Annotated in this window: 59 protein-coding genes (1 of these 59 cut by a window edge); 33 read left to right on the top strand and 26 right to left on the bottom strand. The window is 72.0% G+C overall.

What is annotated here, in order from left to right:
- Positions 1-755 carry the 5' portion of a MerR family transcriptional regulator gene (locus AB0B14_RS07590; protein ID WP_357076117.1) on the bottom strand. The gene continues 160 nt to the left of window position 1, outside the view, so only the first 755 of its 915 coding nucleotides appear in the window; its start codon is at positions 753-755; the stop codon falls past the left edge of the window.
- A gap of 118 nt (positions 756-873) precedes the next feature.
- On the opposite strand from AB0B14_RS07590, the gene eno reads away from it, so the two are divergent.
- Both eno and AB0B14_RS07580 read left to right on the top strand, forming a co-directional pair.
- Positions 874-2,139: a phosphopyruvate hydratase gene (gene eno / locus AB0B14_RS07585; protein WP_357521857.1), complete on the top strand. Its 1,266-nt coding sequence runs from the start codon at positions 874-876 to the stop codon at positions 2,137-2,139.
- 130 nt (positions 2,140-2,269) lie between these two features.
- Positions 2,270-2,764, top strand: a complete 495-nt coding sequence (locus AB0B14_RS07580; protein WP_357521855.1) for an N-acetyltransferase family protein — start codon at positions 2,270-2,272, stop codon at positions 2,762-2,764.
- Positions 2,765-2,875: 111 nt separating this feature from the next.
- Here the strand turns inward: AB0B14_RS07580 and AB0B14_RS07575 are convergent, their stop codons facing one another.
- Positions 2,876-3,229 (bottom strand): TraR/DksA family transcriptional regulator, encoded by a 354-nt coding sequence (locus AB0B14_RS07575; RefSeq protein ID WP_357521853.1) that lies wholly within the window; start codon positions 3,227-3,229, stop codon positions 2,876-2,878.
- A gap of 109 nt (positions 3,230-3,338) precedes the next feature.
- Between AB0B14_RS07575 and AB0B14_RS07570 the strand changes: the two genes are divergently transcribed.
- Positions 3,339-3,929: a TetR/AcrR family transcriptional regulator gene (locus AB0B14_RS07570; RefSeq protein ID WP_357521851.1), complete on the top strand. Its 591-nt coding sequence runs from the start codon at positions 3,339-3,341 to the stop codon at positions 3,927-3,929.
- Between the two features lie 126 nt (positions 3,930-4,055).
- The gene (locus AB0B14_RS07565) at positions 4,056-4,406 is read left to right on the top strand and encodes a DUF1330 domain-containing protein (protein WP_357076132.1); all 351 of its coding nucleotides are present in this window, start codon (positions 4,056-4,058) and stop codon (positions 4,404-4,406) included.
- 164 nt (positions 4,407-4,570) lie between these two features.
- On the opposite strand, the gene AB0B14_RS07560 is transcribed toward AB0B14_RS07565, so the two are convergent.
- Positions 4,571-5,518, bottom strand: coding sequence for an ion transporter (locus AB0B14_RS07560; protein WP_357076135.1), 948 nt, complete (start codon positions 5,516-5,518; stop codon positions 4,571-4,573).
- A 50-nt stretch (positions 5,519-5,568) separates the two neighbouring features.
- Entirely contained in the window at positions 5,569-6,405 is an 837-nt protein-coding gene (locus AB0B14_RS07555; protein ID WP_357076138.1) for an alpha/beta fold hydrolase, read from the bottom strand.
- Positions 6,406-6,467: 62 nt separating this feature from the next.
- On the opposite strand from AB0B14_RS07555, the gene AB0B14_RS07550 reads away from it, so the two are divergent.
- Positions 6,468-7,166 carry a helix-turn-helix domain-containing protein gene (locus AB0B14_RS07550; protein WP_357076142.1) on the top strand — a complete coding sequence of 233 codons (699 nt, stop codon included), beginning with the start codon at positions 6,468-6,470 and terminating at the stop codon, positions 7,164-7,166.
- 94 nt (positions 7,167-7,260) lie between these two features.
- Here the strand turns inward: AB0B14_RS07550 and AB0B14_RS07545 are convergent, their stop codons facing one another.
- From AB0B14_RS07545 to AB0B14_RS07535, 3 genes are all read right to left on the bottom strand, one after another.
- The gene (locus tag AB0B14_RS07545; protein WP_357076145.1) at positions 7,261-8,118 is read right to left on the bottom strand and encodes an NAD(P)H-binding protein; all 858 of its coding nucleotides are present in this window, start codon (positions 8,116-8,118) and stop codon (positions 7,261-7,263) included.
- An 84-nt stretch (positions 8,119-8,202) separates the two neighbouring features.
- The gene (locus AB0B14_RS07540; protein ID WP_357076148.1) at positions 8,203-8,919 is read right to left on the bottom strand and encodes a methyltransferase domain-containing protein; all 717 of its coding nucleotides are present in this window, start codon (positions 8,917-8,919) and stop codon (positions 8,203-8,205) included.
- A gap of 126 nt (positions 8,920-9,045) precedes the next feature.
- The gene (locus AB0B14_RS07535; protein WP_357521849.1) at positions 9,046-10,008 is read right to left on the bottom strand and encodes a helix-turn-helix transcriptional regulator; all 963 of its coding nucleotides are present in this window, start codon (positions 10,006-10,008) and stop codon (positions 9,046-9,048) included.
- Between the two features lie 420 nt (positions 10,009-10,428).
- On the opposite strand from AB0B14_RS07535, the gene AB0B14_RS07530 reads away from it, so the two are divergent.
- From AB0B14_RS07530 to AB0B14_RS07520, 3 genes are all read left to right on the top strand, one after another.
- On the top strand, positions 10,429-11,091 hold the full coding sequence (locus AB0B14_RS07530) for a hypothetical protein (RefSeq protein WP_357076155.1): 663 nt from the start codon (positions 10,429-10,431) through the stop codon (positions 11,089-11,091).
- A 119-nt stretch (positions 11,092-11,210) separates the two neighbouring features.
- Entirely contained in the window at positions 11,211-13,208 is a 1,998-nt protein-coding gene (locus AB0B14_RS07525; protein ID WP_357521847.1) for a Xaa-Pro dipeptidyl-peptidase, read from the top strand.
- A 186-nt stretch (positions 13,209-13,394) separates the two neighbouring features.
- Complete coding sequence (locus AB0B14_RS07520; RefSeq protein WP_357521845.1) at positions 13,395-14,894, top strand: phosphoesterase; 1,500 nt, start codon at positions 13,395-13,397, stop codon at positions 14,892-14,894.
- 105 nt (positions 14,895-14,999) lie between these two features.
- Here the strand turns inward: AB0B14_RS07520 and AB0B14_RS07515 are convergent, their stop codons facing one another.
- Positions 15,000-15,581 (bottom strand): MarR family winged helix-turn-helix transcriptional regulator, encoded by a 582-nt coding sequence (locus AB0B14_RS07515; protein WP_357521843.1) that lies wholly within the window; start codon positions 15,579-15,581, stop codon positions 15,000-15,002.
- Positions 15,582-15,695: 114 nt separating this feature from the next.
- Here AB0B14_RS07515 and AB0B14_RS07510 point away from each other — a divergent pair, with 114 nt between their 5' ends.
- The 3 genes from AB0B14_RS07510 (at position 15,696) to AB0B14_RS07500 (ending at position 19,328) form a co-directional block, all read left to right on the top strand.
- Complete coding sequence (locus AB0B14_RS07510; protein WP_357521842.1) at positions 15,696-17,321, top strand: LLM class flavin-dependent oxidoreductase; 1,626 nt, start codon at positions 15,696-15,698, stop codon at positions 17,319-17,321.
- Between the two features lie 64 nt (positions 17,322-17,385).
- Positions 17,386-18,003 carry a helix-turn-helix domain-containing protein gene (locus AB0B14_RS07505; RefSeq protein ID WP_357076170.1) on the top strand — a complete coding sequence of 206 codons (618 nt, stop codon included), beginning with the start codon at positions 17,386-17,388 and terminating at the stop codon, positions 18,001-18,003.
- A gap of 44 nt (positions 18,004-18,047) precedes the next feature.
- Positions 18,048-19,328, top strand: coding sequence for an MFS transporter (locus AB0B14_RS07500; RefSeq protein ID WP_357521840.1), 1,281 nt, complete (start codon positions 18,048-18,050; stop codon positions 19,326-19,328).
- A gap of 427 nt (positions 19,329-19,755) precedes the next feature.
- Here AB0B14_RS07500 and AB0B14_RS07495 read toward each other — a convergent pair whose 3' ends face one another.
- Positions 19,756-20,451, bottom strand: coding sequence for an alpha/beta hydrolase (locus AB0B14_RS07495; RefSeq protein ID WP_357521838.1), 696 nt, complete (start codon positions 20,449-20,451; stop codon positions 19,756-19,758).
- Positions 20,452-20,532: 81 nt separating this feature from the next.
- Positions 20,533-20,955: an MmcQ/YjbR family DNA-binding protein gene (locus AB0B14_RS07490; RefSeq protein WP_357076179.1), complete on the bottom strand. Its 423-nt coding sequence runs from the start codon at positions 20,953-20,955 to the stop codon at positions 20,533-20,535.
- Between the two features lie 153 nt (positions 20,956-21,108).
- Here AB0B14_RS07490 and AB0B14_RS07485 point away from each other — a divergent pair, with 153 nt between their 5' ends.
- Complete coding sequence (locus AB0B14_RS07485; protein ID WP_357521836.1) at positions 21,109-22,911, top strand: acyl-CoA dehydrogenase; 1,803 nt, start codon at positions 21,109-21,111, stop codon at positions 22,909-22,911.
- Positions 22,912-22,923: 12 nt separating this feature from the next.
- On the opposite strand, the gene AB0B14_RS07480 is transcribed toward AB0B14_RS07485, so the two are convergent.
- Entirely contained in the window at positions 22,924-23,097 is a 174-nt protein-coding gene (locus tag AB0B14_RS07480) for a hypothetical protein (RefSeq protein ID WP_357076185.1), read from the bottom strand.
- 187 nt (positions 23,098-23,284) lie between these two features.
- Positions 23,285-24,004, bottom strand: coding sequence for a spermidine synthase (locus AB0B14_RS07475; protein ID WP_357076188.1), 720 nt, complete (start codon positions 24,002-24,004; stop codon positions 23,285-23,287).
- A gap of 126 nt (positions 24,005-24,130) precedes the next feature.
- Between AB0B14_RS07475 and eccB the strand changes: the two genes are divergently transcribed.
- Complete coding sequence (gene eccB, locus AB0B14_RS07470; RefSeq protein WP_357521834.1) at positions 24,131-25,507, top strand: type VII secretion protein EccB; 1,377 nt, start codon at positions 24,131-24,133, stop codon at positions 25,505-25,507.
- Positions 25,508-25,536: 29 nt separating this feature from the next.
- Here the strand turns inward: eccB and AB0B14_RS07465 are convergent, their stop codons facing one another.
- Genes AB0B14_RS07465 through AB0B14_RS07450 form a run of 4 tightly spaced genes read right to left on the bottom strand, consistent with a single transcriptional unit; the run spans position 25,537 to position 29,414 of the window.
- A complete protein-coding gene (locus tag AB0B14_RS07465) occupies positions 25,537-26,142 on the bottom strand; it encodes a class I SAM-dependent methyltransferase (RefSeq protein WP_357521832.1) in 606 nt (201 codons plus the stop codon).
- A gap of 55 nt (positions 26,143-26,197) precedes the next feature.
- Positions 26,198-27,064 (bottom strand): carbohydrate ABC transporter permease, encoded by an 867-nt coding sequence (locus AB0B14_RS07460; protein ID WP_357521830.1) that lies wholly within the window; start codon positions 27,062-27,064, stop codon positions 26,198-26,200.
- On the bottom strand, positions 27,064-28,023 hold the full coding sequence (locus tag AB0B14_RS07455; protein ID WP_357076200.1) for a sugar ABC transporter permease: 960 nt from the start codon (positions 28,021-28,023) through the stop codon (positions 27,064-27,066). The genes AB0B14_RS07460 and AB0B14_RS07455 overlap by 1 nt, the downstream gene beginning before the upstream one ends.
- Positions 28,020-29,414: an extracellular solute-binding protein gene (locus tag AB0B14_RS07450; protein WP_357521828.1), complete on the bottom strand. Its 1,395-nt coding sequence runs from the start codon at positions 29,412-29,414 to the stop codon at positions 28,020-28,022. The genes AB0B14_RS07455 and AB0B14_RS07450 overlap by 4 nt, the downstream gene beginning before the upstream one ends.
- A 115-nt stretch (positions 29,415-29,529) precedes the next feature.
- On the opposite strand from AB0B14_RS07450, the gene AB0B14_RS07445 reads away from it, so the two are divergent.
- The 4 genes from AB0B14_RS07445 (at position 29,530) to AB0B14_RS07430 (ending at position 33,551) form a co-directional block, all read left to right on the top strand.
- Positions 29,530-30,567: a zinc-binding dehydrogenase gene (locus AB0B14_RS07445; protein ID WP_357521826.1), complete on the top strand. Its 1,038-nt coding sequence runs from the start codon at positions 29,530-29,532 to the stop codon at positions 30,565-30,567.
- A gap of 1 nt (position 30,568) precedes the next feature.
- A complete protein-coding gene (locus tag AB0B14_RS07440) occupies positions 30,569-31,390 on the top strand; it encodes a sugar phosphate isomerase/epimerase family protein (RefSeq protein ID WP_357076209.1) in 822 nt (273 codons plus the stop codon).
- Positions 31,387-32,841: a hypothetical protein gene (locus AB0B14_RS07435; RefSeq protein WP_357521824.1), complete on the top strand. Its 1,455-nt coding sequence runs from the start codon at positions 31,387-31,389 to the stop codon at positions 32,839-32,841. The genes AB0B14_RS07440 and AB0B14_RS07435 overlap by 4 nt, the downstream gene beginning before the upstream one ends.
- Before the next feature lie 116 nt (positions 32,842-32,957).
- Positions 32,958-33,551 (top strand): DUF2267 domain-containing protein, encoded by a 594-nt coding sequence (locus tag AB0B14_RS07430; RefSeq protein ID WP_357076215.1) that lies wholly within the window; start codon positions 32,958-32,960, stop codon positions 33,549-33,551.
- 237 nt (positions 33,552-33,788) lie between these two features.
- Here the strand turns inward: AB0B14_RS07430 and AB0B14_RS07425 are convergent, their stop codons facing one another.
- On the bottom strand, positions 33,789-34,412 hold the full coding sequence (locus AB0B14_RS07425; protein WP_357521822.1) for a helix-turn-helix domain-containing protein: 624 nt from the start codon (positions 34,410-34,412) through the stop codon (positions 33,789-33,791).
- A gap of 100 nt (positions 34,413-34,512) precedes the next feature.
- Between AB0B14_RS07425 and AB0B14_RS07420 the strand changes: the two genes are divergently transcribed.
- A complete protein-coding gene (locus tag AB0B14_RS07420; RefSeq protein WP_357521821.1) occupies positions 34,513-35,247 on the top strand; it encodes an SDR family oxidoreductase in 735 nt (244 codons plus the stop codon).
- A 60-nt stretch (positions 35,248-35,307) separates the two neighbouring features.
- Here AB0B14_RS07420 and AB0B14_RS07415 read toward each other — a convergent pair whose 3' ends face one another.
- The gene (locus AB0B14_RS07415) at positions 35,308-36,540 is read right to left on the bottom strand and encodes a hypothetical protein (RefSeq protein WP_357521819.1); all 1,233 of its coding nucleotides are present in this window, start codon (positions 36,538-36,540) and stop codon (positions 35,308-35,310) included.
- Positions 36,541-36,565: 25 nt separating this feature from the next.
- Positions 36,566-37,081, bottom strand: a complete 516-nt coding sequence (locus AB0B14_RS07410; RefSeq protein ID WP_357076226.1) for an NUDIX domain-containing protein — start codon at positions 37,079-37,081, stop codon at positions 36,566-36,568.
- Between the two features lie 50 nt (positions 37,082-37,131).
- On the opposite strand from AB0B14_RS07410, the gene AB0B14_RS07405 reads away from it, so the two are divergent.
- Entirely contained in the window at positions 37,132-37,623 is a 492-nt protein-coding gene (locus AB0B14_RS07405) for a type II toxin-antitoxin system PemK/MazF family toxin (protein WP_030336385.1), read from the top strand.
- Positions 37,624-37,706: 83 nt separating this feature from the next.
- Here the strand turns inward: AB0B14_RS07405 and AB0B14_RS07400 are convergent, their stop codons facing one another.
- On the bottom strand, positions 37,707-38,348 hold the full coding sequence (locus tag AB0B14_RS07400; protein ID WP_357076229.1) for an NAD(P)H-dependent oxidoreductase: 642 nt from the start codon (positions 38,346-38,348) through the stop codon (positions 37,707-37,709).
- Positions 38,349-38,477: 129 nt separating this feature from the next.
- On the opposite strand from AB0B14_RS07400, the gene AB0B14_RS07395 reads away from it, so the two are divergent.
- A complete protein-coding gene (locus AB0B14_RS07395; RefSeq protein WP_357076233.1) occupies positions 38,478-39,491 on the top strand; it encodes an aminoglycoside phosphotransferase family protein in 1,014 nt (337 codons plus the stop codon).
- A gap of 161 nt (positions 39,492-39,652) precedes the next feature.
- The gene (gene rox, locus AB0B14_RS07390; RefSeq protein ID WP_357076236.1) at positions 39,653-41,080 is read left to right on the top strand and encodes a rifampin monooxygenase; all 1,428 of its coding nucleotides are present in this window, start codon (positions 39,653-39,655) and stop codon (positions 41,078-41,080) included.
- Between the two features lie 4 nt (positions 41,081-41,084).
- Here rox and AB0B14_RS07385 read toward each other — a convergent pair whose 3' ends face one another.
- Positions 41,085-41,735: a GGDEF domain-containing protein gene (locus AB0B14_RS07385; protein ID WP_357076239.1), complete on the bottom strand. Its 651-nt coding sequence runs from the start codon at positions 41,733-41,735 to the stop codon at positions 41,085-41,087.
- 266 nt (positions 41,736-42,001) lie between these two features.
- Between AB0B14_RS07385 and AB0B14_RS07380 the strand changes: the two genes are divergently transcribed.
- From AB0B14_RS07380 to AB0B14_RS07370, 3 genes are all read left to right on the top strand, one after another.
- Complete coding sequence (locus AB0B14_RS07380; protein ID WP_074309213.1) at positions 42,002-42,241, top strand: DUF397 domain-containing protein; 240 nt, start codon at positions 42,002-42,004, stop codon at positions 42,239-42,241.
- A gap of 143 nt (positions 42,242-42,384) precedes the next feature.
- The gene (locus tag AB0B14_RS07375; RefSeq protein ID WP_357521817.1) at positions 42,385-43,272 is read left to right on the top strand and encodes a helix-turn-helix transcriptional regulator; all 888 of its coding nucleotides are present in this window, start codon (positions 42,385-42,387) and stop codon (positions 43,270-43,272) included.
- A gap of 89 nt (positions 43,273-43,361) precedes the next feature.
- Positions 43,362-44,204 carry an SAM-dependent methyltransferase gene (locus AB0B14_RS07370; RefSeq protein WP_357076245.1) on the top strand — a complete coding sequence of 281 codons (843 nt, stop codon included), beginning with the start codon at positions 43,362-43,364 and terminating at the stop codon, positions 44,202-44,204.
- Between the two features lie 38 nt (positions 44,205-44,242).
- Here AB0B14_RS07370 and AB0B14_RS07365 read toward each other — a convergent pair whose 3' ends face one another.
- Positions 44,243-44,644 (bottom strand): helix-turn-helix domain-containing protein, encoded by a 402-nt coding sequence (locus AB0B14_RS07365; RefSeq protein WP_357521815.1) that lies wholly within the window; start codon positions 44,642-44,644, stop codon positions 44,243-44,245.
- A 77-nt stretch (positions 44,645-44,721) separates the two neighbouring features.
- Here AB0B14_RS07365 and AB0B14_RS07360 point away from each other — a divergent pair, with 77 nt between their 5' ends.
- From AB0B14_RS07360 to AB0B14_RS07335, 6 genes are all read left to right on the top strand, one after another.
- Positions 44,722-45,654 (top strand): NADP-dependent oxidoreductase, encoded by a 933-nt coding sequence (locus AB0B14_RS07360; RefSeq protein ID WP_357521813.1) that lies wholly within the window; start codon positions 44,722-44,724, stop codon positions 45,652-45,654.
- Between the two features lie 146 nt (positions 45,655-45,800).
- A complete protein-coding gene (locus tag AB0B14_RS07355; RefSeq protein ID WP_357521811.1) occupies positions 45,801-46,844 on the top strand; it encodes a LacI family DNA-binding transcriptional regulator in 1,044 nt (347 codons plus the stop codon).
- A gap of 2 nt (positions 46,845-46,846) precedes the next feature.
- On the top strand, positions 46,847-47,050 hold the full coding sequence (locus AB0B14_RS07350; protein WP_357076257.1) for a hypothetical protein: 204 nt from the start codon (positions 46,847-46,849) through the stop codon (positions 47,048-47,050).
- A gap of 98 nt (positions 47,051-47,148) precedes the next feature.
- Entirely contained in the window at positions 47,149-48,630 is a 1,482-nt protein-coding gene (locus tag AB0B14_RS07345) for a protein kinase (protein WP_357521809.1), read from the top strand.
- Positions 48,631-48,663: 33 nt separating this feature from the next.
- Positions 48,664-49,305: a histidine phosphatase family protein gene (locus AB0B14_RS07340; protein WP_357076263.1), complete on the top strand. Its 642-nt coding sequence runs from the start codon at positions 48,664-48,666 to the stop codon at positions 49,303-49,305.
- A gap of 64 nt (positions 49,306-49,369) precedes the next feature.
- Positions 49,370-50,245, top strand: coding sequence for an alpha/beta hydrolase (locus AB0B14_RS07335; protein WP_357076266.1), 876 nt, complete (start codon positions 49,370-49,372; stop codon positions 50,243-50,245).
- A 9-nt stretch (positions 50,246-50,254) separates the two neighbouring features.
- Here AB0B14_RS07335 and AB0B14_RS07330 read toward each other — a convergent pair whose 3' ends face one another.
- The 4 genes from AB0B14_RS07330 to AB0B14_RS07315 all read right to left on the bottom strand — a co-directional run bounded on the left by AB0B14_RS07330 (position 50,255) and on the right by AB0B14_RS07315 (position 52,645).
- Positions 50,255-50,752, bottom strand: a complete 498-nt coding sequence (locus AB0B14_RS07330) for a DinB family protein (RefSeq protein WP_357521807.1) — start codon at positions 50,750-50,752, stop codon at positions 50,255-50,257.
- A gap of 46 nt (positions 50,753-50,798) precedes the next feature.
- Positions 50,799-51,239, bottom strand: coding sequence for a VOC family protein (locus tag AB0B14_RS07325; RefSeq protein WP_357521805.1), 441 nt, complete (start codon positions 51,237-51,239; stop codon positions 50,799-50,801).
- Positions 51,240-51,286: 47 nt separating this feature from the next.
- Positions 51,287-51,598 carry a hypothetical protein gene (locus AB0B14_RS07320; RefSeq protein ID WP_357521802.1) on the bottom strand — a complete coding sequence of 104 codons (312 nt, stop codon included), beginning with the start codon at positions 51,596-51,598 and terminating at the stop codon, positions 51,287-51,289.
- 264 nt (positions 51,599-51,862) lie between these two features.
- A complete protein-coding gene (locus AB0B14_RS07315; RefSeq protein WP_357076278.1) occupies positions 51,863-52,645 on the bottom strand; it encodes a carbon-nitrogen hydrolase family protein in 783 nt (260 codons plus the stop codon).
- Here AB0B14_RS07315 and AB0B14_RS07310 point away from each other — a divergent pair.
- From AB0B14_RS07310 to AB0B14_RS07300, 3 genes are read left to right on the top strand one after another with little or no spacing between them, the layout of a single operon-like run.
- A complete protein-coding gene (locus AB0B14_RS07310) occupies positions 52,644-53,438 on the top strand; it encodes a DedA family protein (RefSeq protein ID WP_357076281.1) in 795 nt (264 codons plus the stop codon). The two genes, AB0B14_RS07315 and AB0B14_RS07310, sit on opposite strands and share 2 nt — an antisense overlap.
- 46 nt (positions 53,439-53,484) lie before the next feature.
- Positions 53,485-54,636: a histidine kinase gene (locus AB0B14_RS07305; protein ID WP_357521800.1), complete on the top strand. Its 1,152-nt coding sequence runs from the start codon at positions 53,485-53,487 to the stop codon at positions 54,634-54,636.
- Positions 54,627-55,271 carry a response regulator transcription factor gene (locus tag AB0B14_RS07300; protein WP_357076286.1) on the top strand — a complete coding sequence of 215 codons (645 nt, stop codon included), beginning with the start codon at positions 54,627-54,629 and terminating at the stop codon, positions 55,269-55,271. Before AB0B14_RS07305 ends, AB0B14_RS07300 begins: the two co-directional genes overlap by 10 nt.
- Positions 55,272-55,287 lie beyond the last annotated feature (16 nt).

Here is a 55,287-nt window from a genome sequence, read left to right as displayed (position 1 = left end):
GTGCGGGTGGGCAGCCGTAGCGCGTCGGCCAGGGTCAGCCGCGGGTCGGGGATCAGCGGGTAGGGCAACCGCAGCCGGTGCACGAGTTCCCGCTGGTACCCGGTCGACTGCGCGGACAGGCCGTACACCCGGGCCGCGCCGGCCGCGCGGAGTTCCGCGTGGTGGTCGCGGAACCAGGCGGCCTGCTCGGTGCTGCCCCGGGCGCCGTGGACCTCCAGCAGCCCGTTGGGCAGGTCGACACCCGGCCGCCCGGTCAGGGGGTACACGAAGACGACGGTGCGCCCGGCACCGAGGGCGCCGAGATCGACCGGGCGGCCGTCGGTGCCGTAGAAGGACAGGGGTGGCAGGCTGGTCCCGACCAGTGCGGCGGGGTCGGCACCGACCGTGTCACCGCCGGGCACGACCTGGGTCGCGGCCGCGTCGAGTCGCGCGTCCAGGGCCTCCCGCTGGGCGGTCAACCGACCGATCCGCTCCTGGAGGTTGGTGATGGTGCTGCGGTAGGTGGCCACCGCCGCCGCGCACACGTCGGCCTCGTCGGCGCCACCGGCGATCGACTCGACGAACGGGCGGGTCTCCTCCACGGTGAGGCCGAGCGCCATCAACTCGCGGATCTGGGCCACCAGCCGCACCGCGATCGGGTCGTACTCCCGGTAGCCGTTGCCCAGTCTCCGGGGCACGACCAGCCCGGCCGACTCGTAGTACCGCAGCGCCCGGACCGTGGTCCCGGTCCGTCGTGCCAGCTCGCCCACCCGCATCCCGCGACCCTAAACCCGCACCCTGGGGTACGGGTCAACGTGTCCATCGTCGCGGTGCCACGGCCGCCGTTTCCTGCCAGTCTGGCTGCGAATAGGCGTCGTGAGCAGGGAGTGTGTGATGACGGCAATCAGCCGGGTACGCGGTCGGCAGATCCTCGACAGCCGGGGCAACCCGACCGTGGAGGCCGACGTGGTGCTCACCGACGGGTCGACCGGCCGGGCCGCCGTGCCGTCCGGGGCGTCGACGGGGGCGAACGAGGCGGTCGAGCTGCGCGACGGGGACCACACGCGTTTCCACGGCAGGGGCGTCACGACGGCGGTCGCCGCGGTGAACGGTGCGATCGCCGACGCGGTGCTCGGGCTCGACGCGGAGGACCAGGCGCTGATCGACGAGACGATGATCGCGCTCGACGGTTCGAAGGACAAGAGTCGACTGGGTGCCAACGCGATCCTCGCGGTGTCCCTGGCGGCGGCCAAGGCGGCGGCGTCGGCGCACCGGCAGCCGCTCTACCGCTACGTCGGTGGCGTCGGGGCCCGCCTGCTGCCGGTGCCGATGATGAACATCATCAACGGCGGCGCACACGCCGACAACCCGCTCGACTTCCAGGAGTTCATGATCGCCCCGGTCGGGGCGCGGACGTTCGCCGAGGCAGTCCGGATGGGCTCGGAGGTCTTCCACACCCTCCGCAGGTCCCTGGCGGCGGCCGGGCACAGCACCAACGTCGGTGACGAGGGCGGCTTCGCGCCGACCTTCACCGACGCCGACGAGGCGCTGCGTTTCGTGCTGAGCGCCATCGAGGACGCCGGGTACGAACCCGGCACCGACCTGACGATCTGTCTCGACCCGGCCAGCTCGGAGTTCTTCCGGGACGGCCGCTACGACTACGTCGGCGAGGGGCGTCAGCGCACCGTCGAGGAGCACATCGACTACCTGGTGGACCTCGTCGCCCGATACCCGATCAGTTCGATCGAGGACCCGATGGCCGAGGACGACTTCGCCGGCTGGAAGCGGCTGACCGCGTTGGCGGGGGAGCGGGTGCAGTTGGTCGGCGACGACGTCTTCTGCACCGACGTCGACCGGTTGCGCGATGGGATCGAGGGCGGTTACGCCAACGCGATCCTGGTCAAGGTCAACCAGATCGGCACGCTCACCGAAACCCTCGCCACTGTGGACGCCGCCCACAAGGCGGGCTACCGGGTGGTGCTGTCCCACCGTTCCGGCGAGACCGAGGACACCACGATCGCCGACCTGGCCGTGGGCGTCGGCTGCGGCCAGATCAAGACCGGCTCGCTGTCGCGCTCCGACCGCACGGCCAAGTACAACCAGCTCATCCGCATCGAGGAGGAGCTGGGCGACCGAGCCGTCTATGCTGGGCGCCGCTGAGAAGCCCCATCCGCCGCGATCTTGCACTTTCTGTCCCCACACGACGCACATTTGCCGGCGTTTCGGCGACCGAAACTGCAAGATCGGCGCGGGTGGGGGCGGGGCCTGATCTCTCGGAGGACAACTGCTGATGGTCGACATCACCGTGCGACCCATGACGGACGCCGACGCCGACCGGGTCCTGGCGATCTACCAGGTGGGCCTCGACGCCGGCAACGCCAGCTTCGAGGTCACCGCCCCCACCTGGGCGGCCTTCGACGCGGCACGGTTGACCGGGCACCGCTTCGTGGCCGTCGACCACGACGGCGTCGTCGGCTGGATCGCCGTCTCGCCGACCTCGACCCGCGCGGTCTACGCCGGCGTGGTGGAGCACTCCGTCTACGTGGACCCGGCCGCCCAGGGCCGTGGCGTCGCCCGCCTGCTGCTGGACGCACTGATCACCTCCACCGAGGCCGCCGGCATCTGGACCATCCAGTCCGGGATCTTCCCGGAGAACGCCGCCAGCCTCACGCTGCACCAGCGGGCCGGGTTCCGGGTGATCGGCGTACGCGAGCGGGTCGGCCGCCACCACGACCGTTGGCGTGACGTCGTCCTGCTCGAACGCCGCAGCCCGGTCGTCACCTGACGAGCCCACGCCGCGCCGACCGGGACCGGTTCGTCGGTCGGCGCACCCCCGGTCACTCGGCCGCGTACACCCTGCTGTCCCGGGTCGCCGATTCCGTGTGGACGGGCGCCGTCACCGTCGGCTGGCGCAGGCGACACACGTCCGCGCCGACGGGCGGGCGACGAGCCGGTCGGCGGGGATCGCTCGGGAGCACCGTTCGCAGCTGCCGTAGCTGCCGTCGTCGATCCGCCGCAGCGCGACGTCCAGCTCCGCCAGACGTCGGCGGGCCGCGTCCAGGACGGCGGTGAGCTGCGCGCGTTCGAAGGCGATCGTGCTGCCCTCGGGGTCGTGCTCGTCGTCGGCGTTCGACGCCCGAGACGCCTCGAAGAGGCTGCGCAGGTCACCGTCCAGTGCGGCGGCCTGCGCCTCGGTCTCCTGGCGCAGTCGCAGCAGTGCCTCGCGAACCGTGCCGGAGTCGCTGGTCATGGCCACTCACCGTACTGCGGAATGACCGTGATCACATCGCTGGCATTCCGAGACGACCGGTCATATCGTGGTGGTGTCAGCCAGCACCCGAGCGGAGGAGCGTCACGACATGCCACGACCCAAGTCGCCGGCCTCCGCCGGGACCAGGCAGCGGTTGTCCGACGCCGCGTTGGATCTGTTCCATCTGCGTGGCTACAACGGGACGAGCGTTCAGGACATCGTCGCCGCCGCCGGGGCGCCCAAGGGCACCTTCTACAACCACTTCGCCAGCAAGGAGGATCTCGCCCTCGACTCGGTGGCGAGATACTCGGCGGCGATGGGGCTGGAGATGCTGGACGAGAAGTGGGGCGGGACACCGCGCGAGCGGATCATCGGCCATCTCCGTTACATCACCGGCCTCGGCGACACCATGGGGGACCGCGGGTGTCTGCTCGGCAACTTCGCCAGTGAGATCCCGGCGCACAGCGACGTTCTGCGCACCGCCGTCGACGCCGGCTTCGGCCGCTGGGTCGCCGCGCTCGCCGTGACGATCGAGCAGGCGCGCGCTGCCGGTGAGGTGCACGGTGACGAGCCCGCCGGTGACCTGGCCGGCTTCATCGTCTCCAGCTACGAGGGCGCGGCGGCGCGGGCGAAGGCTTCCGGTGACCTGACCGCCCTCCACGAGTTCCTCGCGATCACCACGACGCGGATCCTCAGCTGATCCGCGTCGGTCCCCACCTGCGCTGATGCGCGCGTCAGGCCGCCTGCCGCAGTGCTTGCCAATTTCAAGACGACCGGTCGTACTTCTGCGCCCGGAGACCCAATCACCCACCCTGAGGAGTGCGACATGAGCACGTACCTGATCAACCACCTGCGTATCCCCGGCGGTGTGCCGACGGAGGAGTCCCTGCGTTACCTGGAGCAGGTGCAGGCCACCACCGAGCCGTACGGCGCCAAGTGGCTCGTCCTGGACGCCGAGGTGCAGGTCATCGAGGGCAGTTGGCCCGGCTCGGTCGTGCTGATCGAGTTCCCGGACGCGGAAACCGCCAGGACCTGGTACAACTCGCCCGAGTACCAGGCCATCCTGTCGCTGCGCGTCGATCACACCATCAACGACCTGATCCTGGTGGACTCCGTCGGCCCGGACTTCACGGTGGCCGGCTACGCGCGTCAGATCCGGACCCTGCTCGGCCAGTGACAACCGCGCGCTGACCTGCCGTCCGACGATCCCCGCGTACGCCACGGTGTACGCGGGGATCGGCTACCTGAAGTTGCGGGTGTGCAGGGCGGAGAGCGCGGCGGCCTCGTCGGGCCGTAAACCCGGCCGCGCGCCCGAGGGGAATACGGAGCGGGATGGTCGGATCACCGTCTGGTGCGGGTGCCGTCCCGGTGCGGCCGGCCGTGCCCGTCGTCCCGGTCGATCCGCAACTCGCGCTCCAACTCGGCGATGACCGCCCGCAGGTCGTCCAGCCGTTGGGTGAGCGCGATGCGGTCCACCTCGTCCGGTACGCCGTCGCCGTCCTCGTCGTAGTCGGGGGCCAGTCGTTCGGTCATCTCCAACCGGCGTGCCTCCTCCATCGAGTTGACGATGACGGCGATGAGGATGTTGAGCAGCAGGTTGACGGTGATGACCACGTAGCTGACGTAGTAGAGCAGCGTCCACGGTGAGATGGCCATGCCTTGCTCGATGAGGTCCGGCAGCGTCTCCAGCGACAGCAGTACGAACAGCGTCAGCAGCGACCTGCCGATGTCGCCGTACTCGTCCGGGTACCTGCTGCCGAAGATCAGCCAGCCGGCCATGCCGTAGACGTAGAGCGTCACCACGGCCAGGGCGAGGAACCCGGTCACGCCCGGCAGGCTGCGCCACAGCGCGGAGACGATGGTCCGCAGGCCCGGTGAGAACCGCACCAACCGGACCATCCGGGCGACCCGCACGACCCGCAGCAGTGCGGGGTCGCCGTGCAGGCCCGGTATGAAGATCGCCGCGATCACCACGAAGTCGAAGACGTTCCAGCCGTGCCGGAAGAAGTCCTGTGGACGCCTGCCGTACGCCGCCAGCCGGATGCCGATCTCGACGACGAAGACGGCCCGGAAGAACAGCTCCAGCCAGTGCAGTGCGGTGCCCGCCGGAGTCAGGTCGTCGTACGTCTCCAGGCCGAGGACGACCCCGTTGGCGAGGATGACCACCACGATGACGATCTCGAAGGGGCGCGACCCGGCGAGTCGGGCGCAGTGCGCGGCCCAACGGGATCGGTGCCGCTCGGGTGGGCCCGGCTCACGCCGCTGGGCGGGCACGGGGCTGGCGGGCATGCCCGCCAGCCTAGCCAAGATCAATGATTGCGGGCGACTGTGTGATCCGCTCAGGCGTGGCTCGTCCGCTCCGGCGTCACCGGGGCCGCGAAGAAGTCGGCGAGCGGGTCGACAATTCTGGGGTACGCCCGGTTGATGGCGTCATGGCCGCTGCGCGGGATCGTCAACGTCCGCGCCCGCGGCAGTGCGCGGGCCAACGCCTCGTTCTGACCCGGGTAGTAGGGCGGACCGTCGGCACCACAGGCCAGCAGCACGTCGGCCCTCACCCCGGCCCACTGGCTGGCCGGGCCGTCGTGCGCGCGGATCAACGCCGATTCGTCGAGCGTCAACGGCAGCAACTCGGCCATCGTCCGGCCGATCGGGGTGCGCATGAACGCGCGGATGATCGCGATCCGTACGCCGAGCGGGAGCTTCCCGGCCGCCATCTGTGGGTTGATGCCAGCGGCCGTGATGGCGAGGGCCCGGGCGATGTCACCGGCCCGCAGCGCCGCCTGGGCCGGTGCGAGCCACGCCGACGGTGGGCCGCCATCGATGCAGACCGCGGCGTCGTAGAGGGCGAGCCGGTCGACCGGCAGCCGGAGCGCTGCCTCCAGCGCGATGAAACCGCCGGAGCTGTGGCCGATGACGTTGCCGGACCCGGTGTGCTCCAGCACCACGGCGAGGTCGTCGATCTCCTGATCCAGGGTGTAGGGCATCGGCCTGGGTGGTGCGTCGGCCCGGCCCCGCCGGTTGTAGAGGTGCACGGTGAACCGGTCGGCGAGCGCCGTCGCCAGCCGGCGGTAGACGTCGATGGTGACACCGCCGCCGTGCACCACCACGATGCCGGGACCGTCTCCCGTGGAGTGCAGCACGACGCTCGCGCCGTCCCGTGCCCTGATCCGCTCCATGATCGTCCACCCTTCCGCGACGACAACAACTGCGAACGACGTTTGCAGTTTACAGTAGATCGGTGAGCGACGCATCCCCGAGAGCCGACGACGGCGACTCCGCTCGGCAGACGATCTGGGGCAGGCCCGAACGCGGCAGCCGTGGCCCCGCTCCGGCCCACAGCCGGGACGCCATCGTCGTGGCCGCCATCGCCCTGGCCGACAGCGAAGGGCTTGCCGCGGTGTCGATGCGCGCTGTCGCCGGCGCGCTCGGCACCGGCGCGGGATCCCTCTACCGCTACCTGTCGTCGCGCGACGATCTCCTGGACCTGATGACCGACCGGGTCGTGGGGGAGATGCGTCCGTATCCGGAGGCCGAGGGAGACTGGCTGGACTCGATGCTGCTGTTGGGTCGCCGGCAGTTGGCGCTGCACCGTGCGCACCCGTGGCTGATCGAGGTGAGTCACCGGACGTCCGGCATCGGTCCCGAGAGCCTGGCCTGGTTCGACAACTGCATTCGGATCCTGGAGCCGGTGCCAGCCGCTGTCACCGCGAAGTTCGAGGCGATCGCGATGATGAACGGCGTGGTGACCCTCTTCGCCCGCAGCGAGGCCGCCTCCGGGGCGTTCAGTTTCGCCGGTGCCGACCTCGCGGCGTACCCGCACCTGGTCGCGGCGTTCCGCCAGCCCTCCGCGCCCGCGCCCCGAACGGACCTCTTCGAGCGGGCCCTGCGCAGTCTGCTGAGCGGTCTGCTGCTCGCCCCGCCGTCCGAGGCGGGCTGACGACTCACCGACGCGGGCAATCGCGACGCCGCCGACGTGTTGGCCGAGCTCAGCGGCCAGGGGGACGAGGCGGAGTAGACGCCGAAATCCGGACTCAGGCTCGCGCAGCCCGGATGGCGTCGCGCAGCGGGGTGCTCGGCCGACCGAGCAGCCGGCTGAGGTCGTCGCTGTCGGTCGCCAGCTCACCGAGGGCGATCGAGTTGTCGAGCGCGGCGACGAACCCGGCGGTGCCGGCGTCGAGCCCGACGTTCTCCAGGGTCGAGGCCAGCTCGGCGGCCGACAGGTCCCGGTGGACGACGGTGGTGCCGGTGACCTCTGTGACGGCCTCGGCCAACTCGTCGAAGGTGAACGCGGTGCCACCCAGTTCGTAGACGACGTCACCGTCCGCCGGGCGGGTCAGTGCCGCGACGGCGGCTCCCGCGTAGTCCGCCCGGGTCGCGGCGGAGATCCTGCTGCCACCGGTGGCACCGAGGATCGTGCCGGTCCGCAGGTACTGCGGCAACTGGTCGGTGTAGTTCTCGACGTACCAGCTGTTGCGCAACACGGTGTGGGTCAGACCCGACGCGGCGAGGACCTCCTCGGTGGCCCTGTGCTCCGGGGCGAGCGGGTTCGTGGTGGTGTCGGCCTTCAGGATGCTCGTGTAGATCAGGCGCTCGACCCCGGCGAGCGTGGCCGCGTCGATGACCGCGGTGTGCTGCGCGACACGCTGACCGGGAGTGTCGCCGGAGATGAGCAGCAGGCGGCGTACGCCGGCCACGGCACCGGGCAGCGTCGACGGGTCGTCGTAGGTGGCCTCGCGGATCTCGACCCCGCGCGCGGCCAGGTCGGCGGCCTTCTCCGGACTGCGGACGATGGCGGCGATCTCGGTGGCGGGTACGCCGGAGTCGAGCAACTGCTCGATCACCAGGCGGCCCAGCCGGCCGGTGGCGCCGGTGACGGCATAGGTGGGCACGGGAAACCTCCGGTCGGGCGATGACAGATGGGACCCGGGAGGGCGTACCCAGGAATTCGTCAGCGATGTCTTCGCGGAGGGTGATCACTGAAGACGTTGGGCGAGGAGGTAGCAGCGTCGACTGGGGTATTCGGTCGGGACCGGTTGCCGGATTGTGGTTGCCCCGATGGTGAAGCCGGCGGTCTCCAGGTCGCCGATGACAGTGTCGGGAGCGAGAAATCGGAAGGTGAGGTCCACGGCGGCGTCGAACAGCGTCGTGAGGTGGTTGGCGGTCCCGCTTGGGAACCCGGGTGCGTCGGTGTGGAACGCGATGAGCAGCCAGCCTCCGGGCCGCAGCGTTCGGGCGAACTCGCGGCAGGCCGCGCTCCTGTCCGTATCGGTGAGGTGGATGATCGAGTACATGGCGACCAGACCGCCGAAGGCGTCGTCACCGGCGGGCAGGTCGAGCAGCGATCCGACGGTGAAAATGATGTCCGGCGCTGCTGTGCGAGCAACGTCGATCATGTGCGGTGACACGTCGATGCCGATGACGTCAGGGTGCCGGGCGGCCAGATAGCGCGTGATGTGGCCCGGTCCGCAGCCCAGATCTGCGATCGGGTCCGCACCGGCCAGGTCGAGGAAGGCGCGCAGCAGGCCACGGTCCAGTGCCTTGTGGCCGAGTTCGTCGCCGAGTCGCGCGGCGTACTGGGGCGCGACCGCGTCGTAGCTGGCCCGCACACTGCCGGAGAAGTCCCGGTCCGAAGGGGGTGGGTCCGGTTGTGCGGTCGGGTGGCCCTGGTCGCCGTGGTTCATGGCGGTCATCGGCCGTGGATGGCCGGGCGGCGGTGGCTGCCTCGCCCACACTCGGCGCTGAACCCGACGCGGGTCTGGTCGGTGTCCTGCCCGCAGATGGTGGTCATCTCGCCGTGGCGGGGACCCTTGCACGTCTCAGGCATGCAGCGTCTCGCGGGGTGGCACGCCGTAGCTGGCGTGGTAGCGGGCGGTGAACCTGCTGTGACTGGCGAACCCCCATCGACTGGCGATCGCCGACACCGTCTCCTGCCGGGGGTCGGCGCGCAGCAGGTCGTGGTGCGCCCGAGCGAGCCGGATCCGACGCAGGTACGCCATCGGGGTGGTGCCGCGATGACGACGGAAGGCCAGTTGCACCGCCCGCAGGGAGACGCCGGCGGCAGCGGCGACGTCGGCCGCGCTGATGTCGCGGTCGGCGTACTCCTCCATGAAGGTGATCGCTCGCCGCAACGTGGCGGTGCTGGCGTCGTGTCGGTCGGCGGCTGTCGGTTCGATGAACGCGGTGTTCGGAAAGACCGCCAGCGCCGCGGCGGCGAGCATCCGCGCGGCGTTGCCGATCACCAGCGGTTGCGCGCTGGCGGTCGGACTGTTCAACACGACATCGCTGACGAAGCTTGTGGTGTTGCGCCACTGCCGGGCGAGCGCCGCGTCGGCGGGACCCAGGTCGGTGAATCGGATCCGACCGGGCCGCCGGGCCGGCGCGGCGGTGGCGACCTGCTCCAGAACCGACAGATCCAGTACGCAGAGTTCCACCTCGCCGGGATGCCAGCGTACGGTGCACGGCTCCTCCGGTTTGGTGACGAGGAAGACCTCACCGGGGCCGAAGCGGTTGGCCGATCCGGCACAGACGCGATCGACGCGGGCGGTGCGGGTGCGGCCGACGACCAGCCCGTCGAGGGTGGTGGCGCCGATGTCGAGTTGCCCGGTCTGGCGGGTGGTCGCGAGGGCGAAGGGACCGGCGTCGACGCGGTGATGAGTGAGCCGGAACCTGTTCCTGCTGTGCAGGCGCAGTCTCGGGTCGTACGTGGCGGACAGGAACTCGTGAATGGCCACCGGGTCACGGCTGTCGAACTGTCGGGTCTGTAGGGGTGTTGACGTCATCCGCTGTCTCCGTCCGGTGGAGGTACCGCCGGGTGGTGAACTGGTGCCGACGGCCAGATCGGGACGTGCCAGGGGTGCTCGGCGGTGACCCGGTGTGTGACTGGCCAGCGGTGCAGTGAGGTGGAACGTCGCGAGCGGGACGGCAGCGACCGGTGGAAGTGGCGTCGTGTCGGGCTCGGTGGGGAGCGGGATATCTGTCGATGGGAATGTCACCATACGACAACCGCCCTCGGTCGTCCGACGAATCGCCGAGGTTGTCGGCAGGCCGACTTCGCTTTCCGACTAACCCGTCGGCGGATTTTGCGTCTGCTGTCCTAGCCATCGTCGTGGGCGACAGCGAAATCTTGTTCATGATTCTCCGGAGGCGTCGCCGGGCGATCGGGCCGCCGCCGGGTGACCGGCCTACGAAAGGGGTGAGCTTTGGACAGTACCGATCCTGACCGCGTCGTTCGACTGGCCGTGGCGGAGGCGTTGGCGCGGGTGGCCGACGGGGACAGCCTGGGGCTGGGCGAGAGCGACGCGGTGCAGCGACTCGGGGCCGATCTGCGCGAGGTGCTGCGCCGTGCGCTCGACAACCGGGTGCCGCTGACCACACCGGACTTCGTCGACCTCTGCCGTGATCTTGGTCTGAGCCGTGAGGCGTTCGACCTGCTGGGGCACTACCTGATGACCGCGTTGCTGACCCACCACGTGGGGCCGGACGCCCTGATCCGCGTCGGGGTGCTGCTCGGCACCGTCGGGCGTTACCTGCCGGGTGCCCGCCCGGTCGCGCACCGCAACGAAGGCCCGGCGCCGCGCCGACGCGACGTGCGCGCGGACAACAGCGTCGTCGGCCGGTACCGCCGCGCGAAGCTGCCCGAGCACCTTCCCAACCCGCCGAGCTGGACCTGCACCGGATGTGGGCGTGAGTGGCCCTGCGCCACGAAGCAGAGCCAACTGCTGGCCGAGTTCGGCGGCGCGCGCACCGCCCTCGCGGTCTACCTGGGCTCCTGCCTTGTCGCCGCCGCCCAGGATCTGCCCACCGTGCCGCTGCCCCGGGTCCGGCTCCGGTTTCTCGGTTGGCTGCCCCGCGCCCGGATCTGAGCAGGCCGCCCGGCCGCCCGGAGACTTTTGTCCGGCACCGGGTCCGCCGTGGGCACTAGGCTAGACGAACATCGATTCGACGAAATGTGATGCGTGTGTCGCTCTCCGAGAGGACATCGATGAGGTTCACGCCGTTGTCCGTCGGCACCCGCGCACGGGTCGCCGCGCTCCTGGCCGGCCTGCTGGTGGCGGCACTACCCGTGACCCCGGTGGTCGCGTCTCCCCGGGTAGCCGCCCCGACGGCGGCCGAGGCGGGAGCCCAGCCCCGCCCCCGTCCGCCGCACGTGGTGGGCGACCAGACCGTTCCCGCCTACTCCTACGCCGACGCGATCCGGGAGAGCGTCTGGGTCCAGACCCGCGCCGACAGTGACGGCGACGGGGTGCCCGACCGGGTGGCGGTGGACCTCGTCCGGCCCCGGGAGGCCGCCGCCGCCGGGGTGCGGGTGCCGGTCATCATGGACGCCTCGCCCTACTACCTCTGCTGTGGTCGGGGCAACGAGGGCGAGACCAAGACGTACGACGCGGCTGGCGTGATCGCCAAGGTCCCGCTCTTCTACGACAACTACTTCGTCCCACGCGGGTACGCTTTCGCCGCCGTGGACCTGGCCGGCACCGCCCGGTCGACCGGCTGCGAGGACGTCGGCGGCCCGGCCGAGGTGGGCAGCGCCACGGCGGTGATCGACTGGCTCAACGGGCGGGCTCGCGCGTACGACGCCGCAGGGCGGCCGGTCAGCGCCACCTGGAGCACCGGGCAGGTCGGCATGATCGGCAAATCGTGGGACGGTTCGGTCGCCAACGGCGTCGCCGCCACCGGCGTGCCGGGGCTGGCCACCATCGTGCCGATCTCGGCGATCTCCAGCTGGTACGACTACATGCGCTACCAGGGGTCACTTGTCGCCACCGACTACCCCGGCTACCTGCACTCGGCCGTCAACGGCCGCCCCGACGAGGCCTGCGCGCAGATGCTGGCGCGGCTGCGCGCGGACAGCGCCGAGGAGACCGGTGACTACAACGGGTTCTGGGCGCGGCGCGACTACCGGCCCTCGGCCGGCCGGGTCCGGGCCAGCGTCTTCGTGGCGCACGGCCTCAACGACCTGAACGTCACGACCAACCAGTTCGCCCGCTGGTGGCAGGAGTTGGCCGAGCAGGGTGTGCCCCGCAAACTCTGGCTCCACCAGACCGGCCACCAGGACCCGTTCGACGTTCGACGCGCCGAGTGGGTGGCCGCCCTGCACCGCTGGTTCGACTACTGGTTGCAGGGGCTGCGCAACGGGGTGATGGACGAGCCGCGGGTCGACCTGGAGACCGCGCCGGGCCGGTGGACGACGCAGCGCGACTGGCCCGCCCCCGGAACCCGGGACGTGCGGGTGGCCCTCGGCGTCGGCGACGGCGTGACCGGCACCCTCGGCGGGCGCGGCGCGCGGCCGGGTCAGGAGCGGGCGTACGTCGACGAGTCGCTGTTCGAGGACGAGTTGGTCGCCGCGCCGAGCACCGCGACCGCCGGGCGGTTGGTCTTCCTGTCCGGCGTGCTGACGACCGCGCTGCGGATCTCCGGCAGCCCGTCGGTGCGGCTGCGGGTCCGGGTGGACCGGCCGACCACCCAGCTGACCGCCCGGCTTGTCGACTATGGCACCGCCGAGCGGATGATGCTCGCCGGTGCGGGGGGTCTGCGGACGCTGGACACCGAGTCCTGCTGGGGTGCCTCCACAGATATCGACGACGCCTGTTACCGGGACACCGAGGAGGTCACCGAGGTCTCCGACCACGCTGTGTTGGCCCGGGGGTGGCTCGATGCCGCGCACCACCGTTCGCTGCGGTTCACCACGCCGCTGCGGCTGGACCGCTGGTACACGGTGACCATCCCGCTCAACGCGTACGACGCGGTGGTGCCCGCCGGGCACGTGCTCGGCCTGGTGTTCGGCCAGAGTGACCCGCAGTTCACCGAAACCACCGACCGCGACGCCACCGTTCGTGTCGACCTCGGCCGCAGCGCGCTGACTCTTCCGGTCACCGGTCGCGCCAAGCTGCCCCCCATCGATGTCGCACCGCCGGTGGTCACTGCGCCGGTCGACCCGTCGGCCGCCCGGGCGCCCCACGACACCCGGCAGGTGCCCTGACCGGCCCGGCGGGATCGGGCACGAACTGCGGTCGAGCGGTGACCCGCTGCTATCATCAACAGGTCTTTTGGCAGGTCAGGCCTGGGTGTTCATCGTGGACCCGCTCTCCGTACGACGGATGTTCACGACGTTCTTCAAGGCTCCTTGATCGAAAGAGCATTCGCTTGATCGAGGAGAGGCCCGCAGGTGCGAGACAAGCAACCCGAAGAGACCGAGCACACGCAGTTGTCCCGGCGCAAGCTGGTCAAGTACGCGGGCGTCGGCGCGACGCTGGCGGCGGCCAGCCCGCTGGTCGGTGCCAGCGCGGCGTGGGCAGACGAGGACCGTCGGCCGGGCGCCGACCGGGGCAACTCCAGGAACCGGGTGTGGCGCGCCGGTGACCACCACGTCCACTCCGAGTACAGCGGCGAGTTCGACACCACCAAGAGCCCGATCGTCTTCCACAAGGGCGCCGACGCGGTCTACCCGATCGTCACCAACGCCATCATGGCGAAGAACTTCGGCCTGACCTGGGCCATGTGCACCGACCACGGTGGACCGACGCACTCCAAGGTGAACATCGAGCAGGCCTACCCCGACCTGCTGCGGTCGCGCAAGCTGGTCCCCGAGGTGCTGCAGTTCTGGGGGATGGAGTTCGACGCGCCCTCGCTGGACCACCACACGCTGATGATCCCGCGCCACGACGACGAGGCGAAGCAGCTCTTCGAGTTGGAGAGCCGGTTCGCCAAGTACGACGCGTTCCCCACCGACCCGGCCCGCGACACCGAGGCCAAGATGGTGGAGTTCCTCAAGGTCGCCCGGGGCATGCCGCACAAGCCGCTGGTGATCGCCCACCACGCGTCCCGCTCGGCGCCCGGGCTCGGCGTGTACGGCCAGGACACCCCGCGTGAGTTCCGCAACGGCAACAACGCCGCACCGGACGTCTACATCGGCTTCGAGGGCGCACCCGGCCACCAGGCCGGCCCGCTCAACGGTGGCAAGCGAGGTGGGTACGGCAACCACCCCACCTACGGCGGCTTCGACCAGATGACCGCTCGGGTCGGCGGACTGTGGGACTCGCTGCTCGGTGAGGGGCGGCGCTGGTGGATCACCGCGACGTCCGACTCGCACGTGCACTGGACCCGCGGCGGCTCCGACTTCTGGCCGGGCGAGTACAGCAAGACGTACGTGCACGCCCGTCAGGACTACGGCGACATCATGGACGGTCTGCGCAACGGCCGGATCTGGGTCACCACCGGCGACCTGATCCGCACCCTCGACGTCACCGCCACGTCCCAGGGCCGGACCGCCGAGGTGGGCGAGACCATCACGGTCAGCCGTCGTAGCCGCACCGATGTCGAGATCGAGGTCAGGTTCCGTCCGTTGGGCGGCGTGAACGCGAACGGGGACCGTCCCGAGGTCCGTCGGGTCGACCTGATCGTCGGCCAGATCACCGGCCCGAGCGCCAGCCTGGACGCCGACACCAACCCCACCACCAAGGTGGTGGCCCGTTTCGGCCCGCGGGACTGGCGGCGTCAGGGCGAGGAGTACGTCATCCGGCACACGCTGCGCAACGTCGAGGCCGACACCTACGCGCGGGTGCGGGGCACCAGCACCGACGAGGCCGAGCCGCTCGCCGACGGGCTGGAGAGCCCGTGGGACGACCTGTGGTTCTACTCGAACCCGGTGTTCGTGCACGTGCGCTGATCCCACGCTCCGGGCACCGCGGGTCCGGCCGGCTGCGCTCGACGTACCACGTCGGGGAGCCGGCCGGACCCGCGTCGCGTTTCCGCCCGGCGGCGGTCCGCCGGGTCAGTCGGCGCCGCGGCGACGGCCTCGGGGCGTGGCGGCCCGGCCGCCGCCCCCGGCCTTGGTCGCGGTCTGGGTCGGCTCGGGTTGCACCTGCGACACCACCTCGCAGAGGTCACGCAGCGGGTCCATCGCCTGGGCCGAGCAGGCGACCCGCTGCAGCAGTGCGCGCAGCGTCTCCGACTCGGTCGGCGTGAGTGCCCCCAGCAGGTGCGACTCGACGTGCCGCAGCGCCACGCGCCGTTGCTCCCAGGCGGCGCGGCCGACGTCGGTGACGTCGACCAGCCGGTTGCGCCGGTCGGCCGGGTCCGCCCGACGGGCGACGAACCCGGGCCGTTCCAGGTCGTCGATCAGGTACGTGAGGACGGTGCGGTCGATGCCGAGCTCCTCCGCGATCGCACCCTGGTTTCGCGCCGGACCGGTGCTCGCCGCGGTGAGCACCTGGTAGCCGCGGGGGCCGCCGGGGAAGTCGCTGAGCGCGTGCTCGGCCGCCCGGACGTAGCCACGGAAGACGATCCCGAGCATCCAGCCCAGGTCGTCGTCGAGCGGATCGGGCCGGTCCGGCCGGTGGGGGGCACCCGTCATCCCCCGACAATAGCGCAGTGACGAAGACCTTGTTGGCGGAAGATGTTCTGTCTGACATAAGGTTATGGTCACGACGCATCGTTCGAGGCGTCGGGTGAATCGGGAGGCGCACAGATGAGCGACTACGGCCACGACCTGGTCTTCGGATCGTTCGTCACCCCCAGCGGTGACAACCCGGCCCGCACGGTCGACCTCGCCGTCCTGACCGAGCAGGTCGGGCTGGACCTGGTCACCTTCCAGGACCACCCGTACCAGCCCGCGTTCCTCGACACCTGGACCCTGCTGAGCTTCGTCGCGGCCCGGACCAGCCGCGTGCACGTGGCGGCGAACGTGACAAACCTGCCCCTGCGCCCACCGGCGGTGCTCGCCCGCAGCGTGGCCAGCCTGGACCTGCTCAGCGGCGGCCGGGTCGGTCTCGGCCTCGGCGCGGGAGCGTTCTGGGACGCCATCGAGGCGATGGGCGGCCGACGCCTGACCCCCGGCCAGGGCGTACGCGCGTTGGAGGAGGCCATCGAGATCATCCGCCAGGTCTGGGACGCCGAGACGCGTGGCGGCGTCCGTGTCGACGGCGAGTTCTACCGGGTGCGAGGCGCCAAGCGTGGGCCGGCGCCGGCACACGCGGTGCCGATCTGGTTGGGCGCGTACAAGCCCCGGATGCTCCAGCTCACCGGTCGCCGCGCCGACGGCTGGCTGCCGTCGCTGGGCTATCTCCAGCCGGGCGACCTGGCCAGGGGCAACGCGACGATCGACGACGCCGCGCGGGAGGCCGGCCGGTCACCGCAGGACGTGCGCCGGCTGCTCAACATCTCGGGGCAGTTCTCGGCCGTCGGGCGCGGAACACTGAACGGGCCCGCCGAGCAGTGGGCGCGGGAACTGACCGAGCTGGCGCTGGGGGAGGGTGTCAGCACCTTCATCCTCGGCAGCGACGATCCCGACGACCTGCGCCGGTTCGCCGGCGAGGTGGCTCCGGCGGTTCGTGAACTGGTCGCGGCCGAGCGCGATCGCGGTGCGGCGCCGGAGTCGGGAGGTGCGCCGGAGTCGTCGCGCGCATCTGAGTCGTCGCGTGCGTCGGAGTCGGGGCGTGCGCCGGAACGTGCGCCGGAGTCGGCGGTGCGACCGAGTCGGGCGACCGTGGCCGGGGGAGCGTTCGCCGTGGTGCCGACCCCTGATGACGGCGTGCGGCGTAGCGACCAGCAGGCCTGGGACGAGTCGACCCGGCCGACCGGGCCGACGCCCGACCCGGAGCGCACGTACACCCCGCACGAGCAGGCCACCGGCGCGCACCTGGTGCAGGTCCACGACGGCCTGCGTGCCGAGCTGGCCCAGATCCACGACCTGATCGAACAGGTGGCCACCGGTGAGATCGACGCCGGTGCGGCCCGGTCCCACATCAACACGATGACCATGCGGCAGAACCGGTGGACGCTCGGCGTCTACTGCGAGTCGTACTGTCGCATCGTCACCACCCACCACACCATCGAGGACCAGTCGCTCTTCCCCCGGCTGCGGGCGCGTGACCCCCGACTCAGCCCGGTCGTCGACCGGCTGGAGCAGGAGCATCACGTCATCCACGACGTGCTGGAGGGCGTGGACCAGGCCCTGGTCGCGTACGTCGGGTCTCCGGACGGTCTCGCCGAGCTGCGGGCGGCGGTGGATCTGCTGACCGACGCCCTGCTGTCGCACCTGAGCTACGAGGAGCGTGAGCTGGTCGAGCCGTTGGCACGGTTGGGCATCGCCTGATCGTTTCGGCCCCCGCGCCGTGGCAGGGGTTGCCGCACCTAATCTGAGAGACTACTTTCGAAACATGTCTCTCAAGAATCCGTACGGGGATTTCGAGATCACCGAACCGCAGGCGTTGCGGGCACTGGCCCATCCGGTGCGGCTGGCGATCCTCGAACACCTTCAGCGACACGGCCCCGCCACGGCGACCGGGCTCTCACCGCACGTCGGCGCCACGCCGTCGGTGGTCAGCTGGCACCTACGGCACCTCGCGACGTTCGGTCTGGTCACCGACTGGGATGGCGCCACCAGCAAGCGGGAACGCTGGTGGCAGGCGACTGCCCGGGGCTTCCGTTTCACCCCTACCGACAGCGTCGAAGGGCAGTCCGCCAGCCACCAGCTGCGCGGCGAGATGTTCGCCCGGAACGCCGACGCGCCCCAGCAGTGGCTGCTGCACGAGGAGCCCCGGTTGGACCCCGAGTGGCGCGCTCTGGCCGGCATTGCCGACACCCGATTCGTGGCCACCGCCGACGAGCTGCGGCAGCTCGAGGAGTCGATCGAAGAGCTGATCGCCCCGTACGTGCGGCGCAAGGAGGAGGCGTCTCCGGACGGCGCGCGGATCGTCCGGATGCTGCGCTACCTCCTGCCCGAGGCCGGCGACGACGCCTCGGCCGCGTCCGGCGACGCCCCGGCCGCGTCGTGAACACCGCCGGCACCGACACCGCGACTGCACCCGGCGCTGAGGCCGTGCGCGCCACCGGCGCCGAGGCCGTGCGCGCCACCGGCGCCGTGCCCCCGCCGGCTCTGCTTCGCGACCGGCGGTTCCGCACCTTCTGGTTCGGGCAGACGATTTCCGACTTCGGTGATCGGATCAGCGAACTGGCCCTGCCACTGATCGCCGTCACCCTGCTCGCCGCGACCCCCGTGCAGGTCAGCGTCCTCACCGCGTTGATCTGGCTGCCCAACCTGCTGGGCCTGTTCCTGGGCGCGTGGGTGGACCAGCGCACCCACAAGCGGCGTCTCCTGATCATCGCGGACCTGCTTCGGGGCGCGGTGCTGCTCAGCCTGCCGCTGGCCTATCTGTTCGGCGCGGTCACCCTCAGCCAGCTCTACCTGGTGGCACTGCTCACCGGCTTCGGTGCGGTGCTGTTCGCGATGGCACGTCAGGCGTTCTTCGTGGCCCTGGTGCCGCGATCGGCGTACGTCGACGCGAACAGCAAGCTGAGCATGAGCCGGTCGCTGTCGTTCATCGCCGGTCCGGCCGTCGGCGGTGGACTGGTCCAGGCGCTGAGCGCCCCGGCCGCGATCGTCGTCGACGCGGTGTCCTTCCTCGGCTCCGCGCTGCTGCTCAGCCGCATCCCGGTGACCGAGGTGCCTCCGCCGCCACGTCGGACGTCCACCCTCGGCCTGGTCCGCGAAGGGCTCGTGCTGGTGCTGCGGCATCCGGTGCTGCGTGCCGCACTCGGCTGCACCAGCACCGTCAACTTCTTCACCTTCATCTCCGGCGCGTTGCTGGTGCTCTACGCCAGCCGCGAACTCGACCTGTCGGCCGGCGCGATCGGCGTCGCCCTCGGATTCGGGGCAGTCGGGGGGCTCGCGGGCGCGGCGCTCGCACCACGGATCTCACGCGCCATCGGCCTGGGCCGTACCGCCATGATCGGCGCGGTGCTCTTTCCCGCGCCGCTGGCATTGACCGCGCTGGTGTCCGGCCCCACCTGGACGAAGGTGGCCGCGCTGGCGGCCATCGAGCTGGTCTCCAGCGTCGGGGTGATGCTGATGGACGTCAACCTGAACGCCCTGCTCACCGCGGTGACACCCGACGACGCGCGAGGACGCCGTGCCGGCGCGTACAGCGCGGTCAACTACGGTATCCGCCCGCTCGGCGCGCTGGTCGGTGGCGCGTTGGGCACCACCATCGGGCTGCGACCCACCCTGGTCATCGCCGGCCTGGGTGGCGTGCTCGCCGTGCTGTGGTTGCTCGCGTCACCGATTCGCCACATCAGGACCCTGGACGACCAGACGGCATGATCGACCTGGGCTGGCTCGCCCGGCCGTTGCCCGGACGCTGGGCCGCCGTTGCTCGGACCCGCGGCTGCCCGGACCTTGGGCCGCTGTTGCCCGGGGCGCTGGTCACCGCATCGACCCGGTTGGGGATCGGCCCGCCAGCGCGATCGGAGGCGGTGCCGGAGAAGGCACCACCCGGACGAGCGATGCCTGTGAGTCATCATGATGACTCACAGGCATCGCGCCGATATCGGTGCTGGACCCGCGGGCTGCGGTCGGTGTCCCGGATAGCCGTGGTCGCTGTGCGCCGCGGGCCGTGGTCGGTCGGTGTGCGGCGTGGGCTGCCGTCGTGGCACGTGAGCTGCGTCGACGACCGCTCGTCGGCGACGAGGCTTGGCAGTGCGGCCACCAGCGACCGTTTCCGGTGGAGGCCGGGCCGGTGTCGCGCCGGTCAGCTGGTCTCCGCCAGCAGCAGGCCGGCCAGCTCGGTGGGCTGGGAGATCATCGGCCAGTGACCGGTGGCCATCGTGACAAGTCGCCAGTGGTCGCTGGTCAGCAGCTTGGCCACGGTGTCGTTGGGCTCGGGCCCGTCGAGCAGGCACTTGATGTACGTCGCCGGGAGCTCGCCCAACGGCCGGGTCAGCACGGCCGGCTCGCTCAGCGTGGCACCCGGGTGCGGCGTGGAGCCGTCGATCAGACGGGCCACCTGCTCGTCGGTGAGCCCCTGACCGTCGAAGTCGGCCGCACCGAGCGGCGGCCAGTAGCCGCCATTGGCAGTGATCACCGACTCCAGTGCCGCCGGCCCCTGCCACCACTCGGACATGAACGACGCGCCGTCGACCGGCACCTCCGAGTCGACGAAGACCACCCTGGTCAGCCGGTCACCGATCCGCTCGGCGGCCTGACCCACCGGGATGCCCGAGTAGCTGTGCCCGACCAGCACCACGTCGCGCAGGTCGCGGCGCTCGACCTCGGCGACGATGTCCTGCACGTGGGTCTGCTGGCCGGCGGCCACACCCTGCTTGTCGGCGAGGCCGGAGAGAGTCAGCGGGTAGGTGTCGTGCCCGGCCGCACGCAGTGACGGGACCACCTCGTCCCAGACCCACGAACCCAGCCACGCCCCTGCCACCAACACGAAATCAGCCATGGCCGGCACCCTAGCGCCGCCCTGTGACAGCCCGGCGGTTAGCCACTGCGACACCTGGTCTCGGACGGGCACCGCCAGTGCTCAGCCGGTCGGCGGTGCCGGGGGACCGACCAGGGCGGCGAGCCGTTTCGGGGCCTGCACGCAGTAGCTCTCGGTGAGCAGCTCGCCCACCTCGTCCCAGTCGGTGTCCCGGTCCAGGAGCACGCCCAGCACGTTCGGGCCCCAGTCCGGCTTGTAGAAGGGATGTCCGCTGGCGAGGAGCCCGGCGATCTCGTCGAGTGGCGACCGGAAGACCAGCCGGCAGGTGGGACGGGCGGGCGCGGCGGCCCGGCCGTGCGTCACCTGGCGGTCGGGGTCGACGGTGTGCACGTGGGCGAAGGTCCGCTTGCGGATCCGCCAGCGGATGCCCACCCACGCGGGCTCCTCGTAGGTCTCCGGCAGCCCGAGGCAGATCGGCCGCAGCCGGTCGAGGATCTCGGGCGGGACGTCTCCGGGTTCGGTCACGGGCAGCGACGGTAGTCGGGTGGTGTGACAAGTTCCGCTCGTCGACGGCCTCCCCGCCCGGTGGTGCGCGCCCCGTCGATCCGCGAGGATGGGCGTGGTGATCCTGGGCCGTCGTCCAGGCCCACCCCACCCCCGTGCCCGTTGAGGAGTGCCGTGCCGTCCATCCTGCTCTCCCGCCGCGACCTCGACTTCCTGTTGCACGACTGGCTGAAGGTGGGTCAACTCGTCGAGCGACCCCGCTACGCCGAGCACTCCCGGGAGACCTTCGACGACGCCCTGGACCTCGCCGAGCGGGTGGCCACCGAGCAGTTCGCCCCGCACAACCGGGCCGCCGACCTCGCCGAGCCCACCTTCGACGGGCAGCGGGTGCGGCTCATCCCGCAGGTCCGCGCGGCGCTGGACAGCTTCGCCGAAACGGGCCTGCTCAGCGCCGGCCTGGACGCCTCGGTCGGCGGCCTGCAACTGCCGCACGCCGTCGCGGCGGCCTGCTTCGCCTGGTTCCAGGCCGCGAACGTGGCCACCTCGGCGTACCCGTTCCTCACGCTGGGCAACGCCAACCTGTTGCTGGCGCACGGCAGCGCCGAGCAGGTGGACACCTACGTCCGGCCCATGCTGGAGGGCCGGTTCTTCGGCACCATGTGCCTGTCTGAGCCGCACGCCGGCAGCTCACTGGCCGACATCACCACCCGCGCCGAGGCGCAGGCGGACGGTACGTACCGGCTCTTCGGCACCAAGATGTGGATCTCCGGCGGCGACCACGAGCTGGCCGAGAACATCGTCCACCTGGTACTGGCGCGGATCCCCGGCGGGCCGCCCGGGGTGAAGGGCATCTCGCTGTTCATCGTGCCCAAGGTGCTGGTCGGTGCGGACGGTTCACTCGGCGACCGCAACGACGTGGTGCTGGCCGGGCTCAACCACAAGATGGGTTTCCGGGGCACCACCAACACCCTGCTCAGCTTCGGCGACGGCGCGCACACCCCGGGCGGCCGCGCCGGTGCGGTCGGCCACCTGGTCGGCCCGCCGCACCAGGGCCTGGCGCAGATGTTCCACATGATGAACGAGGCCCGGATCGGGGTCGGGGCCGGCGCCACCGCGCTGGGTTACACCGGCTACCTCAAGAGCCTGGCGTACGCCAAGGAGAGGCCGCAGGGCCGGCCGGTCGGCGCGAAGGACCCGGCCGCGGCGCAGGTGCCGATCATCGACCACCCCGACGTACGTCGGATGCTGCTGGCCCAGAAGAGCTACGTGGAGGGGGCACTGGCGCTGGTGCTCTACTGCGCCCGGTTGCTCGACGAGCAGCAGACCGCCGACGCCGACGCCGACCGCGAGCGCGCGCATCTCCTGCTGGACGTGCTCACGCCGATCACCAAGAGTTGGCCGTCGCAGTGGTGCCTGGCCGCCAACGACCTGGCGATCCAGGTGCTCGGGGGTGCCGGCTACACCCGCGATCACGACGTGGAGCAGCACTACCGGGACAACCGGCTCAACCCGATCCACGAGGGCACCCACGGCATCCAGGCGTTGGATCTGCTGGGCCGCAAGATGACCATGCGGGGCGGTGCCGGTCTCACCGTGTTGACCGCGACGGTCGGCGACACCGTCGAGCGGGGCCGAAAGGCCGGCGGTGAGGCGGCCGATCTGGCGGACCGGCTGGCGGGTGCGGTGGACCGCATCACCGAGGTCACCGGTCGACTCTGGGCCGACGGCGATCCGGTGCTGGCACTGGCCAACGCCAGCACGTACCTGGAGGCGGTCGGGCACGTGGTGATCGCGTGGATGTGGCTGGAGCAGGTGCTGACGCTGCCGCCGGAAGAGGAGGGCGACACGTTCCACGCGGGCAAGCGGCAGGCCGCACGCTACTTCTTCAGGGTCGAGTTGCCCCGTACCGGCCCGCAGTTCGACCTGCTGGACAGCCGGGACCGGACGACCCTCGACATGCGCCCGGACTGGTTCTGACCGGGCTGGCCGTCATCGTCGGCCCTGGTGCCGCATCGCCTGCCGCCCCTTGACCACGCCGAGGATGATCACGATCACCAGCGCGATCAGACCGATGATGATCAGCCAGCGGACGGCCTCGAGGATCAGCCCGAGCAGGATCAGCACGCCGGCGACCACGCCGACGACCCAGAGCAGTGCACGCATGTCCACCTCCGGTAACCGGCCGCGCCTGGTGCGGCGGGCACGAAGGTCACCTTCCCGATCCGGCCGCCACCATGCCCGCCCGAGGTGAGAAGCGCCTCTGATCGACTCGGTTCCTTGATAGCGGGGTATCCGGGACGCGGGGTCGGCCCGATTTACAGGAAACCGAGTCGACCAAGGCCCGGCGGGCTCAGCCCCTGGTACGCGCCACGTAGACCGTGTTGGCGGACTCACCGCCGGTGAGCGGGTTGGCGAACGGCACGACGTGTGCCCGTACGTCCACGAAGACCTCGGCGAGCGCCGCGGTGAACTCGGTGTCCGGCGGGTCGTCCGACCAGAGCGCGAACACCCCCTCGGGACGCAGCAGGGCGGCCAGCCGGCGCAACCCGGCCGGCGGGTAGAACGCCGCGTGGCTGGGGTGCAGGACGTTGCGCGGGGAGTGGTCGACGTCGAGCAGCACGGCGTCGAACCGCCGGCCGGGCACCTCGGCGTCGAAGCCGGTCGTACCGGCCACCGCCGCGAAGAAGTCGGCCTGCACGAACCGGGTCCGTGGGTCCTCGGCGAGCCCCGCCGCGAACGGCAGCAGGCCCCGGCGGTGCCAGTCAATCACGTCCTCGATCGCCTCCACCACCAGCAGCGAGCGCACCCGGGGGTCGCCCAGCGCCGCGCAGGCGGTGTAGCCCAGCCCGAGACCGCCGACCACCACGTCGAGCGAGTCACCGGTCACCTCGGCGAGGCCGAGCCGCGCCAACTCGATCTCCGCGACCGGGAACAGGCTGGACATCAGGTACTCGTCGTCGAGCTTGACCTCGTACACCTCGACCTGGAGGGCCGGGTCCCGGCGTCGGCGCAGGCTGATCGCGCCGATTGGGGTCTCCCGCCAGGCCAGCTCTTCGAAACGCGCGCCCACGGGTGCCCTCTCGCCGCCGGATTCGTCCCCGGATGGTACCGGTTGCCCCGGGCCGGCCACGCAGGGTCCACGCGACATCGACGCAACGCATATTCTGTGCCCGGCCGATCCACCGGAGGGACTCTCATGCCGTCGCGGCAGGACCAGCTGCACTCCTACCAGTTCAGCGTGCAGCGGGCGGTCGCCGCCCTGGTCATGCGGGAGACCGACCCGGCGCAGTCACCGTTTCGGCGGCTGGCCGGCGCCGGCCTGGCCAGCGTCCTGGTCGCGGCGATCGCGCTCGGCGGCTTCGCGCTCTACGGCCTGTTCGCCGGCGGCGGCAACGGCTGGCGCGACCCGGGTGCGGTGATCGTGGAGAAGGAGTCCGGTGCCCGGTTCGTCTATCGCGAGCAGCGGCTGCACCCGGTGCTCAACTACGCCTCGGCGCTGCTGATCGTCGGCGCGGACCAGTCGAAGACCGTGCTGGTCTCCCGACGCACCATCGACGGTGTGCCGCGCGGGCTGCCGCTGGGCATCGCCGACGCGCCCGATTCGCTGCCCGCCCCCGGTCGGCTGGCCACGGCGGCGTGGACCGTCTGCTCGACGGCCCCGGCCGGCGAGGCACCCCGCTCCGCGCTGCTGATCGGCACCGAGCCCGACGGCGGCCGACTGCTGGGCGACGAGGCGTTGCTGCTGCGGCACCCCGACGGCGGGCTGCACCTGGTCTGGCACCAGCGGCGCTACCTCGTGCGCGATCCCAGCAGGGTGCTCGCGGCGCTCGCCACCACCCGCGCGCAGGCGGTGGCGGTGGCGCCCGCCCTGCTCAACTCACTGCCCACCGGCGCCGACCTCGCCCCGCTCGACCTTCCCGGCCTGGGGCAGCCCGCGACCCGGGTGGCGGGCGCCACGGTCGGCACTGTCTACCTGGTGAGCAACTCCGGTGGCGGCCGGCAGTACGCGGTGGCCGTCGACGCCGGCCTGGCCGGCATCACCGAGTTGCAGGCCGGGCTGTTGCTGGCTCGCACCGGGCAGGGCGAGCCGGTGTCGATGACGTTGGGCCGTTTCGCCGCGCTGCCCACGGTGCCCGACCTCGCCCCGAGCGGCGTCACCGCCCCACCGCCGACCCCGCCCCGGCTCGCGGCCGGCGACGACGGTGCCCTCTGCGCCCGCGTCGCCGACGACGGTGGGGTTGCCGAGGTGCGCTGGGGCGTACCGCTGCGGGACCTGGCGGCCACGCCACGCACCGCGCCCGGCGGCGACGCGGTGCTGGCCGACCACGTGGTGGTCGAGCCGGGTCGCGGCGCGGTGGTCGAGGCCGCCGCCGCGCCCGGCGCGTCCGGCGGCGCGGTGTCCGTGGTCACCGATCTGGGCCGACGGTACGTGTTGGCGGACCGGGAGGTGCTCCCGATGCTCGGCTACCGCAATGTGCGCCCGTTGCGGCTGCCGGCCGGGCTGGTCAGCCTGGTGCCCGCCGGGGCGACCCTGGACCCGGCCGCCGCACGGGCCGTCGCCGCCGGAGACTGAGGGTGACCCGGCCGATCGGCCGGCCGGTGTCAGTCCGCCGGGCGGCGCAGGATCGTCACCGCGAACGCCGCGTCGTCGCGCCACGGGCGCAGATCCCAGGTGGCGAAGCGCTGCTCCACGCGCAGCCCGGCGGCCACCGCGTCGGCGTCGAACGCGGTCAGCGGGTAGCCGCGCTCGGTGCCGAAGCCCACGGTCAGCACGCCGTCGGGTCGCAGGTGCGCCGCCACGCGGCGCAGCACGTCCGGTTCGGTGCCGACGGCGACGAAGGCGAGCACGTTGCCGGCCAACACCGCCGCGTCGAACGGTTCGGCCTCACCCAACGCCGGTAGATCCAGCTCGGCGAGGTCGGCGACCAGCCACGTCGGGCCGGGATAGTCGGCGCGGGCGGCATCCACCAGCGCGGGGTCGGCGTCCACCCCGACCACCGTGTGCCCCCGCTCGGCCAGCGCGGCACCGACGCGGCCGGTGCCGCTGCCGGCGTCGAGGATCCGTGAGACGGGCGCGACCAGAGTGTCCACCAGGCGGGCCTCGCCGGCCAGGTCCGCGCCCTCGGCCGCGAGTTTCCGAAACCGGTCGATATACCACTGCGAGTGCTCGGGGCCGGTGTCGGTCGCCCAGCGGGTCGGGTTGGCCATGTGGCCACCGTAACCGGGCCGGTGGGGGTGCGGCGGGGGACCCGGGGGGAGACGGTCATCCCTTCTCCGCGCCGCTGGTCAGCCCCTCGGTGAGCAGCCGCTCGCTGGCGAAGAAGAGGATCACGATGGGCAGGGTGAGCACCACCGACCCGGCCATCAGTACCGTCTTGGGCACCTCCACCCCGTCGGCGAGCAGGGACAACCCCAGCGACACCGTCCACCTGTTGGGTTTGTCGACCAGGAACAGCAGGGCGAAGAGGAACTCGTTCCAGGCGATCATGAAGTCGTAGAGCGCGACCGCCATGATCGACGGCATGGCGAGGGGCAGGCTGACGCGGCGGATGATGCCGAGCCGACCGGCGCCGTCGATGGCGGCGGACTCCTCCAGACTGACCGGAATGGTCTCGAAGTAGTTCCTCAGCATGTAGACCGACACCGGCAGCGTCTGCGAGATGTAGACCAGCACCAGACCGAACAGCGAGCCGCGCAGCTCGGCGAGGCTGAACACCACGAACAGCGGAATCGCGATGACGATCGACGGAAACAGGTAGACCGCCAGGAACAGGAAGTCGACCTGCCGCCGGCCGAAGAACCGCAGCCGGGCCACCGCGTACGCGCCGGGGATCGCCACCACCAGGGTGAGCGCGGTCGCCGTGACCGCGACCAGTCCGCTGTTGCGGATGAAGGTCAGGAACCCCTGGCCGCCGTCGTCGGTGGCCTTGAGGACCTCGGCGTACGTGGCCACCGTCAGCTCGCCGAAGCCGACGAGCAGCGCACCCGGGTCGAGCAGCAGCTGCTCGATGGGGCGCACCGAGAGCACCAGCATGTAGTAGAAGGGGAAGACGGTGACCACCAGGAACACGGCGATCACCAGGCGGCGCAGCCAACGCAGGCTCACCGTCTCGACCACGTCCCGGTCCATCAGCCCACCCTCCGTCCGAAGAAGCGCAGATAGATCACCACGAACACGATGAGCACCAGGGCCAGCACGACCGCCTGCGCGGAGGCCGCGCCGATGTCGGTGCGGGCGGTGAGGAACTCGTACACCCGCACGCTGACCACCTCGGTGCCGGCGGCACCACCGGTGAGCAGGTAGACGTCGTCGAACTTGTTGAACGTCATGATGAAGCGCAGCACGCCCAGCAGGGCGATCACCGGCAGCAGTTGCGGCAGCAGGATGTGCCGGAAGCGTTGGGTGGGTGTGGCGCCGTCGACCCGGGCGGCCTCCTCCAACTCACCGGGCACCGCCTGGAGCCGGGCCAGTAGGAACAGGAACGCGAACGGGAAGTACCGCCACGCCTCGAAGACGATCACCGTGGTCAGCGCGGTCGACTCCTGGGACAGGAACGGCACCGGGGCGTCCCAGCCGAGCAGGCGCTGGCCCCACGCGTTGACGATGCCGAGCTGCGGGTCGAGCATCACCTGCCACACGAACGTCACCGCGACCACCGGCGCCACGTATGGCAGCAGCATGGACGCCCGCACCAGCGTGCGGCCCCGGAACGGTCGGCGGACCACCAGGGCGGCCACCAGACCGAGCAGGATCGACCCGACCGTGCCGCCGATGCTGTAGATCAGCGTGACCCACAGTGTCTCGGCGAAGCCGGGGGTGTGCAGCACCCGGTCGATGTTGTCCATCGTGAAGTCGCCGAACAGGCCGGTCTTGCGCAACGTGGCGAGCCGGACCCGCTGGAAGGCGAGCACCACGGTCCACACGATCGGGATGCCGATGACCGCGATGGTGACGAGCAGGGTCGGTGCGACGAGCGCGAGCCCGGCCCGGGACTCGCGGCGGCGCAGGGTCAGTGGGCGACGGCGGCCGGGCCGTCCCGGCCGGTCCCGGGTGGGGGAGCGGCCGGTCTCCGGCGCGGTGGTGGTCAATTGACGCCTGCCTTGATGGCCTCGACGTCCTTCTTGGCGCGGCCGGCGGCGGCCGCGGCGTCGGACTTGCCGGAGTAGACGTCACTCAACGCCTTGGGCACCGGTAGCTCACCGAGCATGGCGCCGACCAGCTTGCCCTGCCCCTGGGTGAGCCCCCAGCGCTGGAAGGTGTCCGGGCTGCGGCGCAGGTTGGCGAGCACCTCGTCGCCGAACACGTCCGCGAGGGGCTTCTTCGCGTCCACACCGGCCTGGCTGGTGTTCCAGGCCGTCAGGTACGCCTCGGGCTCGGCCGGGGTGCCCTTGCGCACCGGGAAGCGGCCCTCGGGGGACATGCCGAACCAGCGCGGGTAGCCGTCGCCGAGCATGTACTCCACGAAGGACTTCGCCGGGTCGGCCACCGCGCCGTCGAGCACGGCCCACGAGCTGATCTCGCCGTACTGCGCCGGTTCGGTGCCGTTCGGGCCCTTGATCGCGGTGACGAAACCGCTGTTCTTCGCGAGGAACGCCGGGTCGGACTGGCACTGCGGGCAGGTCGGCTTGGCGTCGTTGCGCAGCCCGGCCAGCTCGTCGAGGATGAACGGCGACCAGATGACCATGGCCGCCTTGCCCGCGAAGTAGGTGGCCCGGGTGGTGTCCACGTCCTGTGCGCCCTTCACCGAGCTGGTGCGGATCAGGTCGCCGTAGAAGCGGAACGCCTCGACGCACTGGGGTGAGTCGAGGGTGACCTTTCCGGAGTCGTCGGTGAGCTGGCAGCCGTTGGCCAGTGCCAGGTGCTCGAAGGTCTGCTGGGTGAACACGTCGCTGGACGAGGTCGCCGCGGTGATCCCGGCGACGCCGCCGGTGTTGAGTCTCGCCGCGGCGTCGGTGATCCGCTCGTACGTGTCGGGGGCGGGCAGGCCGGCGGCGGCGAACAGGTCCTTGCGGTAGACGAGTAGCTGCCCCCACCCGTCGCTGGGCACGGAGAGTTGTTTGCCGTCGTCGGAGGTCAGCTCCAGCGCTCGGGGGGAGAACGTCTGCTTGCCCAGCTTGTCGACGACCTCCGCGTTCGCCGAGGCGTGCAGCAGCTCGTTGCCGGCGAGCGTACGGATGCCGGCCAGGGAGACCGAGCCGACCACGTCGGGCAGGTCTCCGGCGGCGGCGTTGGCGGCGATCAGGGAGGGGAACTGGTCCTCGTTGACGGTCACGAGGTCGACCTGGATCCCGGTCTTCGCGGTGAAGTCGGCGATGATCGCCTTGGTGGCGGTGACCCGGTCGGCGACGTCTTCCAGGCTCCAGACGGTGATCTTTTTGCTGTTGCTGTCCGGTTCGTCGTCGCCGCAGGCCAGCAGGGAGGACGCAGTCAGTGCCATGATCAGGGTGGTGGCGAGTATCCGCCTCGGAGGTGCTGACATCGGTGGCACTCCTCTCGAAGGGTACATGACGGATTCAACACCTTCGATAGATCAATAACAAGACATATTGCGATTTTTTGCTATCATGGAGCCCAGTGCTACCGGGATGTGACGCATGGGCAACTGGGTTGTCTCTCTCGCCGGGCCTCGACGGATCAGCCTCGAGCCCTGCCCGCCAGATCCGCTCGGCCCCGGCCAGGTCCGGGTCCGCACCTGCTACTCGGGCATCTCCGCCGGCACCGAGCTGACCCTCTACCGGGGCAGCAATCCCCGGCTCAGCAAGGACTGGGACGACGCCGCCCGGATGTTCGTCCCCCGACAGACCCCGGTGCCCTATCCGCTGATCGGCTTCGGCTACGAAGAGGTCGGCGAGATCGTCGAGGTGGCCCCGGAGGTCACCGACCGACACCCCGGGCAGCTCGTCTGGGGCATCTGGGGGCACCGGGCCGAGGCGGTGCTCGCCGCCGACGCGGTCCGTCCGCTCCCCGCCGGGCTGGACCCGCTCGCCGCGGTCTTCGCCCGACCCGGCGCCATCGCGCTGACCGCCGTGCTCGCCGGTGACCTGCACCTCGGCGACTGGGTCGGCGTCTTCGGGCAGGGCGTCATCGGGTTGCTCGCCACCCGACTCGCCGTCCTCTCCGGAGCGCGGGTGGTCGCCGTCGACCAGATGCCCGACCGGCTGGCGCACGCCGCCCGCTACGGCGCCCGATCCACCGTGGACGTCGGCGTCGAGTCCGCCGCCACCGTGCTGCGGCACCTCACCGCCGGCCGGGGCGCGGACGTCTGCCTGGAGCTGTCCGGCACGTACCCGGCGCTGCACGAGGCGATCCGGTCCACCGCACACGCCGGCCGGGTCGTGGCCGCCGGCTTCTACCAGGGCCAGGCCGACGCGCTCGGCCTCGGCGAGGAGTTCCACCACAACCGCATCCAGTTGGTGGCCGCCCAGGTCTCCGGTCCCACCCCCGCGCCGAGCATGGCCGGCCGGTGGACCGGTGACCGGGTCGCGCAGACCTTCATGGATCTGGTGGCTGAGCACAGCCTCGACCCGATGCCGCTGGTCAGCCACATCGTCGACGCCAGCGCCGTCGCCGACGCCCTCGCGCTGCTCGACCGCGGCGCCGGTGACGTCCTCCAAGTGGTGTTGAGGTTCTGAGATGACCACCATCGCGCTGGCCTGCCAGGAACAACTCCTGCCGGGCACCGACCTGATCCAGAAGTACGCCCTCGCGACCGCCCTCGGCTACCAGGGCATCGAGCTACGCGGGCGCGGCGAGCTGGCGTTCGCCCGCCGCCTGCCCGAGCTGCGCCGAGCCCGCGCCGCCGGGGTGGTGATGCCCACCGTCTGCGTCGAGATGGACCACTTCATCGGCGACTTCGACCCCGCCCGCTCCGGCGACGCCGTCGGTAACCTGCGCTCGCAGCTCTCGGTGATCGCCGAGCTGGGCGGCGTCGGGGTGATGACCCCGGCGGCCTGGGGGATGTTCTCCCGGCGGCTACCACCGTTCGAGCCGCCGCGTCCGCCGGCCGGCGACCGGCAGGTCCTCCTCGACGCCCTGGGCGAGCTGGGCGAGCACGCCAGGGCCGAGGGGGTCAGCCTCTTCCTCGAACCCCTCAACCGGTACGAGGATCACATGGTCAACCGTCTCGACGAGGCGGTCGCGCTCTGCGCCGCGCTCGGGCTGCCGTCGGTGCGGGTGGTCGCGGACACCTTCCACATGAACATCGAGGAGGACGACATGCACCGCGCCCTGCGTGCCGCCGCGCCGTACCTCGGGCATGTGCAGGTCAGCGACTCGAACAGGTTCCAGCCCGGCGCCGGGCACCTGGACTGGCCGGCGCTGGTGCGTACCCTGCTGGAGCTGGACTACCGGGGCTGGTTGGCCCTGGAGTGCCGGCTGCGCGGCGACCCGGTCCGGGCCCTGCAACAGGCCGCCGCGGTCCTGCGACACGCGCTGCCCCGGCGGGCCGCCGCATGACCGCCGGTGCGAATCCGACGCGCGTCGACGGGACCGTCGAAGGCGACCGGACGCGCGTCGACGCCGAGGTCCACCCGACCCGCGCCGACCCGACCCGCGCCGCCGCCGGCCCGGCTGGTGTCGGCGGCCCGGCCCGCACCGGCGGGCCGACCGACGCGGCCGGGCTGCGTCGGCTCGCCGTCGACACCCTCGACGCCAACTGGGAACACGACCACACCGTGCCCTCGCGCACCCTCTACCCGCACCAGTGGAGTTGGGACTCCGCGTTCATCGCGATCGGGCTGGCCCAGATCCGGCCCGAGCGGGCCTGGCAGGAGCTGGCGAGCCTCTTCCGGGCGCAGTGGGCCGACGGACGGGTGCCGCACATCGTGTTCAACCCGGCGATGCGGGTCGGCGCGTACTTCCCCGGCCCGGAGCTGTGGCGCTCGGCCAGCGTCGAGGGCGCACCCGCCGTGGACACTTCCGGCCTGGTCCAGCCACCGGTGCACGCGCTCGCCGCGTTGCTGGCGTACCGGCGGGCGCCCGACCCGGCCGGCCTGGCCGCACTGCGTCGGCTCTATCCCGCGCTGGTCGCCCAGCAGCACTACCTGGCTACTCGACGCGACGTGGCAGGTGACGGACTGGTCTGCATCGTGCACCCGTGGGAGTCCGGGTTGGACAACAGCCCGGCCTGGGACGAGCCGATGGCCGCGGTGCCGGCGGAGGCGGCCGTCATGCGCGCGTACCGTCGGCACGACACCGCGCACGCCGACGCCGCGCACCGCCCCACGGACCTGGACTACGCGCGCTACCTGGCGATCGTCGCGGCCTACCGGGACCACGACTACGCCGACCGCTCGCTGGCCGACCACCACCCCTTCCTGGTGGAGTGCCCGCTGTTCAACGCGGCGTTCGGGTCCGCCGAACACGCCCTCGCCGAGATCGCCGTGCTTGTCGACGCCGACCCGGGGCCGCACCGGGCTCGCGCGGCCCAGATCACCGAGGCGCTGCTACGACGGCTCCACGACCCCGGCACCGGGACGTTCCAGCCCCGTGACCTGCGCACCGACCGGCTCATCAGCGCCCGTACCGTGCTGGGGCTGGCGCCGCTGATCCTGCCCGACCTGCCCGCGCCGCAGGCCGACGCGCTTGTCGCCGAGGCCCGGTCGGCGCGCTTCGGCGTGGCCCGCCGGATGGACCGGCCGTTACCCACCTACGACCGCACCGCACCCGACTTCGAGCCCCTGCGCTACTGGCGTGGGCCGAGTTGGCTGAACATCGGCTGGCTGGTCCACCGAGGGCTGCTCGCGCACGGGCACCCGGAGTTGGCCGCCGGGCTGCGCCACTCCATGATCGACCTGGTCGGCGGGGCCGGCTGCCACGAGTACTTCCACCCGGACACCGGCGCCGGGCTGGGCTCGCCGGCGTTCAGCTGGACCGCCGCGCTGCTGCTCGACCTGCTGGCCGACTGAGCCCGCCCTCGACGCGTACCAGGTGGTGGCGTGCCCGGTCCCGCACCTCAACTGGCGACAACCTGCCGCACTGGTGGCGCAGTTTGTCGCGGCCGGGCGGGGGTAACCGCCCGGACGTGACCGACCGCGACGGGTTCCCGTACTTCATCGACGCGGTGTCCCGCCGGTCCGGCCTGCCGACCGAGCAGGCCGCCGCACTCGCCCGCGCCGTACTCCAGACGTTGGCCGAGCGGGTGACCGGCGGCGCGCCCGACGACCTCGTCGGGCACCTCCCGAACGAGGTAGACGGCTACCTGGCCGGTCCGGCCCCGGACTTGGGTGGTCCGGTCTCGGACCTGGCTGGTCCGGCTCCGGACCTTGTTGGTCCGGCCCCGGAGGTGGCCGGGGCGGTCGGTTCCGTCCTGGACCCGGCCAGCTCGGCTCTGGAGCCCGCCGGAGTGGTCGGCCCGGATGGTGGCGAGGACGGGCTGGATACCGGGGTGGGCCTGGATGTGGGCGGCGCCGCTGCGGCTCCTGCGCCAGCGGGCGCCGGTCCGGCGGAGTTCCTGCGCCGGGTGGAAGAGCGCGCCGGAGTGGATCCGGAGACCGCCCGAGCAGGAACCGGCGCCGTCTTCGGCACGTTGCGCTCGGCGATGACCGTACGGGAGTTCCGACAGCTGGTGGCACGACTGCCACGCGACGGCGAAGGCGGAGTCGCGTACCGGCCCTGACCCGAGACGGTGCCCTCCGGCCCGGTCCGACCTGGCCTGGTGCGAACCGGCCGCTGCGGCCCGGCCCGGTGCGGGCGCTGCGCGGCGCGGCGCGGCGCGGCGAGATCCACCCGTGTTTCTTGAAGTCGCGGTGTCGCGGCGACCGGGACACCCCGGGTTCCTGTAACCCGAGTCGATCATGGCGGGTCGGGCCCGGGTTGGACCGGATGGGGAAGCCACCGGTCGTCCGGGACACGGTCATCGCGCCCCGGGGTGGGCGTTGACGGTGTCGTCGCCGAAGGCGGCGGTAAACGCTTTCGCGATCAGCTCGGGCAGCTCGCTTCGTCCGTCGTCCTCGGCCCAGCGCATCACCGCCGTGTGCATGGCGGCGAGGCAGGCACTCGCCGCCGCCTGGACGTGGAACGCCACGTCGGGGTCGGTGTCGGTGGCGTCGTCCCGGACGGCGGCGACGATGGCCTGCTGCAGGGCGTACTGGTTGTCCAGGTGTTTGGCCCGCAGGGCCGGCGTCGAGATCATCAGGCGGAGGCGGGCGAGCAGGAACTCCCGCTGGCTGCCACCGGTGAGTGTCGCTGCCGATTCGATGAGCGCGTCGCCGATGCGCCGGACCAGAGGCTGCGCGGCGGGCGCCGCGGCGATCCGCTCGGCGAAGAGTTGGCCGTGCTGGTCGAAGAGGACCAGGTCCTCTTTGGTGGGGAAGTGCCGGTACAGGGTCATCGGGGACACCCCGGCGGCCTCGGCGACGTCCTGCACGGTCGTGGCGTCGTAACCACGCTCGCTGAACAGCCGGATCGCCTGCGCCTGGATCGTGCGCTGGGTGTCGGCTCGTCGTTGGGCTCGCAGTGTTGAGCGTTGGTCGGGCACGTGATAGACACTACCTCAGTGAGAGTCGCTACCAGATTGGTGGTGACTAACAAGTTCGGGGTGGGTTGGCATGGGTGATCTGACCGGGAGGACGGCTCTCGTGACCGGAGCATCGCGCGGCATCGGCCAGGCGATCGCGATCCGGCTCGCGGCGCAGGGCGCGATGGTTCTCGTGCACTTCGGCACCGACCAGGGCGGTGCAACGGCGACTGTCGACAGGATCGAACGTGCCGGCGGCACCGCGCTCGCCGTCCGCGCGCAGCTGGGCGTGCAGGACGACGTGGCGACGCTCTTCGCTGGGGTCGAGGCCGGTCTGGCCGGGCGGCCACTCGACATCCTCGTCAACAACGCGGCGACCGCGCCGGCCGGTCCGCTCGGTGCCACGACGCGGGCCGAGTTCGACCACCTCTTCGCGGTGAACGTGCGAGCGCCGTACTTCATCACCCAGCGGGCACTGGCACTGCTGCGCGACGGTGGTCGCGTCATCACGATCTCGTCGGTGGCGACCCGGATGGCCAACCCCACTCAGACGTCGTTCGCCATGACGAAGGGCGCGGTCGAGACGATGAGCATGACCCTGGCCAACCAGGTAGGGGTTCGGGGCATCACGGTGAACGCGGTTGCTCCCGGCGCCACCCGGACGGCGACCAACGGGTCGGTCTTCGAGGCGCCGGGCCTGGCCGAGTTCATCAAGGGTACGACCGCGCTCGACCGGCTCGGCGAGTCCGACGACGTCGCCGAGGTGGTCGCGTTCCTCGCCTCCGACGGCGCACGCTGGATCACCGGTCAGGTCATCGACGCCAGTGGCGGCCTGTTCCTCGGCCCGCGCACCTGATCGCGGCCATCGTCCCGCCATTCACCGGGGAGCATCGGTCGGCCCGGCCCACCCCCGCGCTCACGTCGTGGAGTCGTCCAGGTCCTCCGGGTCGGTGATCCAGGCGGAGAACACCGGCACCCCGTGCCACGGCCCGGTGGTGCCGTCGGCCCGGGTGTCGGTGGCGACGGCCACCACGGCGTACGGATGGCCGAAGCGCAGCTCGGCGGTGCGGGCGAGGCCCTCCCGTGGCAGGCTGACCAGCCCGAACATGCCGGTCACCGCGGCCGCCTCGAAACCGTACCGGTCGTACCGGGCCACCGCCGTCTGTCGTGCCTCGAAGCCCCGCACCGGTCGGGCCAGCGCCTTCGCCAGGGCCAGCGTGGCCGCCGGAAAACCCAACGCCGGAGCGCTCAGGTCATGCTCACCGCGGGCCGACCAGCAGGGGAGTATCGCCTGGTGTCGCTCCTCGCGGCCGTCGGGGGCCCGGGTCCGGACCCGTTCCTCGCGTACCGTCCACAGCGCGGTCTCGCCCAGCGGCAGGTCGAACAGCGAGCGGCTGCCGGCCGGTGGCGAGCCGTCGGCCGCGCCGGCACCGAGGTCGTACGCGACGGCCAGCACCTCGGCCGGCGACACCTGCGGTGCGGCGGCCACCGACAGGACGACCAGCCCCGCGCCGGCACTGCTCTGGGCCGGCGCGGCGTGCACGATCACGTCACCGACCCGCGTGCCGGACACGATGGCGCACCGGTGGCCCTGGCTCGGGCTGCGCAACACCCGGCGTAACCCGCGGGCCCAGGCGCTGCCCGCACCGAGTGCGCGGGCTTCGGTGTGGTCGAACGGGGTCGCCCAGGAGATGCGGGTGGCCAGCGCGCTGGCCAGGGCGAAGACCACCTCCGGGCTGACCTTCAGGGGAAACGTGTCGATCAGGCCGTCGGTGTGCTCGCGCGCCCAGGCGTCCAACCCGGCCTGGTCGGGCAGCGCACCCACCTCCGTCGTCGCGGGCAGCGCGGCCCGCCACCCGGTCGACCCGCCGTGGCCCTGGCCGGGCAGGTGCCAGAGCGCGGTCGCCGAGGCGACAAGCGGATGCGGCGCGTCCAGCAGCGTCCGGGCGACCTCGGCCGCGCTGGCCAGGTCGGTGCCCAGAGCGCGAGCCAGCTCCTCGGCGGCGGGGTCGGAGGCGTCGGCCCCGGTGGCGCAGACCGCGAGCAGCAGCCAGGCGCCGAGCGGGGAGGCGACGTGGTGCCGGTCGCCGATCGTGGCGTGCAACCGCGCGGCGTACGCGGAGAGCGGCCCGTGCAGATCGGTCGTCATGCCCCTACTCTGCCCGCCTGCTCGCTCACGACCACAGCTCGAACGGCTCGTCGATCTCCTCGCCAGCCAGGAAGGGCGTGATCAGCCGGGGGAGTTGCCCGGGGTAGAACCGGTCCCGGCTGGCCACCACCTCCGCAAGCGGCCACCAGCGGAAGGCGAAGTAGTCCTCCACCTCGTAGTCGAGCCGGTGCGCCTCGTCCACGTCCGGGCCGGGGCCCGCCAGTCCTACGGTGACCACCACCTCGTCCTGGACGTGCCGCACCTGACGGTGCAGGAAACTCGCCCGTCGTCGCCAGGTCGGCATGCCCACCTGGTCGGCGGTGACCACGATGCCGGTCTCCTCGCGTAGCTCGCGCACCGCCGTGTCGCGATAGGTCTCCCCCTGGTCCATGCCGCCGCCCGGCAGCTCCCACCAGGTGCCCAGCCGGGGATGGTCCGGGTCGTGGGTGTGGAACAGCAACACCCGATCGGTGTGGTCGATGACCACCACCCGCACCGCGCGTCTCTGCAGGATCGGTAGGTCGCGGGGAAGATCGTCCATCGGCCCAGTCTGTCGCAACCCGCGGTGCGGCGGCGGGTAGGCTGCCCGCCGTGGCTGGTCTGTTGAGGAATGTCGCGGCTCGCATCTCCCGGGTGGGCGCGGTGATTCCGTCGCCCCGGCGTACCGGGCCGGCTCCCGCACAGGTGGCCCGCCGCCGTCAGGTGAGCGCGTTGCAGCGACGGGAGCTGACCTACGCCCCGGAGCGGGACGGTCAGGCCGACCCCGGCGAGATCGTCTGGACGTGGGTGCCGTACGAGGACGACCCCCGGCAGGGCAAGGACCGTCCGGTGCTGGTCGTCGGGCGGCACAGTCGGACGCTGTTCGGGCTGATGCTGTCCAGTCAGAGCGAGCGGGACGGGCAGCGGCACTGGTTCGCGCTCGGGCCGGGTGAGTGGGACCGCGACAACCGGCCGAGCTGGGTCCGGCTGGACCGGGTGCTCACCATGCGCGAGGACAGCATCCGCCGCGAGGGTGCCGTGCTGGACCGGCCCCGGTTCGACCGGGTCGGGCAGGCGCTGCGCGCCGGCTACGGCTGGCGCTGACCGCGCCCGGACCGGTGGCGAACGGCGCATCAGGCTGCCCCAGGAACGGGGCAGCTCGATAGGGACGCACCTGGTGGTCGTGCCTACTCGCGCCCCGCGACCGCTGCGCCCCGCGCGTCCGGCGGCGGGTACGGCTGGTCGGCGAGCAGCCGGGCCAGGTGCGCGGTGTTGAGCGCCAGAGCCTTCGTGGTGCGGCCGGTCGTGTCCGGCTTGGGGCCGACGTCGCGGTAGTCCACCGTGTGCAGTGCCTCGCCCACCCAGTAGGTCGCGGCGGCGGCGGCGAGGGTGAACCCGACCTCGTTGAGCGCCTGCTGCACCTGACCGATGGTGTGGTGCGCACCGTCCTCGTTGCCGACGACGGCGACGCCGGCCACCTTGCCGTAGGTCAGGAGCCGACCCTCGGCGTCGGTCTCGGACAGCTCGGCGTCGAGGCGTTCGAGGACCATCTTGCAGACGCTCGCCGGCTGACCGAGCCAGATCGGCGTGGCGATGACGAGCACCTGGGCTGCCAGCAGTTTGGCGCGGATCGCCGGCCAGCCGTCACCGCTGCCCTCGTCCGTGGACACCCCGAAGCGCACGCCGTGATCGACGACCCGGACCAGTTCGCCCTCGACGCCCTGCGCGGCCAACTCGGCGAGCACCTCCCGGCCGAGTTGCTCGGAGCTCGACGGCGCTGGTGAGGGCTTGAGGGTGCAGTTGAGCACGAGGGCGCGAATGTCCGCCACGTCGGTTCCTCCCGGCAGTTGTCTGGGCTGCCGCTGTCCCATACCCGGTCAGCGGAACCCAAACATCCATGAACGTGGCGGCGAAGCGATTGACGAGACGACGTTGAGCCGTATATTCAGCCGATACTGATGACCGAGGACGTCACGCGGCGGGTGGCCGAGCGGGTTCGTGCGAGTTTCGGCCTGCGGCTGTCCACGATGCAACGGGTGACCCACGGCGCCGACCAGCACGCCCGACTGTGGCAGGCATCCACCGTCGAGGGCGCCCGGTACGCGGTCAAGCTGAGCGGCGGCGGCACCGCTGCCGGTCTGGCCGTGACGGCGTACCTGGCCGGGCAGGGTGTGCCGGGCATCGCCGCGCCGGTGCCGACCCACGATGGACGGCTGTCCGTGGACCACGACGGTCACCGTCTCTCGGTGGTGCCGTGGGTCTCCGACGAGCGGGCGGTCGACGGCTCGATGACCACGGCGCACTGGCGTGGGTACGGCGAGGTGCTGGCCGCCGTGCACGCGGTGCCGGTCACCGACGAGTTGAGTCGACTGCTGCCGGTGGGCGGCGCGGCGTACCCCTCGATCGTGGCCGCGACCCGCACGATGGCCGAGCGGCTGCGCGACCCGGACCCCGCCGGCCCGGTGGTCGCCGACCTCGCGGGGGTGTGGTCCACGGTGGCCGACCGGGTGCGGACTCTGCTCCGTGAGGTCGAGCGCCTGGCCGTCGACCAGCAGGATCGGCCCGTGCCGTTCGTCGTCTGTCACGGCGACCCACACCTGGGCAACCTGCTGCTCGGCGCGAACGGGCGGGTCTGGTTGATCGACTGGGACGACGCGGTGCTCGCTCCGCGCGAGTGCGACCTGATGTTCGTGCGCGGCGGGGTGCTCGCCTTCGCGCCGATCACACCCGAGCAGCAGCGGGCCGTCCTCGCCGGCTACGGCACGACCGACGTCGACCCGGCGCGGGTGGCCTGGTTCCTCGCGGTGCGCGCGCTCGACGACCTCAGCGACTGGACGCGCCAGGCGGTGGACGCCGACGCCGAGGCGGCCGATCGGGACCGGGCGGCGCGGATCGTGCACGGACTCGTGTCGCCGGTGGGTCTGGTCACCCTCGCCGTCGCGGCGCTGCGCGATCTCGGTGCGCGTCGCTGAGCGGCGACCGCGTCGGGGTTGGCGGGAAAAAACAAGGGCAAGGAGGTCATCCCCTCCCTGCCACTCCCAACATATAGCGCACCGGGGGCCTTGCGGCAAGACCCGGGTGGTGCAGCAGAATCACCAGCCGAAGCCCAAATCCGGGAAAATCGGGGGATTCTGTGATCGATGTAATCATTGCCGGCGGTGGACCGACCGGCCTGTGGTTGGCCAGCGAGCTGCGGCTGCAGGGGGTCCGTCCCCTCGTGCTGGAGAAGGAGGCCGAGCCGACCAGGTATGTCCGCGCGCTCGGCCTGCACGCGCGCAGCATCGAGGTGCTGGACCAGCGCGGCCTGCTGGAGCGGTTCCTCGCGCTCGGCACCCGACACCCAGTCGGTGGCTTCTTCGCCGCCATCCCCAAACCGTCGCCGGGCGGGCTGGACACCGCACACGCGTACGTCCTCGGCATTCCGCAGACCAGCACCGACCGCCTGTTGGCCGAGCACGCCAGCGCCGTCGGCGTCGAGATCCGGCGCGGCAGCGAGCTGGTCGGGCTGAGCCAGGACGCCCACGGGGTGACCGTGGAGCTGGCCGATGGCACGCGGTTGGGCGGGCGCTACCTCGTCGGCTGCGACGGTGGCCGCAGCACCGTACGCAAGCTGCTCGGCGTCGGCTTCCCGGGTGAGCCGTCGACGGTCGAGACGCTGCTGGGCGAGATGGAGGTGGGGGTGCCGCCGGAGACGGTGGCCCAGGTCGTGGCCGAGGTCCGCAAGACCCACCTCCGGTTCGGTCTCGGGCCGCTCGGCGACGGGGTCTACCGCGTCCTCGTCCCCGCCGAGGGGGTGGCCGAGGACCGCGCGGTCCCGCCGACCATCGAGGACTTCACCGACCAACTGCGGGTGTACGCGGGCACCGACTTCGGCGTCCACTCGCCGCGCTGGCTGTCCCGCTTCGGCGACGCCACCCGGCTGGCCGAGCGTTATCGGGTCGGGCGGGTGTTGCTGGCCGGGGACGCGGCGCACGTCCACCCGCCGACCGGCGGGCAGGGTCTCAACCTCGGTATCCAGGACGCCTTCAACCTTGGCTGGAAGTTGGCCGCCGACATCAACGGTTGGGCGCCGGAGGGGCTGCTGGACACCTACCACTCCGAACGACACCCGGTGGCCGCCGACGTGTTGACCAACACCCGCGCGCAGATGGAGCTGCTGTCGCCCCAGCCCGGCCCTCGGGCGGTGCGCCAGTTGTTGTCGGAGCTGTTGGACTTCGAGGACGTCAACCGGTACCTGATCGAGAAGATCACCGCGATCGGGGTCCGCTACGACGTCGGCGAGGGCCACGACCTGCTCGGCCGACACCTGCGCGATGTGCGGCTGCGGCGGGGGCGTCTCTACGCGCTGATGCACGCCGGTCGCGGACTGCTGCTCGACCAGAGTGGTCGGCTCTCGGTCGCCGGGTGGGCGGATCGGGTCGACCACGTCGTCGACACCAGCGAGGAACTGGACGTGCCCGCGGTGCTGCTCCGGCCGGACGGCCACGTGGCGTGGGTCGGCGACGACCAGACCGATCTGCTCGGTCAGCTGCCCAGATGGTTCGGCGCGCCCGCCACCTGAACGGTCAGCGTTCCACCAGGCGGGCGCTGTCGACCAACTGTCGGGGCGACCGGGCGCCGCCGAGGCTCTTCGCCTGGTACATGGCGGCGTCGGCGCGGCTGAGCGCGTCGGTGAGCTGGGCCGGACCGGTCACCGGGGCGAGCCCGACGGACGCGGTGACCCGGACGCTGGAACCGCCGAGCCGAATGGGCGCGGCGACGGTTTCGCTGAGCCGGCGGGTGGCGTGGTCGATCCAGCGCCGGTCGACGGTGGGGGTGGAGAGCAGCCCGGCGAACTCGTCGCCGCCGAGGCGGGCGACGAGGTTGTCCCCGGCGAAGCCGGCGAGCCGCTCGGCCACACTGATCAACACCTGGTCGCCGGCGGCGTGCCCGTACTGGTCGTTGATCTGTTTGAAGTCGTTGAGGTCGAGCACGACGGCGATCAGCGGTTGGCCGGCCGCGTCGGTGAGCAGGGCGGCCGCCAGGCGGTAGAAGGCGCGCCGGTTGGGCAGCCCGGTGAGCGGGTCGTGGCTCGCGGCGTGCCGCTCGGCGGCCAGCTCGGCCTGGAGGTGCCCGATCTCGACCTCGGCGCGCAGCGCCCGCCGGCGCAGTTGCCAGGAGGAGAGCAGCGCACCGGCGGCACAGATGCCGGAGGCGACACTCATCGGATCCGGCACGAACCCTCCCATCGCCTCGACCGCCTCCAGCCTCTCCGCGACGCGACGTGCCGCGTCGGGGCCAACGTTTTGCCTGATGGTTGCCCCTGTGGGGGTAACGCAAAGTGAACGGATGGCCACCGATCACGTGCGTTATCATGCTCGCCGTCCGATGCAGATGCAATAGCAGATGCACGTGCATGAACGTCCAATGTCGTTGAAACACCCCTCGCCGTCACCGCTCCTCCCACGGCCACCGGCGGGCTCGTGAGCAGAAAGACGCCTCCATGCAGCAGCCACCCAATGGCGTACCGATCCATCAGTTGCCCCCGCTGAGCTGGCAGAAGAGCCGCCGGAGCAACCCCAGCGGCAACTGTGTCGAACTCGCCGAACTGCCCGGGGGAGCGGGCATCGCGGTCCGCAACTCACGACATCCGGAGGGGCCGGCACTGATCTACACGGTGGACGAGATCGCCGCCTTCGTGCTCGGTGCGCGCGACGGCGACTTCGACCATCTGATCAACTGACCGTTCGTCGTCCGCAGCGTCCCGGCGACGAGACCGAATCGCCGGTGCGGAGGAGTTCACCTCACTGTCGGTCCATGGCATGCTTACACGTCGGCCGGGCCGGGGCGCCCGGTCACCGTGGGTCGGTGTCCGGAGGTCCGCACGTGTCGATGGTTCCTGCCGAGGGTGGCCCGACGACCGGGCCGACCGTGCTTCGGATGCTGCTCGGCGCCCAGTTGCGCCGCCTGCGGGAGTCCAGCGGGGTGACCCGGGAGGGCGCCGGCTGGGAGATCCGTTCCTCCGAATCGAAGATCAGCCGGATGGAGCTGGGTCGGGTCGGCTTCAAGGAGCGCGACGTGTCCGACCTGCTGACCCTCTACGGCGTCACAGAGGAACACGAGCGTGACGCTCTGCTCAAGCTCGCGCGTGACGCCAACAGCCCCGGCTGGTGGCACCGTTACGGTGACGTGTTGCCGACCTGGTTCCAGTCGTACCTCGGCCTGGAGGCCGCGGCCGCGCTGATCCGCAGCTACGAGGTGCAGTTCGTGCCCGGCCTCCTGCAGACCCGGGAGTACGCGAGGGCGGTCGTGCTGCTCGGGCACGGCGCGGCCGGTCCAGGCGAGATCGACCGACGCGTCGCCCTGCGGATGCAGCGCCAGCAGTTGCTTCGCCGGGACAGCCCGCCGCAGCTCTGGGCGGTGGTGGACGAGGCGGCCCTGCGTCGGCCGATCGGCGGCCCCATGGTCATGCGTGGCCAGCTCACCGCACTCATCGAGGCGACCAAGTCGCCCCACATCCGGCTCCAGGTCATTCCGTTCGCGGCCGGGGGCCACGCCGCCGCCGGGGGCGCCTTCACCATCCTGCGTTTCGGTGACCAGGAGTTGCCCGACATCGTCTACATCGAACAACTCACCAGCGCCATCTACCTCGACAAGCGCGACGACCTGGATTACTACGCGGTGGCCATGGAACGACTCTGTGTCGAGGTCGAGCCACCGGAGCGTACGGCGGAGATTCTCGGCCGGCTGCTGGACGACCTCTATCCCGCCTGATCGCCGACCGGGGCCGCGGCCCCGCCTGCCGTGGCGCTAGCATGGTCCACGATCGACGACAGTGGACAGACGTCATTGCGGGAGCTGCCTTGACCACCGACGCCACGGGCACGACGGCCGGCTCGCCGAGTGACCGGATCGACACCTCGGTGGCGCACCCGGCCCGCCGCTACAACTACTGGCTGGGCGGCAAGGACAACTTCCAGGCCGATCGGGAGTCCGGCGACGCGGTGGCGGAGGCTTTCCCGACCATCCGCACCGCCGCCCTGGAAAACCGCCGGTTCCTGCGGCGGGCGGTGGACTACCTGGCCCGCGAGGCCGGCGTCCGGCAGTTCCTCGACATCGGCACCGGCATCCCGACCGCCAACAACACCCACGAGGTCGCCCAGGCCATCGCGCCGGAGACCCGGGTGGTTTACGTGGACAACGACCCGATCGTGCTGGCCCACGCCCGCGCGCTGCTGACCAGCTCGACGGCGGGTGCCACCGCCTACATCGACGCCGACCTGCGCGACCCGCGGCGGATCATCGCCGACCCGGAGCTGAGACGCACCATCGACCTGTCGCAGCCGGTCGCCCTCATGCTTGTCGCGGTCCTGCACTTCGTGCCGGACGAGGACGATCCGTACGAGCTGGTGCGGCAGTTGCTCGACGCGCTGCCGGCGGGCAGCTTCCTGGCCGCGTCGCACGCCACCCACGACTACCTGCCACCGGAGATCGCCCCGGCGGCCAGGGCGGGGGCCCGCAACGGCGGCCCGCACGGGATGATCAGCCTGCGCACCCGGGATGAGTTCACCCGCTTCTTCGCCGGCCTCGACCTGGTCGAGCCGGGCGTCACGTCGGTCGCCGATTGGCGGGCGCAGAGCGAGCGAGGGCCGCGTCCCTCGGCCGCCGAGGTGAGCATGTACGCCGGGGTCGCCCGCCTGCCCTGACCAGGCCGGCCGTCCGCCCCGAGCGCGGGCGCGGGCGTTCAGTTCTCCGGGGCGTCGTAGCGGGCCCGAGCGGCGTGCACCTCACCGATGTGCGTCTCGGCCCACGCCTTGATCGCCCGCTGCACCGGCAGCAGGCTCTCGCCCAGCGGGGTGAGTTGGTAGTCGACCCGGGCCGGCACGCCGACGGTCACCGACCGGCTGACCAGACCGTCGCGCTCCAGTTTGCGCAGCGTCTGGGTGAGCATCTTCTGACTTGCCCCGGCCACCGTGCGGGCCAGTTCGCTGTGCCGTCGCGGCCCGTCGGCAAGCGCGCTCACCACCAGCGTCAACCACTTGTCGCTGAGCGTCGCGAGCAGTTCGTGACCCGGGCACTCGGCCAGGAAGGCGTTGTACGAACGCCGGTCCCGCTCGCGGCGCTCGCCGGCGGTCATGGTGACCATCGTGTCCCTCCCGGGTACCCAGGGCACCTCGAGGTGCCTTCTTCTCGCCGGATGCTAACGCTTCTAGCGTCGTTGGCATGAGAGCTGTGATCGTCCGCCGGTTCGGCGGCCCCGAGGTCCTGGAGATAGCCGACCGGCCCGAACCGGAGCCGGGAGTCGGGCAACTGCGGGTGCGCGTCGCCGCCGCCGGCGTCAATCGGATCGACCTGTCCACCCGCAGTGGTGCGTTGACCGCGGCCGGCCTGCTGCCACAGTTGCCCGTCGTGGGGCTGGGCTGGGATGTGGCGGGGACGGTGGACGCGGTCGGGCCGGGAGTACGACGGTTCGCGGTGGGTGCCGCGGTGATCGGGCTGCGGGACCTGCTGTCCGCGCCCGGAACCCAGGCCGAGTGGGTGGTGTTGGACGAGGGGGCGGTGGCGCGTGCCCCGCGTACCGTCGCCCCGGAGGTCGCGGCGACGCTGCCGTTGATCGGTCTCACCGCGAGCCGGTCGCTCGCCCTCACCGGCCTGGACGCCGGGCGCACGCTGCTGGTCACCGGCGCGGCCGGCGGGGTGGGTGGACTTCTGCTCGAACTGGCCGCGTTGCGCGGCATCCGGACCGTCGCCGTGGCCGACGCGCGGGACGAGGAGGTGGTCCGTTCGCTGGGCGCGGACTGGTTCGTGGCGCGGACCGACCGGCTCGGGGCGGCGGTGCGCGCGGTGGTGCCGGGCGGGGTGGACGCGGTGGTCGACGCGGCGGTCGTCGGCGTCGGCGCGCACGAGGCCTTGCGGGGTGGGGGAGTGTTCGTCGCACTCGTGGCGCCGTTCGCCCCGCCGCCGCTGCGCGCCACCCGGGTCGTCGTGCAGGAGGTCCACGCCGACGGTGCCCTCCTGGCCGAGCTGTCGGCGTTGGTCGACAGTGGTCAGCTCAGCCTGCGGCTGGCCGGTCGGCTGCCGCTGACCGAGGTGGCGGCGGCACACCAGCGGCTGGCCGCCGGGGGGTTGCGGGGGCGCCTGGTGCTGGAGCCCTGAGGCCGACGCCGCCGGCCGCCGTGCTGGCCGGCGGCGGCGTTCTCCGGATCTACGTATTGACCGACGCCGACTGGTCGAGCTAGTCTCTGTATCGATACAGACTGAATCGATACAGAGAGGTGCCGGTGAAGCCAACACTGCAAGCCGTGGCCGACGCCGTCGGCGTCTCCCGCAGCACCGTGTCCAACGCCTACAGCCGCCCCGACCAGCTCTCGGCCACCCTGCGCGAGCGGATCCTGGACGCTGCCCGGCAACTCGGTTACCCCGGTCCCAACCCCACCGCACGCTCCCTGCGCCGGGGCTTCGTCGGGTCGATCGGGGTGCTGTTCACCTCCCGCCTGTCGTACGCCTTCACCGACCCGTTCGCGGTCCGCTTCCTCGCCGGGGTCGGCGTGGCCGCCGAGCGGCACGGCACCAGCATGCTGTTGGTGCCGCTGCCGCCGGCCGTGACCGACGCCCGGCGGGCGGTGGAAAACGCCGCGGTCGACGGGTTCTGCGTCTACTGCGTGGCCGACGAGGAATGGGCGTTGGACGTGATCCGCGCCCGCGGGCTGCCGTTCGTCAGCACCGCCGCCCGCGACGACGCCGGCTCGCATGAGCGGTTCGTCGGCATCGACGAGCGGGCCGCCGCGCACAGTGTCGCCGCGCACGTCGCCGGGCTCGGCCACCGTCGGGTGGCGCTGCTCGCCGATTCCGTCGCCCCCGACGCCCCCGCCGGCCCGCTCCGCCTGTCCGGCGTGCACGAGGCGGGGCACCCCACCACGCGGGGCCGGCTCGCCGGATTCGCCGACGCGTTCGCCGAGGTCGGCGTCGAGTGGGCCGAGCTGACCCTGCTCAACGCCCCGGGCAACAGCCGGCAGGCGGCAGCCGCCGCCGTCGCCGGCCTGTTCGACTCACCGACGCCACCGACCGCCGTGTTGGCCGGCTCCGACGTGCTTGCCCTCGGTGTGCTGGACGCCCTCGAGCAGCGGCCGGGCAGCAGCCGGCCGGCCGTCTCGGTGACCGGTTTCGACGACGTCCCCGAGGCCGCCGCGGCCGGTCTCACCACGGTCCGGCAGCCAGCCGAGGAGAAGGGCCGGATCGCCGCCGAGCTCCTGCTCGACCCGCCCGCGGACGCCGCGGCCGGCCATGTGTTGTTGCCCACCGCACTCGTCGTCCGGGACTCCACCGGACCTGTCCCGAGGAGTTGACCATGGAACTTCCCAGCGGATACGTCACCGCGCTCGACGCCATGAACCGGCACGTCAACTCGGCCCGACCGGACGCCCCGGTCCAGGTCGAACGCGTCCGTCCGGCCCTGCTCGCCCCGACCCGGCAGGCCGCCGCCGTCGCCCTGCGCCGGCTCGCCGACCGCATCCAGCCGCGACCGCTGCCCGCCGCGCCGCCCTGCTCCTGACCTGATCGAAACTCATTCCGGCACGCACGGGACGAACAGTGTGGGTCCGGGCACGCAGGGTGGTCGAGGAGGGCGCGGCCAGGCAGACTGGTGAAGCCATGTCGCCTTTCACGCCCACCCTCCGTCTGCACGACCGCTACGTACTGCACGAGCGGATCGGCCTCGGTGGCATGTCCGAGGTGTGGCGGGCCGACGACGACGTGCTCGGCCGACCGGTCGCGATCAAGGTTCTCGCCGGGCAGCTCGCCGCCGACCCGCAACTGCGGGCCACCATCCAACGCGAGGCCCGCGCGGCCGCCCGGCTGACCCACCCCCACGTGACCCAGGTGTACGACTACGCCGAGGCGACCCTGGCCGGCGGCGTCGTGGTCCCGTACCTGGTGATGGAGCTCGTCGACGGCCACAACCTGGCCGACCGGCTGCGGACCGGGCCGCTGCCCTGGCCGGAGGCGGTCCGGGTGGCCGGGCAGATCGCCGCCGCGCTCGCCGCCGCGCACCGCATCGGCGTCGTGCACCGCGACGTCAAGCCGGGCAACGTCATGCTCACCGACACCGGCGCCAAGGTGCTCGACTTCGGCATCGCGGCGCTCGGCGGCCTCGACAGCCAGTCCGGCGAGCCGCTGATGGGCACACCCGCCTACTTCGCCCCGGAACGGCTGGCCGCCGGCCCGCCCGACCCGGCCAGTGACGTGTACGCCCTCGGTGCGCTGCTCTACCGCACCCTCACCGGGCAGGCGCCGCTGCCGGTGCAGAGCTGGGAGGACGCGCTGGAGGTGCACCGCCGCGGCACGCCGGTGCCGCCGCTGCGGGTGCCCGGCCTCCCCGCCGACATCGCCGCGTTGACCCTCGCCTGCCTGGCCGCCAACCCGGCCGACCGGCCCAGCGCCGCGCACCTGGCCCGCCGCTTCGGCGCCGGCCAGCCGGTCGAGCCGCCCACCGAGCTGCTGCGCGTCTCACCGGCGCACCCGCCCACCGAGCTGCTGCGCGTCCCACCGGCGGCGCACCCGCCCACCCTGATCGACCGCTTGGCGGCCCGCCCCGCCCCGGTCGCCGCCGAGCCGCCCCGCCGTCGGTCCCGCCGGCCTCTCGCCGTGCTTGTCGCGGCCGGCCTCGCCGTGCTCGTCGGTGTCGGCGCCCTGTTCGCCGAGGGCCCCTTCGGCACGCCCAGCTCGCCGCAGGTGGCCGCCCCGCCGTCGACCGCCGCCCCGAAACCCGCGCCCACGACGCACTCGCCGACGCCGGCGGCGCCCTCCTCGCCCCGACCCAGCGCCAGCACCGCGCCCCCGACCGCCGGGCAGCAGGTGCCGGTCAGCCTCCGGGAGGTGACCGGCGAGTTCGCCGCCGTCCTCGCCGGGGCGGTCGCCCGCGGCGACGTGGACCGCAAGACCGCCGAGGATCTGCGCGATGACCTCGCCGACCTCAACCGGCACACCAGGGACCGGTCCAGGCGCGTCGCCGACCTGCGCGGACGCATCGCCGAGTTGGTGGAACGCGACCGCCTACCCGCGCAGACGGGTGCCCAACTGGACGCTCTGCTGACCCGGGCCAGCGACTTCTCCGTCGGCCGTACGGACGACTGATAACGCTGTCGATGCCGCTGGCATGATGTGCCGATGCGGACACGTCTGATCTTCGTGCGACATGGCGAGTCGCTCCACCAGCTCGAAGGAATCGTGGGCGGGCCACGGGGCTGCCGGGGCCTCACCCCCCTCGGCCACGAGCAGGCACACGACCTGGCCAACCGGCTCACCCGTGACGTTGCCGCCGACGGGCCGGTGGCGGTCTACTCGTCCGTGCTGCGCCGAGCCGTCGAGACCGCGCAACCGATCGGGGCGGCGTTCGGCGTCCGACCGGTGGCCGACTGTGGCCTGTGCACCTGGCACACACCCCCGTACGCCGACGGCCTGCCGACCGCCCGCTTCCGCACCGAGCACGCGGTGGCCGGTGGCGGGGTGTTCCGGCCGTTCGAGGAGGGCAACGAGAGCTGGGCGGAGCTGGTGGTCCGGGTCAGCCGCGCGATCATGGAGATCGCCCATCGGCACCGGGGCGCCACGGTGGTGCTGGTCGGCCACAGCGAGACCGTCGAGGGCGCGTTCCACGCGCTCGCCGCGCAGCCGATCTTCCGGGCGTTCGACCTCGACGTGCCCCCGGCGTCGATCACCGAATGGACAAGCGACCACGACCCCGGCGGTTGGCCGCCGGCCCGTTGGACTCTGCGTCGCTTCGGCGACGTCGGCGGGTGGGCCAGCGCGTGATCCATGGGTGTCGCCGGCACGGCGTGGTCAACCACCGCGTCGCGACGGTCGTAGTCTCAGCGGCATGACGACAACGCAGACGCACACCCTCGCCGTACCCGGCGTCGACCTGGTCTACGACGTCTGCGGCCCGCTGCCCCCGTCCGACGGGCGCCCCGTCCTGCTCCTGATCGGTCAACCGATGGCGGCGGAGGGCTTCACCGCGCTCGCCCCGCACTTCACCGACCGCACCGTGGTCACCTACGACCCGCGTGGCCTCGGCCGGAGCGTCCGCACGGACGGTCGCACCGACCACACGCCGCAGCAGCAGGCGGCCGACCTGCACCAGCTGATCGAGGCGCTCGGCGCCGGCCCGGTCGACCTGTTCGCCAGCAGTGGCGGTGCGGTGACGGCGCTCGAACTCGTCGCGGCCTACCCGGGCGACGTCGGCACGTTGGTGGCGCACGAGCCGCCGATCAACGCGGTGCTGCCCGACGCCTCGGCCGCCGAGCGCGCCCGGGCCGACTTCTACCAGGCGTACCAGACGAAGGGCGCCGGTGCGGGCATGGCCGCGTTCATCGCGATGACCTCGTGGCAGGGTGAGTTCACCGACGCCTACTTCGCCCGGCCCGCGGCCGACCCGGTGACGTTCGGTCTGTCCACCGAGGACGACGGCAGCCGCGACGATCCGCTGCTGTCGGACCTCTCCTGGGCGATCAGCGACTACCGCCCCGACGTGAGCCGGCTCGCCGCGGCACCGACGCGGATCGTGGTCGCCGTCGGCGAGGAGTCGACGGGCACGTACACCGCGCGCACGGCTCTCGGCCTGGCGGCCCTGCTCGGCCAGGAGGCCGTGGTGTTCCCGAGTCACCACGGCGGTTTCCTCGGTGGCGAGTTCGGCTACGCGGGCAAGCCCGAGGAGTTCGCGGCACGGCTGCGGGAGGTGTTGGACGCCGCCTGAGCGCCCGCGTCACTCCGCCAGGAGCTGCTCCCGCAGGATCTCGGCGTGCCCGCAGTGCTGGGCCAGCTCGCGCAGCACGTGCAGGTACACCCAGCGCAGCGGCAGCGGGCCGCGCCGGTTGCCGCGGAGCACGTCGTCCAGGCCCAGCGAGGATGTCGCCCGGCGGGAGGCAACGCATGCCTCGCGGTGTGCTCGCTGGACGCTGGCGATCGTGTCGTCGTCGTCGAGGATGAACGACTCGTCCGGCGTGGCGGCGATGCCGATCTCGGCGCGGGACCGGCACGTGACGGCCTCGTCGAACCAGACCATCTCCACGAAGGTGGCGTGCTTCACCAGACCCAGCAGCGTGGTCCGGGACGGCACCAACGAGCGGCGCGCCTGCTCCTCGGTCAGCCCGTCCAGACAGCCGTTGAGTGCGCTGCGGTGCTCGTCGATGAACGTCTCGATCTGCGTCTGCGCCGGCTGGTCGATGACATCGTCGGCGAAGGTGCCCGGATAGGAAGTCACAGGCGAAGCATCGCAACGTCCCTGGCGCGGCGCAAACACCAGCCACTCAGCCGAAGGAGAGAAGAGCGCCGCGCTCGTCGAAGCGGGCCGAGCCGGCCCAGGCGATCTCCCAGCGGTTGCCCTCCGGGTCGGCGATGTAACCGGAGCGCCCACCCCAGGGCCGGTCGGTCGGCTCCGCCACCACGGTCGCGCCCGCCGCGACCGCCGCGGCGAAAGCCCCGTCGACCTCCTCGCGACTGTCGACATTGCAGGCCAGGGTGACGCCGGACCAACCTCCGGCCGGGGCGGGCACACCCGGCGCGGCCTCGGCGGCCAGCTCCGGCAGCCCGAAGAGCGCGAACAGCACACCACCGAGCAGGAAGGCCGACCAGTCGTCGTCGCTGGACGGCAGCTCGGGCCACCCCAACGACCGGTAGAAGGACCGCAGCACGCCGATGTCGCGTGCGCCCAGCGTGACCACGGACAGGCGGGAGGGGACGGTGCTCATCAGCCGATCCTGCCCGAGGCGTACGGCAACACGCCACGCGTCGTCGTTCAGTCGGCGCGGCCGGCGAAGTGGTCGGCAAGCACCGGTGCCAGCACCTCGTCCGAAACGCCGTGCCACTCGCCGGGCAGCGTGCGGTGCCGCCCGCCGGGCAACGTCTTGGCCACCGCCCGCGCCCAGCCTCGCAGCCGTGCGTCGCTCTGCTCACTGTCGAGCACCAACGTCGGGATCGTGAGTGTGGTCAATGCCTCGGCCGGCAGGGCCGTGAGCAGGGTGAGGTCGTAGACCAGCGTGTGCGCCAAGGCTTTCATGGCCGGCCAGCCCGGCCCGTCGCGCATGCCGTTGATCATCTCCGCCGGCACTCCGATGCTCCGCTAGAAATGCAGCACCGCGTCGCCGCGCCGCCCGTCGGCTGCCAGCCTGGTGATGTCCGCGGCCAGGTCCGGCTCGTCGGGCGACTGCTCGTCCTGCTCGAACGGCGGCTCCAGCACGGCCCAACCGGTTGACTGGCAGGCCACCGGTCACGGCGAGCAGCGCCAGCACCGCGCCGGAGGAGAAGCCGTAGAGGGCGGCAGACCCGCCCGCCGCGTCGTCGATAGGCGGTGGGCCCGACATCACCGGCCCGTTCAACCGAGGCTGGCGCTGACCGACTCGCCCGGCTCGGTGCCCGCGCGCGCGACGACCTCTCCCTCCGGCGTCCACACCCCGGACCGTCCGGCCGCTTCGGTGTAGCCACCGCCGGTCGAGCCGGCGCAACTCGCCACCGCCACCCAGACCCGCTGGGCGGTCGCGATCCGGTGCGCCCGCTGGTCGATCACGGCGGCGTCGCGTGCGGACTCCACGACACCCGCCGCGTACACGTCGATCCCGAGCGCCGCGGTCCGCTCCGCGTGCGCGGCGACGCCGGTGTCCTTGCAGACCGCCAGCCCCACCCGCCAGCCGTCCACAGCGAGCACTGCGGGCGTGTCGCCCGGCCGGAACCGGCGGGCTTCCGCGTCACCCAGCCACATCTTGCGGTACGCCACCGTCACTCCGTCGCCGCTCACCGCCAGCACCGCGATGTGGTCGCCCGCGACCGGCGCGCCGACCAGGGCCAACGTGCCCGTCTCGGCGCACGCCTCGACCAACGGCCCCAACCGCGGGTCGTCGACCGACACGACCGGCGCGTCCAACTCGTACCCGGTCAGGGACAGCTCCGGAAAGACCACCACCCGGGCACCCGCCGCCCGGACCGCGGCGGCGTGTGCCCGCGCGTTCGCCGCGACATCCCGGGGTACGCACAGTGGCTGCGCCACCGCGAGCCGCAGTGGGGTGTGGTTTTCCGCACCCCCGCCGGTGTGGTCGCCCCGCGGGGCCGGGCGGTCAACCGCATGGTCGGCTCTCAGGATCACTTCGTACGGTGGGTGCATGATTCGAACGTCCCACGCCGTGCTCGCCACCGGAACCCCCACCGCCGTAGCGGAACCACCGGAGGGTGGGATCGTCGGCTACGTCAGTGACCTGGTGGAACGACTCGGCGGGCCGGGCGCGGGTCTGGCCGTGGCGTTGGAGAATCTGTTTCCGCCGATCCCCAGTGAGGTGATTCTGCCGCTGGCCGGGTTCGTCGCGGCGCAGGGCCGGATGAGTCTGGTCGGCGCGATCTTCTGGACCACGCTGGGCTCGGCGGTGGGCGCGGTGGCGCTCTACCTGGTCGGCGCGTCGCTGGGGCGCGACCGGATGCGCGCCATCGTGGCCCGGCTGCCGCTGGTGAAGCTCAGCGACGTGGACCGGACCGAGGCGTGGTTCCTCCGGCACGGCGTGAAGGCCGTCTTCTTCGGCCGGATGATTCCGATCTTCCGAAGCCTGATCTCCATTCCGGCCGGGGTGGAGCGCATGCCGATGGGCACGTTCCTGCTCTACACCACGCTGGGCAGCCTGATCTGGAACACCACCTTCGTACTCGCCGGCTACTTCCTCGGCGACAACTGGCACCTCGTCGAGGGGTACGCGGGCACGCTGCAGAAAATGGTGATCGTGGTCTGCGCGGCGGCGGCCGCCTGGTTCGTCGGGTCCCGCGTGCTGCGAGCCCGCCGTGCCGCCCGCGACCCCGAGCGGGCCGATCCCGACGCCGCCGGTTTTGGCGAGCCGACGCTCGGGGTGCCCGATCCGGGTGGGCGCGGCACCCTCTACCGCAGCGGTACGTGGACCTCCGACGAGCGCTAGGGCCTGTGTCACCGCGGGAGTGCGGGCGACGGACTCGGAGCGCCAGGTGACGGTGGAGCGTCGCGTCGGGCCTCGCCTGCGGCTGCCGGTTCTCGTCGCCGCCGGCAGCGCGACCGGCGCTGTCGAGCTTGCCTTCCTGGTCGTCGCGGCCGTCGCACTCGGCGTGTCCGCGCCGGTGCCGCCGGCCGCTCGCGTGGCCGCCAGGCTCACCCAGCGGTACGCCGGCCGGCTCGTCCGCCTGGAACGCGGCCGGCTCGATCGACTGCTGCCCGGTAGCGAGCTGCCCGCGGTCGACGCGCTGGCGACCCGGCGGCAGGTCGGCTACCTGGCGGCCCGACTCCTGCCCGCTGCGCTCGGCCTCCTGGCGTACGCGATGCTCGGCGTCGGCCTGGTGTTGGCCGGGATCGTGCTGCGCGCGGCGGTACGCGGCGAGCTGTCCCTGCTCGACACCCTGGCGCAGGTCGCCGTCGGAGTGGTGCTGCTGCTGCTCAACGTCCAAGCGCTCGCCAGCGTCGCCGCGCTGGACGTCCGGATGGCACGACGGCTGCTCGGCGCGGGCAGTCGGGCCGAGCTGGCGCGGCGGGTCGACGAGCTGACCAGCAGCCGGGCCGGAGTCATCGCCGCCGTCGACGCCGAACGGCAGCGCATCGAACGCGACCTGCACGACGGCCTCCAGCAGCGGCTGGTCGCCCTCGGCATGCTGCTCGGCCGGGCTCGGCGTGCCCGCGACGCCGACCGCACCGCCGCCCTGCTCGTCCAGGCGCACGAGGACGTGCAGCGGGCCATCACGGAACTCCGCGAGGTGGCGTGGCGGGTCTACCCGTCGGCGCTGGACGGCAGCGACCTCGGCGAGGTGCTCGCCATGGTCGCCCGTCGCTCCGCGGTGCCGGTGCGGATCCGCTGCGATCTGCCGGTCCGCCCCGATCGGCAGATCGAGACGGTGCTGTACTTCGTGGCCTGCGAAGCGCTCACCAATGCCGCGAAGCACGCCGCCGCTACGCTGGTCGCGGTCGAGATCGGGGTACGGGAGGGGTGGGTCCGGATGCGCGTACACGATGATGGTGTCGGCGGCGCGGACCCCGGCGGGCGCGGTTTGTCCGGCCTGGCCCGACGGGTCGCCGCTCTGGACGGCCGGCTGCGGGTGACCAGCCCGGCCGGCGGCCCGACCACCGTGCTGGTGGAGCTGCCGTGCGGCTAGTCCTCGCCGAAGACTCGACGCTGCTCCGGGAGGGCCTGACGCGCCTGCTCGCGGAGGAGGAGCACGAGGTGGTCGCGGCGGTCGGCACCGCCGACGAACTGGTCGAGGCGGTCGGACGGACCCGTCCGGAGGTGGTCGTCACCGACGTCCGGATGCCGCCCACCCACACCGACGACGGGCTGCGTGCCGCCCTGGAGATCCGTCGACGCTGGCCCGCCACCGGCGTCCTGGTGCTCTCCCAGTACGTCGAGCGGCGCTTCGCTGGCCGGTTGCTGGCGGACCGTCCCGAAGGGGTCGGCTACCTGCTGAAGGACCGGGTCGCCCAGGTGGACGACTTCCTCGACGCACTCGACCGGGTCGCCGCCGGGGGCACCGCGCTCGACCCGGAGGTGGTTCGTCAGGTCGTGGCCGGCTCGGAACGGCCCGACCCGTTCGGGCGGCTCACACCACGCGAACGGGACGTCCTGCACGAAATGGCCCAGGGACACACGAACAGCGCGATCGCCCAACGCCTGCACGTGTCGCAGAGCGCGGTGGAGAAGCACGTCAACGCCATCTTCGACAAGCTCGGCCTCGCGGAGGCGACCGGCTACAGCCGGAGGATCCTCGCCATCCTGCGCTATCTGGACACCTGACCCACGTACGCCGCAC

The sequence above is a fragment of the Micromonospora sp. NPDC049171 genome, from assembly GCF_040648275.1.
Lineage (GTDB): Bacteria > Actinomycetota > Actinomycetes > Mycobacteriales > Micromonosporaceae > Micromonospora.
The sequence above is the reverse complement of the archived record's forward strand: the minus strand, read 5'-3'. Positions and strand labels throughout refer to the sequence as shown.

Coding starts and splice junctions, on each gene's coding strand:
- AB0B14_RS07335 (WP_357076266.1), top strand. CDS start 49,370: ATGACGACAACGCAGACGCACACCCTCGCCGTACCCGGCGTCGACCTG.
- AB0B14_RS07535 (WP_357521849.1), bottom strand. CDS start 10,008: ATGACGTCAACACCCCTACAGACCCGACAGTTCGACAGCCGTGACCCG.
- AB0B14_RS07565 (WP_357076132.1), top strand. CDS start 4,056: ATGAGCACGTACCTGATCAACCACCTGCGTATCCCCGGCGGTGTGCCG.
- AB0B14_RS07580 (WP_357521855.1), top strand. CDS start 2,270: ATGGTCGACATCACCGTGCGACCCATGACGGACGCCGACGCCGACCGG.
- AB0B14_RS07435 (WP_357521824.1), top strand. CDS start 31,387: ATGACCGCCGGTGCGAATCCGACGCGCGTCGACGGGACCGTCGAAGGC.
- eccB (WP_357521834.1), top strand. CDS start 24,131: ATGCCGTCGCGGCAGGACCAGCTGCACTCCTACCAGTTCAGCGTGCAG.
- AB0B14_RS07395 (WP_357076233.1), top strand. CDS start 38,478: ATGACCGAGGACGTCACGCGGCGGGTGGCCGAGCGGGTTCGTGCGAGT.
- AB0B14_RS07465 (WP_357521832.1), bottom strand. CDS start 26,142: ATGGCCAACCCGACCCGCTGGGCGACCGACACCGGCCCCGAGCACTCG.
- AB0B14_RS07345 (WP_357521809.1), top strand. CDS start 47,149: ATGTCGCCTTTCACGCCCACCCTCCGTCTGCACGACCGCTACGTACTG.
- AB0B14_RS07440 (WP_357076209.1), top strand. CDS start 30,569: ATGACCACCATCGCGCTGGCCTGCCAGGAACAACTCCTGCCGGGCACC.
- AB0B14_RS07450 (WP_357521828.1), bottom strand. CDS start 29,414: ATGTCAGCACCTCCGAGGCGGATACTCGCCACCACCCTGATCATGGCA.
- AB0B14_RS07560 (WP_357076135.1), bottom strand. CDS start 5,518: ATGCCCGCCAGCCCCGTGCCCGCCCAGCGGCGTGAGCCGGGCCCACCC.
- AB0B14_RS07410 (WP_357076226.1), bottom strand. CDS start 37,081: ATGGACGATCTTCCCCGCGACCTACCGATCCTGCAGAGACGCGCGGTG.
- AB0B14_RS07510 (WP_357521842.1), top strand. CDS start 15,696: ATGAGCGACTACGGCCACGACCTGGTCTTCGGATCGTTCGTCACCCCC.
- AB0B14_RS07480 (WP_357076185.1), bottom strand. CDS start 23,097: ATGCGTGCACTGCTCTGGGTCGTCGGCGTGGTCGCCGGCGTGCTGATC.
- AB0B14_RS07380 (WP_074309213.1), top strand. CDS start 42,002: ATGCAGCAGCCACCCAATGGCGTACCGATCCATCAGTTGCCCCCGCTG.
- AB0B14_RS07575 (WP_357521853.1), bottom strand. CDS start 3,229: ATGACCAGCGACTCCGGCACGGTTCGCGAGGCACTGCTGCGACTGCGC.
- AB0B14_RS07325 (WP_357521805.1), bottom strand. CDS start 51,239: ATGAGCACCGTCCCCTCCCGCCTGTCCGTGGTCACGCTGGGCGCACGC.
- AB0B14_RS07505 (WP_357076170.1), top strand. CDS start 17,386: ATGTCTCTCAAGAATCCGTACGGGGATTTCGAGATCACCGAACCGCAG.
- AB0B14_RS07460 (WP_357521830.1), bottom strand. CDS start 27,064: ATGGACCGGGACGTGGTCGAGACGGTGAGCCTGCGTTGGCTGCGCCGC.
- AB0B14_RS07570 (WP_357521851.1), top strand. CDS start 3,339: ATGCCACGACCCAAGTCGCCGGCCTCCGCCGGGACCAGGCAGCGGTTG.
- eno (WP_357521857.1), top strand. CDS start 874: ATGACGGCAATCAGCCGGGTACGCGGTCGGCAGATCCTCGACAGCCGG.
- AB0B14_RS07310 (WP_357076281.1), top strand. CDS start 52,644: ATGATTCGAACGTCCCACGCCGTGCTCGCCACCGGAACCCCCACCGCC.
- AB0B14_RS07360 (WP_357521813.1), top strand. CDS start 44,722: ATGAGAGCTGTGATCGTCCGCCGGTTCGGCGGCCCCGAGGTCCTGGAG.
- AB0B14_RS07555 (WP_357076138.1), bottom strand. CDS start 6,405: ATGGAGCGGATCAGGGCACGGGACGGCGCGAGCGTCGTGCTGCACTCC.
- AB0B14_RS07365 (WP_357521815.1), bottom strand. CDS start 44,644: ATGGTCACCATGACCGCCGGCGAGCGCCGCGAGCGGGACCGGCGTTCG.
- AB0B14_RS07315 (WP_357076278.1), bottom strand. CDS start 52,645: ATGCACCCACCGTACGAAGTGATCCTGAGAGCCGACCATGCGGTTGAC.
- AB0B14_RS07350 (WP_357076257.1), top strand. CDS start 46,847: ATGGAACTTCCCAGCGGATACGTCACCGCGCTCGACGCCATGAACCGG.
- AB0B14_RS07525 (WP_357521847.1), top strand. CDS start 11,211: ATGAGGTTCACGCCGTTGTCCGTCGGCACCCGCGCACGGGTCGCCGCG.
- AB0B14_RS07515 (WP_357521843.1), bottom strand. CDS start 15,581: ATGACGGGTGCCCCCCACCGGCCGGACCGGCCCGATCCGCTCGACGAC.
- AB0B14_RS07340 (WP_357076263.1), top strand. CDS start 48,664: ATGCGGACACGTCTGATCTTCGTGCGACATGGCGAGTCGCTCCACCAG.
- AB0B14_RS07495 (WP_357521838.1), bottom strand. CDS start 20,451: ATGGCTGATTTCGTGTTGGTGGCAGGGGCGTGGCTGGGTTCGTGGGTC.
- AB0B14_RS07540 (WP_357076148.1), bottom strand. CDS start 8,919: ATGACCGCCATGAACCACGGCGACCAGGGCCACCCGACCGCACAACCG.
- AB0B14_RS07415 (WP_357521819.1), bottom strand. CDS start 36,540: ATGACGACCGATCTGCACGGGCCGCTCTCCGCGTACGCCGCGCGGTTG.
- AB0B14_RS07445 (WP_357521826.1), top strand. CDS start 29,530: ATGGGCAACTGGGTTGTCTCTCTCGCCGGGCCTCGACGGATCAGCCTC.